Below are 57,671 nucleotides of genomic sequence, written 5' to 3'. Positions count from 1 at the left end.
ATGCTCGTCAATCGCGCTACCTCGTGTGAGCGTATTTCGTCATGCAAGTTGAACAAGGAGATTGGAATGGCAATCAAGAAGATCCTGTTTTTGACCGGCGATTTTGCGGAAGACTATGAAACCATGGTGCCGTTCCAGGCGCTGCAGATGGTTGGGCATACCGTGCATGCGGTTTGCCCCGGCAAGAAAGCGGGCGAGAAGATCAAGACCGCGATCCACGATTTTGAAGGGGACCAGACTTATACCGAAAAGCCTGGCCATCAGTTCGCGCTGAATGCGAGCTTTGATGAGGCGCGTGTCTCGGCTTACGACGCGCTGATGATTGCGGGCGGCCGGGCGCCGGAGTATTTGCGCCTGAATCCTCGTGTGCTGGAGACGGTGCAGGAATTCGCCAAGGCGGGAAAGCCGATTGCAGCGATCTGCCACGCTGCACAGATACTGACTGCGGCAGACGTCATCAAGGGCAAGCGTATTTCCGCCTATCCTGCGTGCGCACCGGAAGTACGCTCCGCTGGCGGCGAGTATGTTTCGGTTGAAATGGACCAGGCGGTCACAGACGGCAATTTCGTCACGGCGCCGGCGTGGCCTGCGCATCCGCAGTGGATGGCACAGTTCCTCAAGGTCCTGGGTACCGAGATCAAGCCCTAATTCGCCCCCAGCAGCATTAAGGCTTGCTGGCGGGCTGACGTGCGCAGGGATTTGCGCAGCGTAGGATCGTCGGTGGTGCGGGCCAGTACCATGCCGCCGACGCACAGCGCCACAATCGCCTGGGCGCGTTGTTCACCATCGCTGAAATCCTTTAACGCGTGCTGGTAGATGCGCGTCAGGTTGCGGATCAGGTCCGTATAAGCGCGTTGCGGCGACAGGCCGGCGCGTGCCACGTCGCCGGGTAGTGCGTACAGTGGACAATGGTTCTCGATATCTTCCAGTACTTCGTCGCTCAGGTAAAGGTTGACCAGGCGGTGCGCCATGTCGCGCGGGTCGTTCGCGGGCGCGCTGGCTACATCCTTGCGGAAGGGGTTGCAGGTGGCAAAGCTGGCCACGGCCGCCGCATACAGCTCATCCTTGCTTTCAAAGTGGTTGTAGAAACCACCGCGCGTCAGGCCGGCTTCGGACATGATGGTTTCGATCGATACCTGTTCGAAGCCGTGGCGGTTGAATAGCTTGCGTGCCGATTCGACGATCTTGGCGCGGGTGCGTTCCTTGTGCTCTGCGGTGTATGGCATGGCTTGTCTCCTCCCTGGTCGGCATTATGCGTCCGATTCAAAATATGTTCTTGAACATATTATGTATCCCCGTAATCTGGCCACATGTTCACACCCAACCCTGAGGAGACAAACATGTACACCCTGGTTACTTTGCGTTCCGTTCCGGATTTCGCTGTTGGTTACGTGCGCGACTTGCGCGTGCGCTGGGCGATGGAGGAGGCGGGCCAGCCGTACTCGGTAAAGACCATTGGCCCGGATGAGCAGATATCGTCCACCTATCGCCAGCAGCAGCCTTTTGGACAAGTGCCGCTGCTGCTGGATGGCGAGCAATCGATCTTCGAGTCGGGGGCAATCCTGCGCCATCTTGGCGACAAATTGGGATTGATGCCCTCCGGTGAACGCGAGCGCCAGTTGGCGGAGATGTGGCTCTACGCGGCATTGAACTCGGTTGAACCGTATTTCGGCGCCTTCGCCGAGCTGGATGTGTTCCATGCGGGAGAGGCGTGGGTCGAGGCTCGCCGTCCAGGGCTGGAAGCAATGGCGAAGCGCCGCCTGGGCGACCTGGAGGGATGGCTGTCCGGTTGCGAATACCTGGCCGGCACGTTCAGCGTGGCCGACATCATGATGTCGACCGTATTGCGCCTGCTGGAGTCGAGTGGCCTGATGGAGCAATTCCCGGCAGTCAGCGCCTACCAGGCACGCTGCATGGCGCGGCCGGCCTACGCAAGGGCAATGGCGGCACAGGTGGCGCTGTATTCGGCCGAGAAGGCGGCAGCCTGACGCTGGCCGCGCGCCCCCGGCAATGTGCCCCCCTATTTGCAGGGCGAATCGATGGATTATTCATGCGCTTGACCTGAGTCAATTCTTTTTTGATCGTTAGTCCGTACAGTCCTGCTCTGGAATAACACAGAGTAGGAGTATTGAAACATGGGTAGCGATCATGAGGTAAATGACGCGCCGGCAAATAGCCGCCGTCGATTCCTGGGTAAGAGTGCTGCGTTAGGCTTGGCCGGCGCTGGCGTGCTGGCAGGCTGCAAGGAGAACGGTGCGGGGGCGCCCGGTTCTGCTTCGGCATCGGCAGCAGCTGCGGGCAAGTCGCACGGCGCTAGCAAGGCGCACGTGGAGCCAGGCCAGTTGGATGACTATTACCTGTTCTCCAGCGGCGGCCACTCCGGCGAGGCGCGCATTATGGGCGTTCCTTCCGGGCGAACTTTGCGCCGTATCCCTGTTTTCAATATCGATCCTATGGTTGGTTGGGGTATCACCAACGAATCCAAGGCCATCATCGGCACCAAGGCCGACGGCAGCCTGAAATACACCACTGGCGACACCCACCACGTGCATGGCAGCTACAAGAACGGCACCTACGATGGCCGCTTCCTGTGGGTGAACGATAAGATCCACTCGCGCCTGGCCCGCATCCGCATGGACACCATGGAGTGCGACAAAATCACCGAACTGCCGAACGTGATGGGTTTCCATGGCACCTTCCCTGACAAGTGCGACCCGGTCGACAAGTCGATCAACCACACCACCCGCGTATTCTGCGGCGCCGAATTTGCCATCCCATTCCCGAACGATGGCCGTGACCTGGACGATCCGTCCAAGTGGGGCTCGCTGTTCACCTGCGTGGATGCGGAAACCATGGACGTGCGTTGGCAGGTGCGCGTCGATGGCAATATGGACCTGGTGGCCACTTCCTACGACGGCCGCTTTGCCTGTTCCAACCAGTACAACACCGAAAACGCCCCTGACCAGGCGGGCATGATGGCTGCCGAGCGCGATGCCTGCGTGTTCTTCGACGTGGCGCGTATCGAAGCGCTGGTCAAGGCCGGCAAGTTCACTACCATCGGTTCGTCGAAAGTGCCTGTGGTTGACGGCCGCAAGGCGGCCAACCCGGATCCGAAGACATCGGTGACCTGCTATGTCCCGGTCGGCAAGAACCCGCACGGCGTCAACGCTTCGCCGGATGGCAAGTACATGGTCTGCTCCGGCAAGCTGTCGCCGACTGCGACCGTGATCGAGGTGGCGCTGGTTGCCAAGTGGTTTGACGGTGAACTGAAGACCGAGCGCGATGCAGTCGTGGCGGAGCCGGAAATCGGCCTGGGCCCATTGCATACCGCCTTCGACGGCAAGGGCAACGCCTTTACCACCCTGTTCCTGGACAGCCAGATCGTCAAGTGGAATGTGGCTGCGGCGATCGCGCAGTTCAAGGGCGACAAGTCAGTCAAAGTGGTGCTGGACCGCGTGGACGTGCACTACCAGCCTGGCCACGGTTACGCTTCGATGGGTGAAACCAGGGAAGCGGATGGCAAGTACTTCAACTCCGGCAACAAGTTCTCGAAGGACCGCTTCCTGCCGGTTGGCCCGCTGCACAGCGAAACGGAGCAGCTGATCGACATCACCGGCGACAAGATGGTGATCATCTCCGACCACACGGCGTATCCGGAACCGCACGATGCGATCATCATGCGCCGCGATATCGTGAAGACGCGCCAGATCTACAACATGGACGACTTCCCGAACAAGGTCACAGCGGACAACGCAGGTATTACGCGTAATGGCAACAAGGTGCATGTGCGCCTGATGTCCCAGGCGCCGGCCTTCAGCATGCCGGTCATCAAAGTGAAGAAGGGTGATGAAGTGACGATCACGCTGACCAACCACGATAAGGTGGAAGACCTGACCCACGGTTGCGCGATCCCGACCTACAACATCAACTTCATCGTCAACCCGCAGGAGACCAAGTCGGTCACCTTCAAGGCTGACCATGCCGGCGCGTTCTGGATGTATTGCACGCACTTCTGCCACGCACTGCACCTGGAAATGCGCAGCCGCTTCCTGGTGGAGGCTTAAGCCCGCGAGGGTGGTTTATCCATGCTGTATCGACTGATTTCCCTGCTTTGGGCGGCGCTGCTTGCGATGGTGTGCGCAGCGCCCGCCTCGGCCGCTTCGATGTACGACACCGTGCTGTCCGCGGGGTTGATGGGTGGTTCCGATTTGTGTGCCGATGCGCCATGCAGCGACGTGCTGCCTGCTGCGACGGCGTTTTCCAAGCGCAAAGGCGCACCGGCCTACGTTGAGGGCTACGCGCTGGAGCAGGGCAAGCAGAAGGTGGTGGGCTATGTGTTCCTGTCCACCGACGTGGTGGATATTCCGGCTTACTCCGGGAAGCCGGTCATCACGCTGATCGGCATGGATTCCCAAGGCTTGATTACCGGGGTGCGTATCCTGAAGCACTCCGAACCAATTTTGTTGGCGGGCATTCCCGAAACTGTGCTGACGAAATTCGTCCGCCAGTACCTGGGCAAGCCCGGCGACGCCAAGCTGGAACTCGGCCTTGGACGTGATGGTGGTGATCTTGATGCGATCAGCGGGGCCACCGTTACTGCCATAGCCGAGAACCAGACCATTGCGCAAAGCGCGTATGAGATTGGCAAGCAGGTTGGCATCTTCAAGGGGATGGTCAAACCGCGCGCTCATTTCACACCGCTGCGCGAACGTCTGGACTGGACCGCGCTCGTCAAGGAGGGCGCGGTCCAGCACATGCGCGTGGAAAGCGCGGATGTCGGCTTGCCTTCCGGCGGCAAGCCCTATATGGACCTGCATTTCGGCTACCTGAATGTGCCGACCGTCGGCATCAGCCTGCTCGGCGAGCGCAATTACCAGCGCCTGATGCAGGACCTGAAGGACGACGAACATGCGATCTTCATCATCGGCACCGGCCTGGAATCGTTCAAGGGTTCAGGCTTCGTGCGAGGCGGCATCTACGACCGCATTCAGGTGCGCCAGGATGCGGACCGCTTTACTTTCCGCGATACCGACTACCTGAACCTGTATCACCTGGAACCGGCCGACGTACCGGAGTACCAGGAGTCGGCAATCTTCATCGTCCGTTCTGCAAATTTCAATCCAGCCTGGCCGTGGCAACTGAGCCTGCTGGCCAATAAGCTGGACATGCAAACCCACGCCAAGGTGTTCGTGCACTTCGACGAGGAGTATTGGACGCCGGCGCGCTACTTGGAAGGCGGCCGTCCCAAAGTCGAGCGTCCGGTGTCTGCATGGAAATCGGCCTGGCTAGCGCGCAAAGGTGAAATCGCCTTGTTCGTGCTGGCGTTGCTGGCGACTGCCGCGCTGTACTCACAGCGCGACCGGCTGGTGCGCGCATCCAATCGCAAGAGCAAGCCGCTGATCAGCATTCCGCGCACCATCCTGTGGGTGATCGCGGTGGGCTTCTTCGGCCTGTACCTGAAAGCGCAGCCATCGATCACCCAGGTAATGACCTGGTTCCATTCCCTGATATACCAGTGGAAGTGGGAACTGTTCCTGTCCGATCCGTTCATCTTCATCTTCTGGTGGTTCATGGTGGTCACCGTGGTGCTGTGGGGCCGCGGCCTGTTCTGCGGCTGGCTATGCCCATTCGGTTCGCTGCAGCATCTGGCGTACAAGCTTGGCACGTTGATCGGCCTGGGCCGATTCCAGGGCCTGCTGCCGAAGCGTGTGCATGACAAGTTGAAGTGGGTGAAGTACGGCGTGTTCGCTGTGCTGGTCGGCGTCTCCTTCTACTCGATGGAGCTGGCCGAACACCTGGCGGAGATTGAGCCATTCAAAACGACCTTCCTGGTCGGCGTTTTGAACCGCGGCTGGCCGTTCACCGCCTTCGTGGCGGTCATCCTCGGGATTTCGATCCTGAGCGAGCGCCCTTACTGCAAATACATTTGCCCGCTGGGCGCAGGCTTGGCCGTGCCGAGCTTCTTCCGCCTGTTTGGCTTGAAGCGCAAGCAGGAGTGCGTGACCTGCACCGCCTGCGCCAAGGGCTGCGGATCGCATGCGATCGATGCGCAGGGCCGCATCGACCAGAAGGAATGCCTGCTTTGCCTGGACTGCATGGTCATGTACTACGACGACCATGCCTGCCCTCCGCTGGCCAAGGAACGCAAGACGCGCGAGAAGAACGGCCAGCCGCTTACGCCCATCGACGAACGCGGCTACTTTATTTCGCTGAATGCGGTTCGCAGTGAGCTGAAAAGGAAGGCAGGGTAAAACCATGAGTGTCCTCAGGGTTTGCGCGGCCGCCCTGGCCGCGACGTTGAGCGCGATGCTGGCTCCCGGCCCGGCAGGCGCACACGCGGCCGTGCTGCAGGTACGCGCGGGCGAATCGGTTGCCGCTGCCGTCGGCAAGGCGCACCCCGGCGACACCGTCCAGGTCATGGCCGGCATTTACAAAGAACGCATTCTGATCGACAAGCCATTGCGCCTGGAGGGCATCGGCAAGCCGACTATCGCTGCCGGCTACGCGGGCGACGTGATTCGCATCAAGTCTGCCGACGTGTCGATCCGCGGCCTGATCGTGCGCGATAGCGGCACTGACCTCGGGTCGCAGAATGCCGGAATTTACGTGATGCCGGGCTCCGACCGTGTCGTCATCGCCAACTGCGACCTTGTCACCAACCTGTTTGGCATCTGGCTGGAACAATCGCGCGACGCCGTCCTGCAAGGAAACCTGGTCACCGGCCGCCGCGACCTGATGTCGCAATTGCGCGGCAACGGCATCCAGGTCTACAACACCGATGACACCCAGGTGATCGACAACACCATCAGCTATGTGCGAGACGGCATTTACGTCGACTACTCGCGCCGCGCTACGTTCCGTGGCAATACGGTGCACCACGTGCGCTATGGCACGCACTATATGAACACCCATAACAGCTCGTGGGAAGGCAATACCGTGTACCAGAGCCGTGGCGGATTGGCGCTGATGGAGGTGCGCAACCTCACGGTGCGCAACAACGTCGCCTGGGGCAACGAGGACCACGGCATCATGCTGCGCACCATCCAGGATTCGGTTATTGAGAACAATATCGTGTCCGGCAATGGGCGCGGCTTCTTCATTTACGACGCCGAATTCAATACCCTGCGCGGCAACCTGGTGATCGGCAACCGCACCGGCGTTCACCTGACGGCTGGATCGAGCAATAACGCTGTGGATGGAAACGACTTTATCCACAATGCAGAACAGGTCAAATTCGTGGCGTCGAAAGACGTCGAATGGGGCCGCAGCAAAGGTAACTACTGGAGCAATTACAGCGGTTGGGATCAGGACAACGATGGTAACGGCGACGTCCTGTACCAGGCCAACGACGTGGTCGACCGCCTGCACTGGCAATACCCGTTGCTCAAGCTCCTGCTTAGCAGCCCCGCCGTACAAACGCTGCGCTTCGTGTCGCGGCAATTCCCCTTGCTGCGCGCACCGAGCGTGATCGATAAGCACCCCCGCATGCAGCCCTGGAATACTGATTGGAGAAAATGGCATGGACGACAAGCTGATTGACTTGCGCGCCGTGGGCCGGCGCTATGGATCGCTGCTGGCGGTCGATGGCGTCGACCTGGCCGTGGGACGGGGCCGCATGGTGGGCCTGATCGGGCATAACGGGGCCGGAAAGAGTACTTTGTTCAAGATGATGCTTGGCTTGCTGGAGCCGAGTTCCGGCGAAGTGCGCATCTGCGGCGTGCGGACCAGTGACGGCGCATTTCGTGATGTGCGGCGCCGCATCGGCTACCTGCCGGAGAGCTTTGTCGCCTACGACAATCTGACCGGCATGGAGCTGCTGCACCTGTTCGCCGACTTGAAGAAAGTGGCGCGCAGCGCCTGCGGCAACGTGCTGGAGCGGGTTGGCCTGTCGGCGGCGGCGGACCGTCGTGTTGGCGGGTATTCCAAGGGCATGCGCCAACGCCTGGGTTTTGCACAACTGCTGCTCGGCGCACCGGAACTGGTGTTCCTCGACGAGCCGACCAATGGCCTGGACCCGGACGGCATCCACGATTTCTACCGCATCCTGCACCAGCTCCGCGAGCAAGGCGCGACCATTGTCATCACCTCGCACATCCTGGCCGAAATCCAGGAACGCGTCGATGAACTGGTGATCCTGAGCGGCGGCCGCATTGCGGCGCAAGGCACGCTGGCGCAGTTGCGCGCCGGTGCGGCCATGCCGGCGGAAATCCGGCTGGTGGCGCGCGCAGGCGGAACCGGCCGCGTGATTGCCGCGCTGCGCGGCCACCAGGTGCGAGTGGAGCGCGATTGCATCCGCGTTCCCTGCGCGCCGCGGCAGAAGATGCAAATGTTGCAGCTCATTTCCACCCTCAGCGACTCCGTCGACGATGTGGCGATCCATGAACCGTCGCTGGAAGACCTGTTCTTCGGCATGGGAGGCCGTCATGCGCGCGCGGCTTGACTGGTCGGCGGCGGCCACTATCGCTTCGCGTGAATTCCGCGACCGCCTGCGCAACCGCTGGGTGCTGGCGGTGGCGCTGGTATTTGCCGTGTTTGCGCTGGCAATTGCCTGGTTCGGCATGGCGCAGCAGGGCAGCGTCGGCTATCGGGGCATCGACGTCACCATCGTCAGCCTGTCCAGCCTTGTTACTTACCTGGTGCCGCTGATTGCGCTGCTGCTTGGCTACGACGCGATTGTCGGCGAGCGCGAACGCGGTTCACTGGAGCTGCTGCTGTCGCTGCCGATTACGCGCTTTGAACTGCTGCTCGGGAAGTTCGCCGGCTTGGCCGCAGCATTGGCGGCTTCGACCGCGCTGGGTTTCGGCGTGGCCCTGCTGGCTCTCTCCAACCAGCTCGATGCGCGCGATGCCATGCATTTCTTCGGCTTTGCCGGCAGCGCCATCCTGCTGGGACTGGCCTTCCTCAGCATGTCGCTGTGCCTGTCGGTGCTGGCGCACAACCGCATCCGCGCCAGCGGACTGGCTATTGGCCTGTGGTTCCTGTTCGTGCTGGTGTTCGACATGGTGCTGATGGGCGTGCTGGTGCTGTCGCAGGGTGCCCTGGACAGCAGCGTTTTCGGTGCCTTGCTGATGCTGAACCCTGCCGACGTGTTCCGCCTGCTGAATATCTTCAGCTCCGAGCAGGTGCAAGGGCTGTACGGCCTGGCCACCGTGATGCCGGAGCATATGACCAACCCGGGCCTGCTGGCCGGCGCAATGCTGGCATGGATTGCCGTTCCCTTCGCCATTGCCACCTGGAGATTCAAATGAAGTTCAAGCGAAATGCCGCCGCCATTGCGGTGCTGCTGTTGCTGGCCGCTTGCGGCGATGCAGCGCGTTCCCTGGCAGCAGGCGAGCCGGCGGAGGACGCGGCCTGTGCGCTGGATGGCATGAGCCTCAAGGATTATCCCGGCCCCAAGGCGCAAATCGTGTTCAAGGATGGCCGCATCGACTATTTCTGCAGCCTGGCGGAATTGTTTGAAGTCCTGTTCGGCGAGGATGGCCAGCGCGGCATCGGCGCCAGCTACGTGCAGGACATGGGCAAGGCCGACTGGAGCAAGCCGCGCGGGCATTGGATCGAGGCCCGCAATGCGTTTTATGTCCTCGACAGCCGCGCCCAGGGCGCCATGGGGCCAACCATCGGCACCTTCGCCAGCAAGGAAGATGCACAAGCCTTCGCCGCCCGCGAAGGCGGCCGCGTACTCGCTTACAACCAGATCAAGCCGGACGTGCTCAAACTTGGCACCAAGCCGGCCCACGATGCGCATGACGACTCCATGCGCTAAGTAGTTTTTCACCCACCAACCAAGAGGAAGACAAGCATGAAAGCATTTACCAAGCTGACCGTCGCTATCGCTGCCGCCGCACTGGCGCCTGCGGTGTTGGCTGCCGCAGCCGCCAAAGGCGCCGGCGTCAATGGCGAGAAGATCTATTCCGCCAATTGCGCCTCCTGCCACGCTGCCGGCGTGCTGGGAGCACCCAAGGTCGGCGACAAAGCCGCCTGGGGGCCGCGCGTCAAGCAGGGCAAGGAGGTGCTGTACACCCACGCACTGAACGGCTTCAAGATGATGCCTCCGAAAGGCGGCAATCCCGGCCTGAAGGACGATGAGGTGAAAGCCGCCATCGATTTCATGGCCAAGAGCTGATGATGCAGCGCCGGCGGCTGTTGGCTTGCGCCGTGTTGCTGCCATTACTGGCGGCTTGCACGGCAAGGGACGAAGTGCACCATGTGCAGGGCCATGTGTTCGGCACGCAGGTGGAGGTGAGTATTTACGGACCTTCGGAAGCGGAGGCACGCCAGCAGGGCGCGGCCGTGCTGCGTGAGTTCGACCGCCTGCACCACAAGTACCATGCCTGGCAACCTAGCCAGCTTACGGCGCTGAACGATGCCATAGCCCGCGGCGAGCCTTTTGAGGCAGACGAGGAGATGGTGGGGCTGTTGCGCTCCGCTGCCGATTTGTCGGCCCGCTCCGGCGATACCTTCAACCCCGCGATCGGGCGCCTGATCCGGCTGTGGGGTTTCCAGAAAAACGACATCACGGCCGGTGGCCCTTTGCCAGCGGAAATCGAGAGCCTGGTGAAAGCCAATCCGCGCATGGCGGACCTGCATTTCGACGGCAACCGCATTACCAGCAGCAACCGCGCCGTCATGCTGGACCTGGGCGGCTACGCCAAGGGCTATGCCTTGGACCGGGCGGCGCAGATCCTGCGCCAGGCCCACGTCAAGGCAGCGCTGGTGAACGTCGGCGGCAATGCGATTGCGCTTGGCCAGCCGGGGTCCAGGCCGTGGATGGTCGGCATCCGCAATCCACGCGGGCCGCAAATGGTGGCGCGCGTGGCCCTGCACGACAATGAAGCGATCGGCACCAGCGGCGACTATGAGCGCTACTTCATGAAGCAAGGCAGGCGCCATGCCCACATCATCGATGCCCGCAGCGGGCAAACGGTGGACCTGGTGGCCTCCGTGACCATCATTACCTCCGGCGGCACCGATGCCGGCTTGCGCTCCGACGGCAATTCCAAGCCGCTGTTCGTGGTCGGCCCGCAAGGCTGGTGCGATATGGCGCAACGGCTCGACTTGAAGGAGGCCATGCTGATCGACGCGCAGGGCGAGGTGTATGCTACGCCTGCCATGATGGCACGCACTGACCAGGGAAAAGGAAATGGGAAACCTGTACGAGGATGCACTGCCGCCCGCAACGGGTGAGCGATTCGATACGCTGCTGTCGCACCAGGGACTGGTGATCGAGCGCATTGTCAGCACGTCGAAGATCGAATCGCAGGAATACGTCCAGGAACAGGACGAATGGGTCGTGCTGCTGACGGGTGAAGCCACGCTTGAAGTGGCGGGGCGCAAGGTGCAGCTGAAGGCAGGCGACTATCTGTTCCTGCCCGCGCGCACCCCGCATACGGTGCGGCAGGTTTCCGATGGCGCCCTGTGGCTGGCGGTGCACCTGCATGGCCGCAGCGCGTGACAAAGCGCGCATCTTTTGGCTGTTTTGATCTGCTACTCTTGGTTTCCTTATTTCTGGAGCCAACTGAATGCAGTCGACGCAGCAACAAGAAGCGATAGAGGAATTCTGGCAGCATATTTCGCACTGCGACCACGTGGTGCAGGTATATGAAAATGAAGAGGCATTTCTCGACACGCTGGAGTTCTTTGTCTCGGAGGGGTTTCGGAAGAACGAAGCCGTGATCATCATCGCTACGCCGGAACACCGAACCGCCCTGGCCGAGCGCCTGGAACGCAGCGGAATCAGCGTAGCGGCTGCGGCATCCCGTGGGCAATTCATCGTGCGCGATGCACGGTCCTGCCTGGCGCGGTTCATGTTCGACGGCTGGCCAGCCGAGTCGCGCTTTCATGAGATGATCGAAGAATTACTGGCCAAGGCGCGCGAGCGGCATACGACCGTGCGCGCTTTCGGCGAAATGGTGGCCTTGCTGTGGGACGAAAAGCTGTACCGCGCCACCATGCGGCTGGAGCATATGTGGACGCAGTTGTGCCAGCGCGAATCGTTCCCGCTGTTCTGCGCCTACCCGAAAGCCAGTTTCGATGCCGGCGATCCGGCCGACCACCGCGAAGTGCACAACGCGCATACGAGGACCTGCCCGCCGCTATAATGGGGCGATGAAAATCGTCCTGGTCACAATTGGCTGCCTGTTCATGGTCCTCGCGGGCCTGGGCGTGTTCCTGCCGCTGCTGCCCACCACGCCCTTCCTGCTGCTGGCGTCGGCCTGCTTCGCCCGCAGTTCCGACAAGTTGCACAACTGGCTGCGCAACCACGGCCGCTTTGGCCGCTACCTGCGCGATTACGAAGACGGGCGCGGCATCCCTTTGCGCGGCAAGGTGCTGGCCATGGCGATGATGTGGCCGTCGATGGCCTACTCGATGTACAGGGTGCCCTTCGTGCCGGTGAAGGTCATGCTGTTCCTGGTTGCCTGCGGCGTGACAGTTTACCTGTGGCGCCTTCCTACTTCCCGCCCGCTGGATGAATAAGAAAAGACTGATTGCGGCAGCAGCCGCGCTGCTGCTGTCCCATGCCGCCCTCGCAGCGAAATGGGAGCTTGTTGCGGGCGCTCCCATTGCCATGAACAGCGAGCGGATCGACGCGCCGCGCGGCATAGCCGTGGGCCGCGACGACACCATCTACTTCACCGATGGCGCGACCGTGCGGGCGATGAAGGCGGATGGCGCGCTGGTCACCGTGCCGGGCCGTTTTATCGCTCCTGCCGGACTGGCAGTCGCCGCGGACGGCACGCTGTACGTGGCCGATGCTGGCAATCATGCCGTGAAGGCGATTTCTCCCTCGGGCGATGTGCGCACCGTTGCCGGCCAGGCCGGCACCGCCGGGCGCAATGACGGCAAGGGTATCGCGGCGCGCTTCGACCAGCCCGCCGGGCTGGCGTTCGATGCGGCGGGCGGACTGCTGGTGGCCGATGCCGGTAACAGTGCGTTGCGGCGGATCTCTGCGGACGGGGTAGTCAGCACGGTGGTCCAAGGCTTGCCGCTGCAACCGCAGGGCATCGCACTTGATGCACGGGGCGGCGTCATATTGCATGATGCAGCCAGCGCACTGCGCGTCGAAGCGAGCGGCAAGTGGCTGCCGCTTGACCTGCAAATGGATGCCGCCCCAGCCCAAGCGCAGCCGGAGCTGCAGCAGGGCCACGCCCCGGAACGCATTTCAGCCAGCGCGATCGCGGGAGCGGCTGCGGAATGCCAGCGCGGCAAATGCCTGCGGCGTTACCTGGCACCGAGCATGCCGACTGTGGCCAGGGCGCGTGCCGTGCCTGCCGGGCAAATGGCGGTCGACTCCCAGGGCCGGTTGCTGGCGACCGTTCCCGCCACGGGCACCATCTATCGCATCGAGCTAAACGGCATGATCGTTCCCCTGCTGGGGGCGGGCGATGTCACCGGCGAGCTGTCTGGCGTAGCGCGTGCCCAGGATGGCAGCCTGCATCTCCTGCTGGCCGAGCGCCAGGCGGCAATGAGCTGGGATGCCAATGGCAAGGCGCAGCCATTCGCCCTGCAATATGCGGCATCGTTGAACCGCGACGGTCCGGCATTGCAGGCGCGCTTCGGCGATATCACGCAGCTTGCAGTGGGGCGCGACGGCGGGCTGTATGTGCTGGACGGCGACCAGTTGCGCCGCATCGACAAGGAGGGCGTGGTGCGTACCTTGCTGGAGGCCGGGAGTTTCCGCAAGCTGCGCGATTCGCATACCGCGGCCCAGGTGGACCTGCACGGCGCGATGGTCGCGCGCCCCAGCACCGGCGTATTCGTTACCGCCAATGGCGGGCTGGCAGGCGTCAGCACGGAAGGCATGATTTCGCTGGTCAGCGGCCCGCCGGGCATGACGCCCGAGCAGACCGGCTTTGTGCCGGCGCTGCGCCGTATGTGGGCCTATGTCACGCAGGATGCCGAACCGTTCATGCTGACCGGACTGGGGCAGCATCGCATTGCAGCGGATGCCACCGGCCAGGCATGGTATTGCGCCGATAACGTGTTGTGGCGCATCCGTCCGCGCGGCGTGGCGCGCAAGACAGAGTTGCAGGGGACAGGCGGCTGCGGCGACGTGCTGGTAGCGCCAAGCGATGATGTCTTCATGCTGCACGGTCATTATGTGAGCCGCGTCGGCGCCGACGGCTATCAATGGCTGGCGGCGGGCAGCCGCGATCGCAAGGGCAGCAACGATGGGGTAAGCCTGATGGCGCGCTTCCGCAACATTACCCATGCAGCGACCGACGCCGGCAACAATATCTATCTGATTGACGATGGGGCCCTGCGCAAGCTGTCGGCCAACGGCGAAGTCACCACCGAAGGCAAGGACTTGCCTGAAGGCCTTGGGAAACTGCGCGCCCTTGCCGTGGACAGGAAAGGCGCGCTATACGTCGCTACTCAGCGCACGATCTTAAAGCTGAAGCCCTGACTCAAGGCTGCCAGTTCACGTTTACCGTCGCCGTGCCGCTGGCCGGCGTGGTGAAGGTATGGTTGCTGCCGCCTTCCCACACGGTTGGATTGGCGCTCTTTTTCAGGAACTTGTAGCTGAGGGTGGTGCCGGCCGGTACGCTGACATCGGTGTACCAGTTCGGGTAGCTGTACACCACCTGATTGAACAGCGGGCCAAGCGGTGCAGTGGCGCTCCAGTTGGTAAGTTCGAACTTATCCCCGGTCAGGTAGACGTTTTCACCGGAAACCGTAGTGGCGTTGCCGACCACGAAGCGCACCGTGACTTGCGGGCCGCTGAGGATCTCGAAATTGTCCCAGCTATCGCTCGTTACGGCACCCGCCGTGACGATGCTTACGCCGCTCATGCCGGCCGCCACGCTTGGCACGAGTACCTTGACCTGGGTGTCTTCCCACGACAGGATATTGGCGCCGCTGACTACCGTGCTGCCGAACTTCACTGTGCCTTTGGTGGCGCCGAAGCCGCGGCCGTCGATGGTGACGGTCTTGCCGGGCATGGACATATTCGGTCCCACGTGGCCCAGTTTTGGCGAGGCCACCGTGGCGGTGTACTGCCACACGGCGATGGCGCCAGCCGCCAGCGTGAAGTTGCCGACCGCACCGTTCGCGCCGACCGTGATGCTGTTGCCGTTGAAGCCCAGTCCATTCAGCACGTCGGTGTAGCTGCCTGCCGGCAGGCCGGCGATAAAGCCGCTGATCGAGGTTGCTGTGGACAGGTTGCGATTGATCGCGACCACGGCCACGTTGTTGCCGAAGTTGCGTTCGTAGATCAATACATCGTTGTTGACCCAGCGCTGCTGCGTGCTGCCGTAGGCGATGGCGGGATTGGATTTGCGCAACGGTGCCAGGCGCGCGACCAGGCCGTATGCAGGCGTGGTGGTGGCGAAAGAGGTCATCATGGCACGGTTGTCTGGATCGCCGGTACCCTGCATGTATTGCTCGGTGCCGTAGTAGATTGCCGGCACGCCGCGCGAGGTGAGGGTGAAGGCCAGCGCCTGTTCCAGTTTGCGGCCGCTGGCGCCGGCCACCTGGAAGCGCGGCATGTCGTGGTTGTCGATGAAGGTGACCTGGTCGCCGACGTGGGCGTACTGGCCTGCGGTATCGCTCACCATCTGGTTCAGCGAAGTCATGTTCGCCGAGCCGTCCTTGAAGACCTGGCGCACCTTCTGGGCGAACTGGAAGTCCAGCAAACTCATGCCGCTGCGGTTGGCGAAGTAGTGGTTGGCGGGATCGACCTCATTCTCGCTCAGGTACCACTCGCCAAAAGTGAACACCGGCTTATAGCCCTGAATGTAGGACATCAGGCTCTTTTGCCAGCCGAAAGGCATGTGCTTGACCGCGTCCATGCGGATGCCGTCGATGCCCAGGTCCAGCCACATCTTGATGGCGGCCTTCATGTAGCCATCCACCGTGGCATTGTTGTGGTTCAGGTCCGCCAGGTCGAACAGGTTGCGGTAAATGCCGCTTTCCAGGGTGGAGAAATCGGTGCCGCCGTTGTGGTGGAAGTAGCCGTTCGGGTCGGAGCCATAGCCAGCCAGCAGCACGCCGTTGTCATACAGCTTACCGTTCTCGCCGAAGGTGGTATCGCTGGCCGAAGCGGGCGAAGTATGGTTTGGCGCGAAGTCGATGATCACCTTGATGTTGCGGGCGTGGGCCGCGTTGATCATGTTGGTGAAATCGGTCATGGTGCCGAAGGCCGGATTGGCGCGCTTGAAGTCGCGCGCCCAGTAGCCGTGGTAGGCAGTGCTGTTGGTGCCCGAGTAGTTCAGCACCGCGGTGATGTTCTCCACCGGCTGCGAAATCCAGATGGCGGTAATGCCCATGCCGGTCAGGTAGCCATCCTCGATCTTGTTCTGAATGCCTTTCCAGTCGCCGCCGCAGAACAGTTTTTTCTGCGTGCAGCCGGAACTGAAGGCGCTGCCGGTGGGGTTGTTCGCGCTATTCCCGTCCGACAGGCGGTCGGTCACGATCTGGTAGATCACGTCCGTGTTGAAGCCTTGCTTGTTGCCGACCGAAGTGTCGGGCGCAGCCTGCGCATGGATGGCGAGAGCGGCCAGGGTGGCCGCCAACAGGGCCTTGCGTTGAGTCTCCATAGTCCTTCCTTTCTTTGTTTTGGTGGACAAAGTATGGAGTAGTTTGACTACGTGCACGCTTGTGATGTGGCGTAAACGCAGCAGAAAAGGCGATTAATTTAAAGTATTTTGACTACAAAAAATCCTGTAGTCGGTGTCCGAGCCGCTTGCCGAGTGCAAGCAGAGTGAGGGTGGGCGGCAGGCCCCAGGGGGCGGGCAGGACGGAGGCATCGCAGACGTAGAGTCCTGGCGTGGCGCTGCGCAAATCGCTGTCCACGGCTGCCGGGCCGCCACTGCCCACCGCCAGCGCAGCGCCAGGATGGGCGGCAAAATGCCAGCTCTGGAACACATGGCGCGCGCCGGCCTGGGACAGGATGCGCCGTGCCAGCGCGGTGCCGCGGCGGAAACGTTCGCGGTCTTGCGCTTGCAGTGTCTTGTCGACCCAGCGCGGGCCGATCCCGCCGCCGGCCAGGTCGCGGATCTTGACCATGATGCTAAGCGTGCGGCGGTGTGCGAACAGGCGGTCGATGCGGCCAACCTGGAGCGCGAAGGCCTGGTACATCGGCCTGGGCAAGGTCAGGTCGGCAAAGGACAGGCCTTCTTCCGGCAGCGCCATGCCGGCCGCCATCGGCACTTCGGCGCCGCCGTCAATATCGTCTACCGCACCCATCACCGCCACTACCGGATCGCTGATGAAGGGCAGGCTGCGCGGCGCCAGGCCGGAGGCATGCAGCAGCCGCGGGCTGCCAATACCGCCGCCGGCCAATATCACCACGCTGGCGTGGACTGTGTGGAGCGAACCGTCGCGCAGGTATTCCACGCCCACCGCCCGGCCCTGGTCGAGCAACACGCGCATGGCCTGTGCATTGTCCAGGATGTGCGTGCCGCGCAGGCGCGCATCATCGAGCAGGTCGCGCGCTGTCCACTTGGCACCATACGGGCAACCATAGACGCATCGCCAGCAACCGGTACGGCAGATGGCGGGACGGATCATCTTGTCGAGTTTTTGCCATGGCAGGCCGGAGGATAGCGCGGCCTGCATGATGCGCCGGGCCATGGGGCCAAGCAGTTCATCTGGCAGTTGGCCGATCGGGAGTTCGGCATGGCATTCCGCCAGCGCAGGCGCCAGGTCGATGCCCAGCGCCGCAAAACGTTCCAGCGGGGGCGCGGCCGCAGTGGCAAAATTCAGCGTGGAGCTGCCACCGGTAGCCAGTCCGCGCACCAGCAGCGATGCATCGCGGTGGAAAAAAGCTCCCTTGCCGGGAATGGCGCCGATACCCGCCATTTGGGCCAGCGTGCCCCGCAAAGGGGCGCCGCTGCCCTGTTCCAGTACCAGTACGCGCTGTCCATGCCGCGCAAGCGTGTGCGAGACGCTGGCGCCACCGGGGCCACTGCCGACTACGATGGCGTCATAGCGCGCTGGCATTGAAATTAACGGGTTTGCTTGTCGTGCTTCTGGTGGTGGATGGCGGCGCTGTCGCGGTCAGCTTCGCGCTGCAGCTTGCGGCGCTCCTTGCGGGTGACTTTGCCGTCGGCCTTGGCCATGGCTTCGTCGTTGGCCAGCTTGGTTTCGCGAGCTTCCAGGTGCTGTGCCTCCTTGGCGGTCAATTGGCCGGACTGGATGCCCTGGGCGATGCGCTCTTGCTGGTGCTCTTCGCGCTTGTCCAGGTTAGGGGTGGATTGGGCGAAGGCTGGCAAGACGAAGGCCGATACCAGGACGGCGGCGAACAGCTTGGTGGTTTTCATGGCGTACCCTTTCATTTGTTGGTTTCCGCAAGTCGCGTGGCTGCAGTATAGGGCGGCCAGGGGCTGCAAAAAACATCGTGCCGTGTAATCGGTGTAAGCATTTGCAACCGTTTTGTTAATGAACTTCAGGGCGAAGGTGGTGCATCAGGTCCTTCAGCGCACCCTGGGACAGGCCGTCAAGCTCCGGCGAACGGCGGTCGATCTCATTGGCCAGGTCGGCCAGCAGCCAATCCATTTCATCGAGCATGGCGCGCAGTTCGGCCAGCACTTCTGGATCGTCCTGCATCATGGCCAGCATGCTGGTCATGTCGTCGGGATTGAAGCCGGCTTGCAGTACCAGTGAGCGGATCGAGGCCATGCGCTCGAACAGGAAGGCCAGCGGCGACCCCGGCGAGTCGGCGGCGGGGCCCTGTTCCAGCATTGTCCTGAGGCCGAACCAGGCCTGCAGCAAAGCGGACAGGTGGTTCAGGCGTTCCGACGGATCGGCGGCGGGCCCGGCGTCGGCCGGATGGCCGGCCTGCGGTTGCAGAAGATCGCGCAGGATGGCCAGTACATCGCCATCGAAGCGCGGCTTGTTAATCCGGTACAGCATTTCAAGGCGCTGCATGTCCAGGCGGCGCAACACGGTTTCGGTTACGTCGGCAGCTGCAATGATGCGCGACAGGCGCTCGATCTGCGCGCCGTGCAGGGCGTGCGGATAGCCGCTGCCATCGAGCCGTTCGTGGTGTTGCAGCACGGCCTTGCTCGCAGCTGCAGGGAAGCCCGGCAAGTCTTTCAGCAGCACGTAGCCGGTGACGGGATGCACGTGCACGAAACGGCGTTCTTCCGCCGTAACCTGGTGCGACTGGTCGAGGATGCGCGGGTCGGTGTGCATTTCTCCGAAGTCATGGCACAAGGCTGCCAGCAGCACAGCCGGAAGGTCGGCGGCAAGAATGCCCATGCGCTGGGCACTGGCAAAGGCGATGATGGCGCTGCGCAGCGTGTGTTCGAACATCTCGGGGTGCTTGTCCGCCATTACCGTCAGGCGCAGCTCGATGGTCGAGTGCAGGCGCAGGTTGGCGGTGCAGTGCTTCAGCTGGCGCGGATCGCCGGCGCGCGAGAGGAGTTGGCGGTAGGTGGCATCGTGTTCGAGGATGCGGTCGAATTCGATCGCCAGCGTGGCGGCATCGACGGCCTTGTCGGAGGACAGCACCTGGTCGAGCGGGGCGGAGAGCTTGTAGCGGGTGAGCTTTTCAAACTGCTTGCTGTCGATTCGGGCGCCCTTGGCCAGCAGCTTGGTGCCGTTGCTGGCATAGATATCCTCGCTGGCGATGACGTCGCGCGTATCGCCCATCTCGGTGACCGAGCGCACGAAATGCGGGCTCTCGCCGGGGACCTCACTTAGTTGCATTTCGCTAGCCAAAATGTCCACCCTGGGGTCGGGAACGAATGTGGACATTCTCGCAGAAAAAAAAGGCCCCGCGCTAGGCGGGGCTGGAAGTAGAGGCGGAGAGACGCCTTTGAAACACCTTAGAACTTGTAGCGCAGGCCGGCCAGGAATTCACGGCCGGTCACGTTGTTCACCACGACGCTGTTGCGCGCGCGGCTCACGAACTGGTCGTTTTCCTCGTTGGTCAGGTTCACGCCTTCCAGCGTGAGTTCGAGCTTGTCGTTGATTTTGTACGACATGGAGAAGTCCACGTTCAGCGACTTGTTCTTGCCTTCGACATCGTTGTTGTTCTGGCCCGGCACGCGGGTTACGAAGGACGAGCGGGAGGACGCCGAGATGCGGGCACTGAGCTTGCCGTTGTCGTAGTAAAGCGTGGCGTTCCAGGAGCGCGGCGACAGGTTCAGCAAGTCGTCGGTGATGCGGGTATCGCTGGTCGGCGAAACTACGTACTCGATCTTCGACTTCACGTGGGTATAGTTCACCAGGGCGCCGAAGTCCTTGCCCCATGCTGGCAGGAAGGTGAACGGCTGCTGGTAATTCAGCTCGAAGCCTTTCAGCTTGCCGCCATCGGTGTTGATCGGCGCCGTCACCTGGAACACTTCTTCGCCGGTGAAGTTGGCCGGCAGCAGCGACATCGGCAGTCCGGTATCCTTGTACGGAATATTGGTGCGCAGCGACTGGATGTAGGTGCTGATGTTCTTCTGGAACAGGCCCAGGCCGACAAAGGCGTTCTTGCCGAAGTAGTATTCGAGGCTGGTGTCGAAGGTCTTGGCGCGGAAAGGCTTCAGCAGCGGATTGCCGGTAGTGATGCTTGGCGTGCCAGTGGTAGCGATGGTGCCGCCTGGCGACAGGTTGTTCAGCTGCGGGCGGGTCATGACTTTGGCCGCGGCGAAGCGGGCGATCAGGTCTGGCGTCAAGGAGGCGGCGATGTTCAGGGACGGCAGCGTGTCCGAGTACTCGTTGTTGACGGTAACGGCGGTGCCGCCACCGGCAGCCTGGTAGCCGGTAGCCGAAAGCTCAGTCTTTACATAACGCGCGCCAAAGTTGCCGCGCAGTGGAATGCTGCCCAACTCTGTCTTGAATTCGCCCATCAGGTAGAAGCCCTTGTCTTCCTCGGTGACAGAGCGGTTGTTGCCGCGTGCATTGCCGTTGGTGATGGAGGACAGGGTGAAGTCGCCCGGGCCGCCGGCAGCACCGCTCTTGATGCAATTGCAGTAGATGTCGTATGCCTTGGCGATGGCGTTCAGGTCCGGGAGCAGCCAGGTGGTATAGGTGCCAGCCGGCAGGTTCTGGCCGTTGCCAAAGCCGCTCAGGGTGGTGGTCAGGTTGCCGGAACCGGCGGGCGGCGCGAAGATCGTGTCGTTCTGGTTCACGCGGCGCGACTCATAGGAGTCGAAATCGTACTTCTTGCGATTCAGGCCGCCCTTGAAGGTCAGCGCATCCGATGCTTCCCAGGCCAGGTCCACGGTGGCGGTGTCGTTGCGGTTGGTGGCGCCTTGTGGACGAATGCGGATTTCGCTGGTGGTGGTGTTGGGTACGGTAGTTGGCTGGGTGCCGCTGGCAACCTGCGGCACGCCGACAATCCCCATGCTGCCGCTGGCAGCAGGATCGAACGGCAGCGAAATGACCGGATGACGGTCGTCCTGGCGGAAGTCGATGGTGTAGCCGTTCACGTTCAGCGCATCGAGCGTGGTGGTGGTCTGCACCGGGTTGCGGAATTTCGAGGTGGCGCGGCCAACCCGTGCCTGCAGTTGCAGGGTGTCGGTCAGGCGCTGCTCGATGGTCAGTGTCGGCTGGGTAAAGGTGGTGGACAGCTCGTCGAAGCGCGATTCCGCGCGCATGTCCACGCCGTTGAATTTTCCGTACAACAGGTTGCCGTTCGGCGCGTACTGTGCTTCCACCACCGAGGTTTGCGGCTTGCCGCCCTGGCTGGCGGAGCGGCTGAACGAAATCGCTTCCAGGAAGTCTTCCTGGCGCGTTGCATCGAGCTTCGCATACAGCATGTCAAACGTTACCAGCGAGCCTTGCATCGGGCGCCATTGCACGGAGCCGGTCAGGCCGACGCGGTCCTGGTCGTGGGTCAGGCGGCCATAGCGCGGCAGGCGCGGATGGAAGTTGTTCGCATTGCTGGCCAGGTTGTAGGCATCGCTTGCCGCTTGCGAGGCGGGCAGGCGCGCTACGCCTTGTGCCGCAGGCCCGCAGGTAGCGGCGGTGGAATTGGCTGGATTGGCCGCTACGCCTTGCGGTGCGCACCAGCCGCCGCTCGATGGGCCGTTATCCCAGCGCACCGTGGAAAAGCCTTCTTCCAGCAACTGGCGCTTGGAGAAGGCGCCGGACAGCAGCACACCCACCTTGCGATCAGCGAAAGTATCGGACAGCAGGAAGGCCACGCGCGGGTCGGTCTTCTTCGACAGGTCGTTGTACTTGCCCTTGGCCGTGATGGTGGCGTTGAAGCCTTTCAGGTCGAAGGGGCGCATGGTTTGCAGGTCGACAGTGGCGCCCAGCGAGCCTTCGTCCACATCGGCGGAAGAGCTCTTGCGCACGGTCAGCGACGAGAACAATTCGGAGGCGAACACGTTGAAGTCGAAGCCGCGCGAGCGGTTGGTACCGCCGGAGCTGTCGGTGCCGCCGGTGGTGGCCAGTGCTTCCAGCCCGTTGATGCGCACGCGGGTGAAGTCCTGGCCCAGGCCGCGCACGGTGATGCTGCGGCCTTCGCCGGCGTCGCGGTCGATCACTACGCCGGGCACGCGCTGCAGCGATTCGGCCAGGTTAGTGTCCGGGAATTTGCCCATGTCTTCGGCCTTGATGACATCGACAATGCCGTTGTCTTCGCGCTTTTTGTTCAACGCCGATTCCAGCGCAGCGCGCAGGCCGGTAACCACCACTTTCATTTCTGGTTCCGCAGCCGGCGCTGCGGCCGTTGTGGCCTGCGCGTGGGCCAGGCCCATGGCCAGCGCGGTGACCGAGTAAGTGCCGACGAGACGCAGCGCGAACTTGCGCAAGGCCTCGGATTGATCCGTAAACTTCATGCCATCTCCTGTTTTATTATTCCTGCCGGCTCTTCTAATTGGTCAGGCCGGTTTCAGTATTTTATGCCAATGTTTTTGCAATGTGGTCAGTCCAAATGTATTTATTTTTAAAATTGGCCTGTCCAGATCAGGCTTCAGCCGAAAATTCTCCGCTATAGCGCTTGCCGCCTATGGTGACGTTGTCCAGCATCAGGCCGCGGACGTTGTGCAGAAACCACGGTTGCTCAATATTGCGTGGCGTGCCGAAGTCGCAGTCGCGGATCTTTACCCGTGTGATCGGCGGGATGGTCACGCCCGGGGTGCCGTTGTAGCTGCTGGCAACGGGGCCGAGCAGCACCATGGCCTGGTAGCAGGAGACCCTGCCTTGCGGCGTATTGACGTTGCCGACTTTGAGGCCGGAGATGTCGATGTCCGATACCTGCGGCGGGCGAGTGCGCACCGCGTCGTCGGCTGGCGCGTAGTCGCAGTCGAAGGTGATCACGGCGCCTGCACCGGAAGCGATCGGGCCGGCTGGCTTGCTGGAACCAGCGAGCGGCTTGTAGAGGCCGGGCCTGGTTTGTACGCCGTTTGGCAGCGTGCAGTTGCGCACATAGAGGTGGCGCAGGAAGCCGCCGCGATTCATATTGGTTTTCAGGCGGATGGCGGTATTCAGCGCGTCGCTGGCCCAGTGCAGGTTTCGGAATTCGATCTGCTCGGCGTAGACGTGCTCAATGCCGCCGGCCATTTCGCTGCCCAGCGTGACGCCGCCATGGCCGCTGTTCATCACGCAGTTGCGGATCAGGATATTGCGGGTGGGGCCGTAGTTGGTATCGCTGTTCTTGCCGGCCTTGATGGCGATGCAGTCGTCGCCGTTGTTGAATGTGCAGCCTTCCACCAGCACGCCGTCGCAGGCTTCGGGATCGAAGCCGTCGCTGTTCGGGCCGAGGCTTTCCATGTTCACGTCCTTGAAATGGACATTGCGGCTAGCGACTGGATGATGCACCCAGAACGGCGCACCGACGACGTGGTAGCCCTGCAGCAGGACATTTTCGCATTCGATCAGTTCGACCATGCTGGGGCGCAGGAAGTGGCCGTGGCCGAAGACGCGTTCGTTGGCTGCGATGCCGGCTTCGGAGAGCGCGGGCAGGTAGCGTGAATCGGCCTGCCAGCGATTGCCTGAGCCTTCAATCAGCGCACTTCCTTCTGGCGCGAGGCTCGGCGCGCGCTGCGAGAGCGGGGCGTTACGCGGGTTGGGCGCGTTTTCGGTGCGGTCGTGCGCTGGCTTGCCGCGGCCTTTCCAGTCCCACCAGCACTCGTTCGGATTATTTTCGAATGGAACACCGCCCTGGCCGTCCAGCACGGAGGTCCAGTCTTCGCCGGTGAGTGCTATGTTCTTCTGGCCATGGGCGTAGACCAGCGGGGAGAAGTTCAGGCAATCGTTGCCTTGCCAGCGGCTGCGAACCAGCATGCCGTTGTTGCCGCAGTCGATGTCGCCGTATCTGGCGTAATCGCCAGGGTTGGCGCTGAACACCAGGCGCGCACCTTTTGCCAGGTGCACGTGGACATTGGAGCGCAGCACCAGCGGACCCTTGACGTACCAGACACCTTCAGGAATGAGCACGCGTCCGCCGCCGGCCTTGTGCGCGGCCGCGACAGCGGCGGTGATCGCAGGATAACAATCATGGCTGCCTTTCGCGGGAGTTTGCAGCGTGCCCGGTTCAAGCGATGCAACCTGGCCTTGCACCTGAACCAGCTTGCAGGGCTTTGCGCCGTACTCCGTCACCAGGAAGTCCTGCTTGCGGAAAGCGAGCGGTGTGGCAAAGAGCGCCGCGATCTCGCGCGCTCGCAACCATGGATCGCCGCTGCCCACAGCCGCCGCGAACCGCGCCAACACCGGCTGCGAAGCGGCCAGCGCACCGCCAGCGACGGCCGCCCGGAGCAACACGCGGCGCGCAGGTGCTGCTGGGCTCGTGTCACACCCTGGGGTCACACCCCAAGTGTGACACGGGCTCGGCTGACTGGTTTCGCGCGGGCCGCTCATTTGCTTGCTGCCAGGGTGGTGCGCACGGGGTTGGCGGCGCGGACGGCGGCGTCGGCGACGTAGGCTTCCCAATGCTCGCGGCTGGTGATTTCGCCGGCGCGGCTCCAGGCGCCGCCGGCGTAATAGCGCAACGGCTTGCCTGCGCTTGCCGGCGCGAGGATCAGCTCATTCAAGCTGTCTTCCGCAAAGCCTTGCGCGGTTGGCACGATAACGGCGGTCCCGAAGGCGCCGTTGCCGGCTTGCTCAACCCATTGCAGCAGCACCTTGCCTTCGCGCCTGGTGGCGATCTGCGGGTTCTGGCCCTTGTCGCTCGGCGTCTTGTTCAGGCCCACGGCAATGGTCAGCGGCTTTTCGCCCGCATAAGAAAAGGTGGATTCGATCATATCGAGCTGTTGGCCGGCATCGACGGTGAAGCGCTTCGTTTCCATGACCGGCAGGCCGGCGGCGTCCCACGCTGCGTATGACAGTTCGAATATCGAGCGCACCGGCCCATTGGCCAGCACTTTCCAGCTCGCGTAGTTGGTGGAGACATACAGCTTGCCGCCTTCCCACACCCCAGTACCGCCGGCACCGCGCGAACGGCCGACGTTGTACATGTCCATGCCTTCGCCTTCGTCATGGTGGTAGTGATCGTGGCCTTTGTTGTACCAGCGGTCGACGATCGGGTAAGGCACGCGCTTGAACCACAGGTCCAGCCCCGAGGTCACCAGCACTTCTTTCACGACGCCCGCCGGGGCGGGTGCGGCCAGTGCGGGCCCATAGGTGCGGTGGCCGATCTTGTCGTTTTCCCAGCCGAAATCGTCCAGGCGTTCCGGCACATAGCGGGCAAAGGTTTGCGCGGCGAAGACTGGCGCCACACTGTCGATCTTCTCAACCGTGTAGGTGGCGGACTTTTCGCCGGCCTTGAAGCTGTGCTGGAAAATCAGCTCGCCGTAGGCGATGCCGACATTTTGCGGGTCCTTTGCCTGTGGCGCGACATTGGTGACCTGGTGCGGCACCAGGCGGCCGGAGGCATCGCGCACTGCGATCTTCTGTACCAGCGCATGCGGCAGCGCCTTGTTCACCTCAGACCAGGGCACGGTCACGGTTTCCGAGGGACGCGCGATGTCGAGGTCGTGCTGCAGCGTGATGGTCAGGCGTTCCGCTGCGCTGGCGGTCAGCGCGGGCAGGGCAGCAGCCAGCGCGGCGAGAATGCGGGTAGTCTTCATGGCGGTTCCTCAGTGGTGTTCACGGTAATCGGTTTCGCCGCCTTTCGGCAGATAGTGGTAGGTGCGCACGCGGTACTGGACGTCCAGCTTGGGATTGGTGACCAGCTTGATCATCTCGGCGCCCGCCAGCAACAGCGGGCCGTAGCCGTGCAGTGCGTGCTTGCTGGTCGGGCGATTGTAGTAGTAGACCTGGTCGCCGGCCAGCGTGGTGCCGACGCAGATGCCTTCCACTTCACCCAGCCCGGTCACCCTGGTTTGCAGGCCCGCCCAGCCGGCTTGGGCGATCGAACCGTAGGGCGCCGGCGAGATCCAGCCCTGGTTGACCGCGTGCGCGATCACATAGGTGAAGATGGCGGAAGCCGACGTCTCGAGGTAGGAGTCGTTACGGTCGATCATCTGGTGCCACAGGCCGCTGCCGGACTGGCGTTCGGCAATGCCTTTCAGCGACAGCCGCAATTGCGCCAGCACTTTCGGGTAGCCCGGATGGTCTTTCGGCAGCACGTCAAGCAGGTCGGACATGGCCAGCACCGCCCAGCCATTGGCGCGCGACCAGTAGAAGTTCGGCGCGTCCTTCATGCCGGGGTGCCAGCCGTGCGTGTACAGGTTCACTTGCGGGTTGAACAAATAACCCGACATATTTAGCACATTGTTCACGGCGTCGTCGTAGTAGGCGCGCCTGCCGGTCATGCGGCCCATTTCGGCCAGCGCCGGCACACCCATGTACAAGTCGTCGCCCCACAGCGATACGGCTTGCGGCCGCTTGCGGGCCAGGGTGCCATCCTTCAGGCGGAACTGTTTGTTGGCGACCCAGTCGCTGCACGTGGCAATCATGTCGGACAGGTCGGGACCAACCTTGGCGGCGCGAGCGCGCATCAGGGCGGCGCACATCGAGCCTGAATCATCGAGCGAGCGCGGGTCGAGGAAGCGCGAGAAGCTGTTGCCGCGCTCCAGCTTGAACTGCTTTTCCTGCGCGGTGAAGTAAGGCTTGGTCTCTTTGAAGAAATTGAAATGGCGTTCCGTCATGGCGACGAAGCCGCGGTCGCCGGTCGCTTCGGCTGCGCGCAGCAGGCCGGAATGCACCAGGCCCATTTCGTAGACCTGGATGCCGAAGTCGCCCTTGCTTGGCTCGAAGATCGCATCGGCCACCGGGGTTTTCAGGTCGGTGATTGGCTCGCCGGTTTTCTTGTTGATGATGCGGGTCGGGGTCACGCTGTCCATGTAGCCGCGCACCTTCTCCAGCGTGCCGGTGATCTCGGCGACCGTCGGCATCTTGTACGGCACGGGGTAGGTGCCCTCGGAGATGTCGGTCAAGTTTTTATTGTCGGGATTGCGGTACGGGCCTTCAGCGTGGGCCGGGCTGAGGGCAAACAGGCAAGCCAGGGCGGCTGCCAGCAGGGACGATGTCGGCTTCATAGGTCTCCGGTGGGACGTTTCAAGTGTGGTGAAAGTGCGTCATCTGGTCAGGCCATTCTAATTTGGTCAGGCCAAATATGCAAGGTGGACTAGCCAATCGAGTTTTTTGTGTGGCATACTGAAAACGAAGGGAAGGAACAATGCAAGTACCCAAAGGATTTCTATGAAAATTGCACGCTACATCAAGATGCACGAGGCAGACAATGTCGCCATCGTGGTCAATGACGGCGGCTTGCCGGCCGGATCGGTATTCCCGGACGGCCTGACGCTGGTCGAGGGCGTGCCACAAGGTCATAAAGTCGCGCTGGCCGACCTGGCCGAAGGCGATCCCGTGACGCGCTATAACGTGACCATCGGTTATGCCGACCAGGCGATCCCGCGCGGCTCCTGGGTGTCGGAAAAGGTGCTGCGCATGCCTGGCGCCCGTTCGCTCGACGGCCTGCCGATCGGCACCCGCAAGCCGGCGCCGCTGCCGCCGCTGGAAGGCTACACCTTCCAGGGTTACCGCAATGCCGATGGTTCGGTCGGCACCCGCAATATCCTGGCCGTGACCACCACCGTGCAGTGCGTCTCGGGCGTGGTCGACCACGCGGTCAAGCGCATCAAGGAAGAACTGCTGCCGCGCTATCCGAATGTGGATGACGTGGTGGGGCTGGAGCATATCTACGGCTGCGGCGTGGCGATCGATGCGCCGGGCGCCGATGTGCCTATCCGCACGCTGCGCAATATCAGCAAGAACCCGAACTTCGGCAACCAGGTAATGGTGGTCAGCCTCGGCTGCGAAAAGCTGCCGCCGACGCGTTTGTTCCCGGCCGGGAGCATCCCGATTGCATCGGCCAACCTCAATTCCGCCGCTGGCGAACCGGACGTGGTATGCCTGCAGGACGGTGCGCATGTCGGTTTCAACTCGATGATCGATTCGATCATGCGCACGGCGGAGCATCACCTGAAAGTGCTGAATGCACGCCAGCGCGAAACCGTGCCTGCTTCCGAACTGGTAGTTGGCGTGCAGTGCGGCGGCAGCGATGCCTTCTCGGGCGTGACTGCCAATCCGGCTGTGGGATTTGCAACCGACCTGCTGGTGCGCGCCGGCGCTGCGGTGATGTTCTCCGAGGTGACCGAGGTGCGCGATGGCATCGACCAGCTCACGTCGCGCGCCGAAACGCCGGAAGTGGCGGCAGCGATGATACGCGAAATGCAGTGGTACGACGATTACCTGAAGCGCGGCGGTGTCGACCGCAGCGCCAACACCACGCCGGGCAACAAGAAGGGCGGCCTGTCGAACATCGTGGAAAAGGCCATGGGCTCGATCGTGAAGTCCGGCTCGGGCGCGATTCACGGCGTGCTGTCGCCGGGCGACAAGCTGACGCAGAAAGGCCTGATCTACGCGGCGACGCCAGCCAGCGACTTCATTTGCGGCACGCTGCAAATGGCGGCGGGCATGAACATCCACGTATTTACCACCGGCCGCGGCACGCCGTATGGCCTGGCAGCGGTACCGGTCATCAAGGTAGCCACCCGCAATGACCTGGCGCAGCGCTGGCACGATCTGATGGACGTGAATGCGGGCCGCATTGCCAGCGGCGAGGCGACCATCGAAGAGGTAGGCTGGGAGCTGTTCCGCCTGATGCTGGATGTGGCGAGCGGCAAGGAAACCTGGGCCGAGCACTGGAAGATCCATAATTCACTGGCGCTGTTCAATCCTGCGCCGGTAACCTGATGACGGAGTAAGAGACATGAGCCAAACTGGAAAACCATTCAAGCGCATCCTGATGACCGGCGCGGCCGGCGGCCTGGGAAAAGTGCTGCGCGACCGCATCAAGCCTTGGGCGGAAGTGGTGCGCTTGAGCGATATCGCCGACATGGGCGAGGCGCGCCCCGGCGAGGAGCTGGTGCCGTGCGACCTGTCCGACAAGGCGGCCGTGATGAAACTGATGGAGGGCGTGGACGCGGTGCTGCATTTCGGCGGCATTTCAACCGAAGCGCCGTTTGAAGCGATCATGCAAGCCAATATCCTGGGCGTGGCGAACCTGTACGAGGCGGCCTACAAGCACGGTGTGAAGCGCCTGATGTTTGCCAGTTCGAACCATGCGATCGGCTACTACAAGACCACCGATATGCTGGATGCGAACATGCCGACGCGGCCAGACAGCATGTACGGCATTTCGAAGGTGTTTGGCGAGCAGATGTCGCGCTATTACTACGACCGTTTCGGCATTGAGACGGTCTGCATCCGGATCGGCTCCAGTTTCCCGCAGCCGGCGAACAAGCGCATGATGTCGACCTACCTGTCATATGACGATCTGACGGAGCTGCTGCGCTGCTCGCTGTTTGCTCCGCGCGTTGGGCACACCATCGTGTTCGGCATGTCGGACAATGATTCGGTATGGTGGGATAACCGTTATGCGGCGCACCTGGGTTATCGCCCGAAGGACTCGTCGGCACAGTTCGCGCACCTGTTCCCGGATACTTCCGAGTTCCCGGCGAAAGACGACGTTACCACCATTTACCAGGGCGGTAAATTCCTGCTCGACGGCCCGATGTTCAAATGATTGAGCTGCGCAGCGGCAGCTTGCGGGCAGTGGTGCTGCCCGCCGGCGGCGGCGGCCTGGCGCGGTTTGACTGGTTGCGCGGCGCCGCGACGGTCGCTGTGTTGCGTCCCGCTCCAGAGGGTGTCGCGCAGCCGCTGCCTGGCCAATTGGCCTGTTTCCCGCTTGTTCCCTGGTCCAATCGGATCGCACCTGATGGCTTTGAGTTCGAAGGGCGACGCATCACGCCATCTCCCACGCGCGAAGGCGAGCCTTGTCCAATCCACGGCGATGGCTGGCGCCTGCCGTGGCAAGTCGAGGCACGGGATGAAAGCAGTGTCGTGCTCTCGCTGTATCGCCGCGATGGCACGCCGTTCGCGTTCACCGCCCATATGGCCTATACGCTGTCGGACAACGCTTTGCGTGTGACGCTCAAGGTCACGAATAATGGACGGTATCCGCTGCCGTTTGGGCTGGGGCTGCATCCATGGCTGCCTCACCCGGAAGACGCGCGCCTGCATGCCGTGGCGGACGGTGTCTGGCTGTCCGGTCCTGAAAAATTGCCTGGCACGAGAACAGCGCTGCCTCCGGGATGGAATTTCGGCGGCGGCATGCCGAGCCCATTGCCGCCCGACGGCGTCGATAATGCCTTCACCGGCTGGGATGGCCGCGCACGAATTGACTGGCCATCGCGCCGTTTGCGGCTGCGCATCAGCACCGACATGGGCTATTACATCCTGTATGCACCGCCGGGCAAGGACTTCTTCTGCTTCGAGCCGGTCGACCATCCGGTCAACGCGCATAACCTGCCGGGAGGCGCGGCTGCCAATGGGCTGACCGTACTGGCGCCGGGCCAGGACCTGCGTCGCACAGTGCGTTTCACAGTTGAGGAGATAGCATGAGGAAGCTGCATCGTGCGCTGGGGGCCGCCCTGCTTGCCGCCGGCGCGAACGCTGTCGTGGCTTCCGATGCGCCTTATAACGCCGAATCAACGTATGCAAAGCTGGTTGGCCAGTATCCTTACATAGCGATTGCCAGCGCGGAGGCGCCTGCGCCGGTGCGGGTGTTGCGCAACCTTGGCTACGTCCAGCGTGGCGATCACGCCTTGCAGCTTGACCTGTACCTGCCGGGGCCAAATCGCATCGGCCCAGGGCGTTCTTCGCCGCTGGTGGTGCTGGTGCACGGCGGGGGATGGCGCAGCGGGACGCGTGCGAACATGGCACCATTGGCGGCGCGCCTTGCGGCGCGGGGCTTCGCAGCTGCCACGGTGGACTATCGCTTGTCCGGCGAAGCGCGATATCCAGCGGCGATCGACGACGTCAAGGAGGCGCTGCGCTGGCTGCGCGCCGCGGCCCCGCAGTATGCGCTGGACGATAAGCGCATTGCTGTCGCAGGTGGATCGGCCGGCGGCCAGATTGCTGCACTGATTGGCATGACGAATGGCAGCGACGCGGCCAATGCCGTGCAAGCAGTCATCAACATTGATGGACTGTCGGATTTCACCTCCGAAGAAGCGCGCCAGCATGAAGACGACCCGGAAAAGAATCCCTCTGCGGCTGGCGCCTGGCTTGGCGGACGCTACGCGGAACAGGAAGCGCGCTGGCGCGACGCGTCGCCGCTGACGCATGCTGGTGCGGGCAGTGCGCCGATATTGTTCGTCACCAGCGGCCAGCCGCGTTTCAGTGTGGGACTGGACGACCTGGTGCGGCGCTTGCATGAATTCAAGATACCCACTGAGCACGTACACCTGCCGGGGACGCCGCATTCGTTCTGGCTATTCGACCCTTGGCTGGCGCCGACGGTCGACGCCATGCAAGGCTTCCTCGAGCGTATGCTTGCCGTGCCGCAGCCGGCACGTGCTGCATGGGCACCAGACCTGGGAGATGGCCGCTACCGGAACCCAATCCTGCACGCCGACTATTCGGACCCGGATGTGATCCGCGTCGGCAAGCGTTACTACATGACCTCCTCGAGCTTCACCAACGTGCCAGGCTTGCCGTTGCTGGAATCCGACGATATGGTGAACTGGCGGCTGGTCGGCCACGCCTTGCCGCGGCTGGTGCCGGAGCAGGGTTTCCGCACACCGCAGCATGGCAAAGGCGTGTGGGCGCCATGCCTGCGCTATCACGATGAACAATTCTGGATCTTCTATCCCGATCCGGATTTCGGCATTTACGTGATCACCGCCAAAGACTTCGCCGGGCCATGGAGCAAGCCTCGGTTGCTCATGGCCGGAAAGGGCCTGATCGATCCGGCACCACTGTGGGATGACGATGGCAAGGCCTGGCTGTTGCATGGCTGGGCAAAGTCGCGCGCGGGCTTCAACAATGTCCTGAGCCTGCGGCCGATGGCGCCGGATGGCAGCCGCATGCTGGATGACGTCAGCCGCGTAGTCATAGACGGGAATACGCTACCGGGCTACAAGACACTGGAAGGCCCCAAGCTCTATAAGCACAACGGCTGGTACTACGTGTTCGCGCCAGCTGGCGGCGTGGAGACCGGTTGGCAATCGGTGTTCCGTTCGCGGACTATCGACGGTCCGTATGAGGCGCGCATCGTGATGGAGCAGGGCGGCTCTTCCATCAACGGGCCACACCAGGGGGCCTGGGTGCGCGCGGAAGACGGAAGCGATTGGTTCTATCACTTCCAGGACAAGCGTGCCTTTGGCCGCGTGGTGCATTTGCAGCCGATGCGTTGGCAGGACGATGGCTGGCCGATTATCGGTGAGCTTGCCGCCAAGCCGGGCGTTGGCCAGCCGGTGCTTGAATATATAAAGCCAATGACCGCCGCGGCCGCAGCCTCCCAACCCGCCTGGCCGGCAACAGGCGACGAATTCCTGGGACGGCGCCTCGCGCCTCAGTGGCAATGGGTATCCAACCCGATGCCAGAATGGTTCTCGCTGACGGCCCGTGCAGGCTTCTTGCGATTGCGCGCACAGCCCGCGCCGGCAGGGGGCGCGGCGGCCATCGCGCCGCTGCGTGGCTTGCCGGCAGTGCTGACACAAAAGCCGCCTGCGCCGGTCTTTTCGGCGGTGGCAAGGCTCGACTTGCATGCCGTTGCCGATGGCGACACGGTCGGCCTGGCCATGTACGGCCAAAGCTACGCCTGGCTGGGCCTGCGCCGCGAGCACGGGGAAATACGCGTGGCCTACGTGCGCTGCGAGGCGGCCAACGAAAAATGCACGGAACGACAGGAGGGATCGGCCGCTTTGCCGCTGAAAGCTTTTGCCCACTTGCGCATGGACGTCGGCGCCGGCGGCCAAACCACCTTCTCCTACAGCCAGGACGGCGTGAACTTCGCTCCGGTAGGCACGCCGTTCACAGCCGCCATGGGCCGCTGGGTCGGTGCCCAGATCGGCCTGTTCGCGACGGGCGCAAAAGGCGCCTACGCCGATGTAGATTACCTGCGCATTACGCCATAGTGGCTGGTGGCCTGTAGGACGGATCAGGCTTTAGCCAGTTTGGCGCCCGTTGCGATCAGCGTCGCGCCGCATGACGTCCGATGACCTTCATAAGCCGCTGGCTTTCTGTCTACCGTATGTTCGCTGTCACCCTCAATGATCGTGCAAGTGCCACCGTGGCCGGGAATCGGACAAGTGCATTTGTCGCCTATGCAAGCAATCGGCTTGCCATCGACCGTGAAATGCGGAGCAGCGCTGGAGATGACCTTTCCTCCATGCGAAGTCAGGTCACCCTTTCTGATCACTCTGCGCATTGTTCACCTCAATTAGCCGGGGCATTGTTGTAATTTGCCGGGTCGACTAATGGCGTTGTCTTATCTTCACCCCAGTATTGTTGGCGCTTGCGGACCTCCTCGGCAGGAGGAGTAATAAAGACAATGCTTGCTTCATTCGGATCGCGCAGATTGATTGCGGCACTGATACTGCCGTCTTTATGGCCAGACAAGACACCGATCGCCATTCCCATGAACAGCGTGCTCGCACCGGTGTTGCCTAGGCGCCGATCCATGTCAATGAGGCGATCATGCCTTGCCGGGTCAAACGCAGGGCCGCCAGAGTCGAGAATACGGCGCAGCAGACCATGCAGGTCGACTTGCTGCCGCACTTTGCCTCCGGTGGATGCCACGATACGCGTGGGGCCCGGCGTGCGCTTTGATTCAGACAGCGCGGCTAGTGCCTGCTGCCAGCCCTTGTAAAGCAAGGCCTGGCGTTCTTCCGGCTTTTTGACGGGTTTTCCCTGATCATCCAACAATGGGACGAATACTGGACGATGGACGAATCCCAGGCTGGGCAGGCGGTCAAAGTCTTCCAGTTGCTCAATACTCCAGGGGACCGGAAACCACGGGGTGGGTTTCCATTCCTTCGGCGGATGGTTTCGATTAAATGTGACAACGTCTCGCATCGACGGCCAACCACGGCCGCGGATGTCGTCCCGCTGCGCAAACTTCGCAGCTACTGGCAGCCATTCGTCAATCAGCGGTTCCCTTCCTGCACCTTTCAACTCTCCCATCGGAACAGGAACACTGGTCATAAGTTCCAGATGGGTGAGGAATAGCCGCCGCCCAATGCCATATTGGTTCAGCACGTCGGTTGAGTGATCCTTATCCCTGAGGTCTTCAAAGGAAAACGGCCTCAAACTGTTTACCCGCTCCCGTCTTGCCAGGACAAACAGCACGGTCGAATCTGGCATCTCCGTAACGTAATACCCATCTTTAAATGAGATCGACGGTACATTAGCATCCAATGTATCTCGTAGGTCTATGCCATCTGCGGAGGTCAGTACGACATAGGGAATATCAGGGTGCTTGTCGAAGAAGCTGAAGACGTCATCGAGAATCCTGTCAGGTCTTTCGCCGAACTTCCGGGTAGCGAGAACGAATAAGTACCCAAGCATTCCATTGCTGTTTACGGATTGAACCAGTCCACCTCGTGGACGAAGATCGCTGTCAGCATATTTTCCCGAAAGAGGAGGCTCCGCGTTGAACGCGGGTGTGGCCCAATAGCTGACAATTTGACGAGCTCCGTTCTGCAAAGTTGAGCTTCCACGGCCACCCGCTACACCGCTTTTTTCTTGCGCCTGCCAAGGATATTTTCTGGGGTCAGCTTCGCGTATTGTCGTGAACTGGTCACCGGCTTGAAGTGCCCTCCACAAATTATTTTGTCGGAACTTATCGAAGGTCACTCCCAAGCCAAGAATCTCTAGCACATAGGTTCTGCCTGCATTCATTTCAGATGTTCTCCTAAGTTGCTCTGCGGTGACATTTGATTGCGGCTCCCGAATGAAATTCGTTGCGAATGCGATGATTATTGTGATTGCAAATATTGACTTGTTTGGCGTGTTCATTTGCGAACGTCTAACTCGAAAAAATTGAGGGGTCGGGGGCCTCCGGCGTCACATCCGAGTCAAGCTCACAGACAATGATTTCCGGTATTCCGTTCCGAGCTAAAGGGAGCGAGGTGGGCAATATGCCTGTGGAGTAATACTCTGCGCTTCCCTTGACGAGTTCACATCGCCATGCGGGTTCTGACGCAAAGAAATCACTAAATGAACTTTCGAACTTGCTCCATTTCAATGTTCGTTCGAGTGGACGGTCTTTGGTTTGCAGGCGCCAATCCGCAACCGCGCAAAGGTAGTTGTAAAACTTAGGGTCCGCACATGCTTGACCACCGCCAATGGCAACGTCATACGCGGTGACCTGGCTGTGATTGAGTCGCCCTCCAATAATGGCGCCGTGGAACGAGCGCGAGGCGCTCTGGTTTTGCCATCGCAGCCTGGCCTCATTTGGAGTCTCGGTTCGATTGAGAAGCAGGCGGCGCGGAAAAACCGGCCTTGGGATTCCATGCTCCCATTGCATGCACATCGCGACCGATAACACGTTGCATCGTTCAGCATTGGTGGCCTTGTCTTTGTTCCACCATGCTTTGATCTCGGTGGCTAGGCCGGTGGGGTACGCGACCGGGCCGGCGTGCAAGTTTGGCTGTGGGCTGCCTGAGCATTCTTCGCTGTAGATTGTCCTGTTGGGGTTAGGATCAGCGATGGCCTCCCACAGGTTGTCAATACCGTAGGCACTTGTGATGGCGATTACCGCGTCATCTGGCCCGAGTTGCTCTGCGGCGCCAGGCCTGCCTCTCGCGTCACTTTTCGAATTTTCGAGAAGGCTGGCAGGCACAGGCTTCTTGAGCGGCTCGCCGTTGATGGTACGCCGACCAATGGACCTTGTCATTTCCGGCAATTGGCCGCCTTGCCGGTTTGGGGTTTCCAGGTGTGCGCGCACAAAGTAGTCGCTTGAAATGCCTTCGCTGACAGCGGTATGTCCAAGGTCATTTTCCCCTGGCATACGCAGTTCAAAAATGCTGTTTGGCTGGCCCACCAGTACCGGTGCCCCGTTCTTCGGATCCGGTCGGCGCTTGTTGGTGAAGACCCGCTGGAAGAACCCTGCGCCAAGTTCCTTCATCGGCTGCCGGATATCCTGCACCAATGTTCGCTTCTCCACACCGTTGAAGTTTTGCGTCTTGATGCGTTTCCCAATGATGTAGTCAGGAACCCCCTGCCAGCCAATGCCTTGGACGTTTGAAAGCGCGACGGTCATATCCTCTGGGCAGAAGTAGAGGTAGGTCTTTCCGCGATTGTCACGATCTTCCTCGGCCCGCCATTTCTTTCCCACCGCTCCGAAGAATTTCTGTGGATCAGACATTGCCTGGAATGGTGGCGACGTGCGTCGCGAAGCCCAAACGCCGTTTATGATATTGGCCAGTGTGGACATTCTCGCGTTCAGCGTCTGGTTGCCCGCTATGCGATCGTACTGACCCGACATGCGCGCATCTGCGCCCGAGTAGTAATCGGCGCGGCGTGCTGTCTGCGGGAGTGAGTCGACCAGGCTGTATGGCGGATGCGTCATGATCAGATTGTCTGCTGGTCGTGCGTTCGCCTGTATCTTTTTCATTTCCGAAGACAGTAAGAAAGCCTGGGCTAGCAAACTGATAAGGCAGCCCTGGCTGTGTGCGACGATTGAAACAACTTCATCTTCGTCATAATCCCTGATCATGCAAACCAGGGCTGCAAGCCGCCGCGCGGCCAGCACCATGTAGAGTCGACCGGGATTATTCAGGACCGGGTGCGTGGCGTCTTTTTGCGCGATATCGAGTGCCCGGAACAAGCCTGATTTACCCCTGTTCCACATGTCCGGAAGAGTGCTCGTCGCATTTGCAAATGGACCGCCGCCTTTGGCAAAGTCGAGGTCAAGGCGGTTTCCATAGCGGTCCACGCACTGGCCATGGCTCGTCTGGTCTCCTTTCTTGGCATGTGCATTCTCTTCGCGAAAACCCCAATAAAAAGGGATGACAGGACTAATCGTATCGTCCGATACAGTGCGTTTGTAAAAGACAGCATCGGGGTCTTTCTCCAACTTGGCTTTATCGGACTCGATTGGCAAGCGGTAGCTAGCCGGACGAAGGTCGCCATCGAGCCGCTCAGTCAGGCCTTTGCATAAGCCTTCTTCCACTGCCGAATAGCTGGTTCCCAGATCGTTCACTCCGTGTACAAGGATGATGTTCCCCGGTGGATTGTGGCGAAGCGGAATGGTCTTTGCCTTGTCGTTTTTAGGCAGATAGACCCCGGAAGCCATGCCACGCTCATAAGGCGTTTTCGGGTATCGGGAAGGCATTTACTCACCCCGGCCTTTCGCGTCACTCCCATTCTGGATCACGCGTGCGATGGCACTATGCATGGTGTCGCTCTCCATCACGCTGGTGCGGCCTGCCTCATCGCTTTTCTCGCTGCACTGCGAGCCGTCGGTGCTTCTTATCTCTATTTTTGAACCACTGGCAGCAATGCTTTCCTCGCCTCGATTCGCGTAATATTTTCCCTGGAATTTGATTTGCGTTTTGCAGTTGTCGAACGTTGGAAGTTGGGTACTCATAGACTTTGGCCCTTTGAATGGAAAGCTTGCGCCGTAATGCGCAATTGTTCCGTTGGTGCCCAGGGTAATTCCGCCACCAATCTTGATGAAGGAACCGTCTTCGGCGACAAGAACTATTTCTTTGCCCATTGCGATGACTTTCCCTTCGCTGGCTGTTAGCATGAGGTCCGTTGCCGCATTCACTTCTGTATTTCCACCTTGGCTTTGCAACAGCAATTTTCCCTGTTGGGCTATCGCAGAGAGCCCGTCGCTTTGGGAGAATAATGAAAGCCCCTTTCCTGCGTTGATGCAGGCGCGCTGGCCGGCGGTCATCGACAAATTGCCGTGCGCTGCGGTCTCAGCATCCTCACCTGCATAGTTGGCGATCGCCTTCGGTGTGGTGATCGAGATGCCGGCGGGCGACGTAATTCCTATGCTCGCTGGCGCATTGTCACCGTCCCATCGCTTTACGGACTCCAGAAGATGGTCGATGGAGTCTCGCTCGATCTTCAATGCGCGGCACTTCTCCGCCAACATTCCAATTGCCTTGGCGAGTTCGGAACATTCGTCCATCACCTTTGCCATCTCGGCGCGTCCCAGGATGCTGCCTGCCTCCTTTCGCCATGCCGTCAGGAGCAGTCCCCGGCCGGCGCGAAGAGCGATATGACCTTCTGTCCTTAATTCGGCGCCTTCGCCACGCGCGCGGCCTTGCCCTGACTTCCTCGGTTCCGAGATGTATCCCAGATTCAGATGGGATTCCTTATGCTCAGAGGCCAGTTGGACGCTGATCTCTCCTTGGGTATCGTCGAAAAGGAGCTGATTTGATCTGCCTTTCTTAATCTCCCTGCTCTTTATGCCTGAGAGATATCGATTCCCTGGCAGGTCACCCACGTTGCTGAAAGCTGGTGGCTGGCCCCGCTGATTATAGAGTTGGCCGACTATTACCGGCTTGTCTGGTTCGCCACCAAGAAATGCGATCAGTACTTCGCTTCCGACTCTGGGAAGCGTGAGTGTTCCGCACTGGCCCGCATGCCCCGGCCAGTTGCCGGCCCAGCCGCTGGCTACGCGAACCCATGCCGAATCCATTTCAGTATTTGCTGCGCCTGCACCTTGTGCGTGTCGGTGGTCAGCTTCTTTTGTGCTCTGGAATCGGATCTTTACGCGTCCTAGCGGGTCGCAATAAACTTCTTCACCGTCCGGACCAACAACGATAGCGCTTTGCATTGGCACCAGCGGCAGGTCTATGCGAGGGTCATACGAAGGAGCGATTTCAATACCCCGTCGCACGACGCTAAAATTGACCCGAACGCGCGTTTCTTCTTCAGTAGTTTTGCAGCTTGCTGCGCTCACCCAACGGCTCTTTATGAACAAACGTTCTGCTCGTTTTGCCAATTGATTGGAGAGGTTATTTGACACATCTAGCTGAAGAGACGTGACAACGAATTCGCGCTCGGCATCTGCATGTTGGTCGATCTCTGGATGACCATCCAGCATGAAATATTCACCGACCTGTAGGTCACGAGCAGTACCCTCGCCGTGAAAGCATTTGGATAGGTAATCGTGGCGTCGTATGGCCAGCTCGCCCAGCCTGCATAAGTCATCGTAATCATCACCAGCATGCGGTGCCAGTACTTGGCAATCGTCCAGTGAGGCAGAGACGTAATTGCCGTTGTCGCCCTGGTTCGATCGAGACATAGCGGTGCTCCACATAAAGTCACCAGACCAGGGATCGCGGTAATTCCAACTGAAACGAGTGCTTCGGCCGGCCTGCAAAGTGCGCGCCGCGCACCAGGAAGTGATGGCGTCGCGTTCCTCTGCTGCGTTGTCGCGGTGGTAGCGGAGATTAGCAGCATGGCATTGCTGCAGGCTCGTGGAACGGTTGAACAGGAATAGCGTATGGCTCGGGTAATCGCTTTGCTTGGCGCGGTAGAACCAGGCGATCCCGCTGCGCTTGAGTAGCCGGTGGATAAAAGTTGCATCCGACTCGTTGTATTGCATGGTGAACTCGCGTCGGGGCAAAGGTTGATTCGCTAAAGGCAAGTCAATTTCGTAGCTGAAGCAGGTACCTATGACGGGTGTATTTGCGAGCCATTCGTCCAGGATCACCTGCACGATTTCCACTTCGTTCTTATCACGGAAAACGCGTGTGTTGTTGCGCTTTTCCATTATTGCGAGCGCATCGCGCATTACCAGTTGGTAGCTGGCCAATCCACCGTCGCTGTCCCCGGCGAAGGCTTCGGTGACGATCCCGCATATGCTGCGCAATTCACCTCGCTCCGTCACGATATCGACAGCGGCCGGCAAGGCAATCAGCTCTTTGAGAGGAATGAAAGCATCGAGGGATACGCACAAGATGTGGTATTCGATCCCGCCGCAAATCGATTCGCCGCCTTGGATTTTCTGCGGCAGGAGCACATCTTCAAGGACTTTGCTGGAATGCGCCAAGCGCAGGCGCAGTGGACGGTTGTCAGTAATCAGATCCTTGTCTTGTTGGAAGAATCTGAGCAGCGTGCTATCCACAGCAGCCTCCATTCATCAGGATGAAGCGAGGTCACATGGTGGCACGAGCAGAAATTACTGGCGTTGATCTTAAGCAAGATTACAGCGCCGCGACGCTATGGTTTAACGTTGGGCTGGCCGCAGTTTGCCGAGATGGCCGGCGCCGGCATTGCTCATGACGTTGGGCTGCACATCGGCGGCGGGGAGGGCAGTGAAGGTATAGGGGACGGCCCAGCCGACGTCCGGCGAAAAGCCGCAATCCGCCAGCGCTTTGCCATTCAATTGCGAGCCGCGATCCAGCACGCCACCGGGTTCGGATTTGCCGGGATTATGCAGTACGTCGGCACAGCCACGGGCGCCTTCGATGTCGTAGGCATTGGCATCGATGATCACGTGCGCCTGCTTGCCGATGCCAACGCTGTATTCGTGCGCGTATTCGGCGTGCTTGCGTGAACCCTTGTGGAAGTTATTGAACAAATGCACTCGCCCGAACCGCACGCGCGGAGTGCGCGCCGTCACATGCTCGAAAAAGTTGTTCGAGAAAGTCACGCGCAGGTGCCCTTCATCGCCACTGGCGCGGTCGCTGGCACCGACCAGGGTGTTCTTTTCGTGCAGCGCGAAGTGATTGTACGAGACGGTCACAAAATCAGAGGCGGAAGTGATATCGAGTGCGCCATCATGGCACTGCTTCAGCATGCCATTCTCTTTGGGCGACTGGCCGTCGGTGCGCGGCGCATCGGTGAAGCTGTTATGGTCGATCCAGACGTGATGCGAGCCGGTGACAGTAATGCCGTCGTACAGCGAATTCCAGTTGCCGTGCGGGCCGTCCTGCGGATCCCATTTTGGATCGGGGTCGCAGGGATTGCTGATGGAGAGATTGCGGATGATGACCTGGCTCACGTTGCCGACGACAATGCTGGCGCTGATGAAGCCTGCATCTTCGCCAAGCCCGATCAGCGTGGTATTGGACGGAAGCCGCACCACACCCGGCCTGGCGCCATCAGCCATGTCGAGCGTTCCCCGCACTTGGATGACGCGTGCATCGGCATTCGCGGCCAGTGCGGTCCGCAGTTCGGCAGGCGTGGCGACGGTGAGCGTTGCGGCGGCAGGAGCCGCGGCGCCGCCATGCGTGCCGCCTTCCGCACTAGCCCAGCCATCGTGAGGCGCATGCTCGCGCGCCGCTTGCCGCGAGGTCTCGGCAGGATCAGTCAGCGGTCCGAGCGATGGGAACAGGCGCGCCAGTTCGCGCGCCGCCATCTCACCGAAGAAGCGGCCGCCTTTGGGACCAAGATGGGTGTAGTCGAAGCCGGCCCCCTTGGGTTGGGCCAGGGCGTCGGCTTCTTCCGGCCCCATGGCCTGCACGGCCGCCAGCGACAGTGCATTCAGGTCGAGCAAGGCTGCGCCTTCGCGCTGCGCCACTTCGCGCGCTGCCGTCGCCCAGGGCGCCAGGTCATTCCACACATAGCCGTTGCGGAAGCTGCGTCGGGTGAGGGAGGTTACGAGAACGGGCACGCCGCCGCCGGCTTTCACGTCCGCCACGTAGCGTGCCAGGTTCGCAGGGTACTCTTTGACCAGGTCCGTTGAGCGGCCAGGCTTGCCCGGCTGGTCGTTGTGGCCGAACTGCATCAGCACATAAGTCTTGCCGTAGCCTGTGCCATCGCGCAGCAAGGCCTGGACTTCATCCCAGCGGCCTTCGGCACGGAACGAACCGGAGCTGCGTCCATTCTTGGCGAGATTGAGGCAGGTGGTGGCAGGGCGCTGGCGCCGGCACAGGTAATCGCCGTATCCGCCGCCACTGGCGACAGTCGAATCGCCGACCAGGATGATGCGGTCGGCCGCATAGGCCGGCAATGTGGCCGCGCAGGCCAGGGACAAAAGGATGTGACGCAGCATGAGGCTCCCCCTTGAAGTTCGCCTCATTTTATTTTGGCCTGACCGCACATGCAAGCGGTCAGGCCAAAATATTTCATCCGCGTGAGAAGGTCTTGGTAACGCGTTCCAGGTGGGCGCGCATGGCCTGGCGTGCGCCGGCAGCATCGTGGGCGGCGATGGCCGCCACGATATTGCGATGGTCGTCCAGTGTGTTCTGGCGCAGTTCTTCGGTCTGGAAGTGCTCTTTGAGCTTGTGCCACATGGTGCCGCGCTGGTTCCACAGCGTTTCGACCACGCCCACCAGGGCCGTATTGCCGGTAGCGCGCGCGATCGCCAGGTGGAAGTTGCGGTCGGCCTGCTCATTGGTGGCGCGATCGGCGTGGTGCTGCTCCATTTCGGCCGCGGCGCGCAGGATGGCGTCGATCGCGGAATCGGTCGCCATCTTCGCCGCGATTGCCGCGACCTCGGATTCGATCAGGCGGCGTGCCGCCAGCACTTCGAACGGTCCGGGACCGCCTTCCGTTACATCGGAGGGGGAGGAAGCCTTTTCGCTGACATACACACCGGAGCCGCCGCGCACTTCGACAATGCCGGACAGCTCAAGCGCAATCAGCGCCTCGCGCAGCGACGCGCGGCTGACACTGAGTTTGGCCGCGAGCTCGCGTTCGGCCGGCAAGCGGATGCCAGGCTTGATGTTCTCTTCGCGGATCAGGTCCTGGATCTTGGCGGCGACCACGCGGTACAGCCGTTGTTCGGCTGCTGGATTCGGCTCCGTTGCAACGTTTTTCTTGTTCATGGGGCCAGGGCCTTCTATAGGGAGTTGGTCGCCCGATTTTAATTTGGTCCGACCAATTTCGCAAGAAAGGCGGGGCCGGGAAATGCTGGAGATGTCTCTGATAAGATGTCTGACATCTTTTTCGCATGTATAATGAAGCCATGACTATTCTCCCTCGCAAGCGACACACCCTGGCCCAGGGCGTGGTCGAACAAATCAGCGGCAGCATCAATAGCGGCGTGCTGAAGCCCGGCGACAAGCTGCCGACCGAGTCGGCCATCATGGAGCAGCATGGCGTCAGCCGTACCGTGGTGCGCGAAGCGATTTCGCACCTGCAGGCGGCGGGCCTGGTGCAGACCCGCCACGGCATCGGCACCTTCGTGCTGGAGAAGCCGCGTAACAGCGGCGGCCTTGGCATCGATGCAGAAAGCATTGTCACCGTGCGCGACGTGCTGGCCATTCTCGAGCTGCGCATCAGCATGGAAACCGAAACCGCCGGCCTGGCTGCTACCCGGCGCAGCGATGAGCAGGTGGCTGAACTGGCGCAGGCCTTGTCCGATATGCGGCAGGCGATGGAGCAGGGCCGCGCCTCGGTGGAAGCAGACCGCCGCTTCCACCTGGTGATCGCGAAGGCCACCGGCAACCGCTACTTCGTCGACATCCTCGGCCAGCTTGGCCAGGCGATCATCCCGCGCGCCCGGGTCAACACCGCCAACCTGGCGCAGGATCGCCCGGCCGATTACCTCGAGCGCGTGCACCGCGAACACGAAGACATCTTCCGCGCCATCCAGCGCCAGGACCCGGAAGCCGCCCGCGCTGCGATGCGCACCCACCTCTCCAATTCCCGCGAGCGCCTGCTGCAGGCACAACAACGTTTCGAAAACCCGGCGTAAAAATGGGGTACGTCCCCATTTTTTCGCTTGCGTTCATTTAAACTAGGTTATACGATGACATACAACTGAGCTCGCGCTCGATTCGTGCAAAAACCACACTTAGGAGTCAACGATGTCCATGTCCCCGCAAGAACTCAAGAAAGTCATGTCGTCCGGCCTGCTGTCCTTCCCGATCACCGATTTTGACGCCGAAGGCAACTTCAACGCCAAAGCCTATGCCGAACGCCTGGACTGGCTGGCTCCTTACGGCGCCAGCGCGCTGTTCGCCGCCGGCGGCACCGGTGAGTTCTTCTCGCTGACCGCTCCCGAGTACTCGCAGGTGATCAAGGTCGCTGTGGAAAGCTGCCGCGGCAAGGTGCCGCTGCTGGCCGGTACCGGCGGCCCGACCCGCCAGGCCATCGCGCTGGCGCAGGAAGCGGAGCGCCTGGGCGCCGACGGCCTGCTGCTGCTGCCGCATTACCTGACCGAAGCAAGCCAGGACGGCCTGATCGAACACGTGGCCCAGGTGTGCGAGTCCGTGAAAATCGGCGTGATCGTGTACAACCGTGCCAACTGCCGCCTGAACGCCAACTCGCTGGCCATCCTGGCGGCGCGCTGCCCGAACCTGGTCGGCTTCAAGGATGGCGTGGGTGAGATCGAACTGATGGTGCAGATTTACCGCAAGCTGGGCGACCGCTTCTCCTACCTGGGCGGCTTGCCGACTGCGGAAGTGTATGCAGGCGCTTACAAGGCGCTGGGCACGCCGGTGTATTCCTCGGCCGTGTTCAACTTCGTGCCGAAGCTGGCGATGGACTTCTACCATGCCACTGCAGCCGGCAATACTGCCGAAACCGACCGCATGCTGGACGAATTCTTCCTGCCATACCTGGAGATCCGCAACCGCAAGGCAGGCTACGCGGTGTCGATCGTCAAGGCTGGCGCCCGCCTGGTTGGCCATTCCGGCGGCCCGGTGCGCGCTCCGCTGACCGACCTGACCGCGGAAGAAGACGCAATGCTGCTGGCGCTGATCAAGAAGCAAGGTGCCCAATAATGCAAATTACCGGTGAAATGATCATCGGCCGGCAACTGGTGCGCGGCGCGGCCGGCACCCAGTTGGCCTTCAACCCGGCGACCAAGCAAAACCTGCAGCCGGCGTTTGGCCAGGCCGAACTGGCGGACGTGGAGCGCGCGTGCGCGCTGGCCGAGCAGGCTTTCGACACCTACCGGGCCACCACGCCGGAAGTGCGCGCCGCCTTCCTGGAAGCGGCTGCCAACAACATCGACGCGCTGGGCGCAACCCTGACCGAGCGCGCCATGGCCGAGACGGGCCTGCCGCAAGCCCGCCTGGAAGGTGAGCGCGGCCGTACCGTCAACCAATTGCGCCTGTTTGCAAAAGTGGTGCGCGACGGCCACTGGCAGCACGCCACGCTGGATTCGGCGCTGCCGCAGCGCACACCGCCGCGTCCCGACCTGCGCTTGCGCAAGATCGCAATCGGCCCGGTCGCCGTATTCGGTGCCTCCAACTTCCCGCTGGCGTTTTCCGTTGCGGGCGGCGACACTGCGTCCGCGCTGGCTGCCGGCTGCCCGGTCGTGGTGAAAGCGCACGCGGCCCACCCCGGCACGTCTGAGCTGGTGGCGCGTGCCGTGCAGAAGGCCGCCGCCGATTGCGGCATGCCGGAAGGCGTGTTCTCCATGATCCACGGCGACGGCCGCGTTGTCGGTCAGGCGCTGGTGGCCAATCCATCGATCAAGGCGGTCGGCTTTACAGGTTCGCGCCAGGGCGGCACTGCCCTGATGCGCACCGCAGCCGCACGCCATGAACCGATTCCGGTCTACGCAGAGATGAGCAGCATCAACCCGGTGTTCATGCTGCCTGCCGTACTGGCAGCCAACGCCGAGGCACTGGGCGCCGCTTTCGTCGAGTCGCTGACCATGGGCGTGGGGCAGTTCTGCACCAACCCGGGCCTGGTGATCGGCGTGGCCGACCCGGACTTCGAGCGCTTTGCGGCTGCAGCTGCCGCAGCGCTTCAGCCGAAGGGGGCCGGCACCATGCTGACGGCCGGCATCCACCAGGCTTATGAGTCGGGCGTTGGCCGCTTGTCCGATGCCGCCGGCGTCAAGCTGCTGGCCCAGGGGCAGGAGGTGGGCGCCGGCTGCGCCGCGCAAGCCGCATTGTTCCGCGTCGACGCAGAAACTTTTGTCGGCAGCCACGCGCTGCAGGAAGAAGTGTTCGGTCCGGCGTCGGTATTGATCGCCTGCCGCGACGAGGCTGAGATGCTGCGCCTGGCCGCCAGCCTGGAAGGCCAGTTGACCGCCACCGTGCATTGCGAGAACGACGATCATCCGCTGGCTGCCAGGCTGCTGCCGACGCTGGAGCGCAAGGCCGGCCGCGTGCTGTTCGATGGTTTCCCGACTGGCGTCGAGGTATGCCACGCGATGGTGCACGGCGGACCGTTCCCGGCCACCTCGGATACCCGCTCCACTTCCGTCGGCGCCACGGCCATCGAGCGCTTCCTGCGTCCGGTAAGCTACCAGAACGTGCCGCCGGCCTTGCTGCCAGCCGCGCTGCAGGACGATAATCCACTGCGCCTGGCTCGCATCGTGGATGGGGCGCTGCGCACGGCAGTTTGATCAAGTAGTACGGCCGGAGGAGACGCCGGCCTTTTTCGAATATAAGAAACTATGAATCAGCCCAACCCGCAAGCCGTCGGCCTGGCAGCCGAACCGGCCGCCGCCATCGGCAAATACCGCTGGACCATCTGTGGCCTGCTGTTCTTCGCCACCACGATCAACTACCTTGACCGCCAGGTGCTGTCGCTGCTGGCGCCTTCGCTGTCGAAGGAATTCGGCTGGTCGAATACCGACTACGCCAACATTGCCGCCGTGTTCCAGTTCGTCTACGCGATCTCGATGTTGTTTGCCGGACGCGTGATCGACAAGATGGGAACCCGCCGGGCCTTTGTGCTGGCGATTGTGGTGTGGTCGGTCGGTGCGATCCTGCATGCCTATTCGGTGGCAATCGGCACGACGTTCTCGAATGCCCTGGCCGCCATCGGCATTGCCGCGGTGCCGGTGTCGGTGGCCGGCTTCATGGTGGGGCGCGCCGTGCTGGCGCTGGGTGAAGCGGGCAACTTCCCGGCCGCGATCAAGGCCACCGCCGAATACTTCCCGAAGAAGGAGCGTTCCTTCGCCACCGGCATCTTCAACTCCGGCGCGAATATCGGCGCGATCCTTGCGCCGATCACGGTGCCTTTGATCGCCGAAGCGTGGGGTTGGCAATCGGCCTTCATCATCATCGGCGCAATCGGCTTTATCTGGATGGGCTTCTGGCTGTATTTCTACGATGCGCCGGCGAATCAAAAGCGCCTGTCGCGCGCGGAACTGGAGTACATCAACAGCGATGTGGCCGATGCTCCGGCGGCAGCGCCGGCCGCCGACGCGGCGCCACGCAAGGCATCCTGGTTCAAGCTGCTGGCCTACCGCCAGACCTGGGCTTTCACGGCCGGCAAATTCCTGACCGACGGCGTGTGGTGGTTCTTCCTCTTCTGGCTGCCGAAATTCATGTCGGTGCAGTATGGCGTTTCGGCGACTGAAATGGTGGTGCCGCTCGCCGTGCTGTACTCGATGACCATGATCGGTTCCATCGGCGGCGGCTGGTTCCCGACCTTCTTCATCAACCGCGGCGCCAGCGTTTATCACGGCCGCATGCGCGCCATGCTGACCATTGCCTTCTTCCCTTTGGCGGTGCTGTTGGCGCAGCCGCTTGGCTATCTTGGCATCTGGGTACCGGTCATCCTGATCGGCATTGGCGCCTCGGCGCACCAGGCCTGGTCGGCCAACCTGTTCACCACCGTATCGGACATGTTCCCGAAACATAGCGTCGGATCCGTGGTCGGCATCGGCGGCATGGCCGGTGGCCTGGGCGGCGTGCTGATCACCAAGGTGGCCGGCAAACTGTTCGACTACTACAGCACGCTGGGCCAGATCCAGACCGGCTACATGATCATGTTCACCTTCTGCGCGCTGGCTTACCTTCTCGCCTGGTGCATCATGAAAGCGCTGGTCCCGGCGCACAAGGAAATCACTGACCTATGATGGAAAAGGTAAGCGGCGTTCATTGCATGGTGGGTGAGAGCCCCACCTGGCACGCGGGCGAAGGCGCCTGGTATTGGGTCGATATTCCGGCGCGCCGCATCTGGCGGCTTGATTACTCCAGTGGCGGCACGCGCTTCTGGGAAGCGCCGGAAATGGTGGCCTGCGTGTCGCCCGCCGCACGCGGCGGCTTCATCGCAGGCATGGAAACCGGCATCTTCCACCTTTCGCTGCGTGAAGACGGCAGCGTATCGGCCGAACGCCTGGCGGCGCCGCCGGCGCCGGAGCTGGGCGAGGGCATGCGCTTCAATGACGGCCGCTGCGACCGGCAAGGGCGCTTCTGGGCCGGCACCATGTTCATGGACATGGCGGCCGAACGCGCGGTCGGCCAGCTTTACCGCTATACCGCCGGCGACGGGCTGTCCAGGCCTTTTGTCTCCGGCATGCTGACCCAGAACGGCACGGCCTTTTCGCCACGCGGAGATACCATGTACCTGTCCGACTCGCACCCGAAACGGCGCATGGTATGGGCCTTCGATTACGACACCGCCAGCGGTACGCCACACAACAAGCGCATCTTCCTCGACCTGGGCGGGCAGAAGGGCCGTCCTGACGGCGCTGCGGTAGACGCCGAAGGCTGCTACTGGACCTGCGCCAACGACGGCGGCCTGCTGCAGCGCTACACGCCAGCCGGTGCGCTGGACCGCGAAATCGGGCTGCCTTTCGCCAAGCCATCGATGTGCAGCTTCGGTGGCCCCGACCTGTCCACACTGCTGGTCACATCGATTGACCCCGGCAACGTCGGCGATGGCTGGCCGGGCAGCGTCGTGCTGTTGCGGCCCGGCGTGCAAGGCGTCGCCGAGACCCCCTGCGCAGAAAATTGATTTGTTGCAAACTTGCCTCACGGAAGTTTTCTTTTTATTAATTCTAATGCATACTTTATATTTTGATAATTCGACTTATAAAGTATGAAACTTCTCGCTCTGCCGGCCATGCTGCTGGCCCTGGCCGCAGGATCGGCCCAAGCCGGTATCGCCACCCCTTTCACCGTGGATTTCGCCAAGCATTGGACCAGCAGTAACCAGGGCTTCAACTACGATGACAAGGTCCTGAAATCGTTCGGCGGTACGCTGCGCTCCAATTTGAGTCCCTTGTTGAAGTGCCGCAGCAGCGTCAGCGGCGATACGCACAACTCGAACTGTTTCTTCGCCGACCAGTCCGACTGGGAAACGCCGTACTTCCAGGATTATCGAAGCCGGTTCGAATCCGATGCACCGGTAACGGCAAACCTCGCGAGCCGGCTTCAAGTAAAGAAGGATGGTAGCTACTCTGGTTACTTCTCGTTCGGCTTCGTGATGAGCGAGTTCACGGAAGACGCGAACGGCAGCTACGTGAACAGCTCCTTGACTAAATACACGTTCAGGTTCCGCGGTGAGGGCCTGGCTTGGGATACAACCATGGATCCATCCCTCGCAGAAGCAATGTGGAACAAGGAAACGATGTACGAGAAGACGTTCAGTACCGATTGGGTGCGCGACACGATTGATCCCCTGAGTGGCGAGTCGATGAGTTTCGTCAGCGAAGGTTGGGACGGTACCGTGGACCTGCAGGATGCAGCGGCAGCAGTTCCTGAACCTGCCGCACTCGCGCTGTTTGGTATTGGCCTCGCTGGCCTTGCAGCGCTGCGCCGGAGGAAAGCGTGAAGTATCTTGCATTGCCAGCGATCATAATGATCCTGACCGGCCCGGCACACGCGGGCATTGTCACCACATTTGCCGTCAACTCCGCCGAGCATTGGATGTCCAGGGACCAGCGCACCATTTACGATGGCAAAGTCCTGGCACCATTTGGCGGGACCATGCGCTCCAGCCTCACGCCGTTCCTGCCCTGCCGCAGCAGCTTTTCGGGGGCTGAGCATCACTCGTCTTGCTGGTTCGACCTGGATACTTCGGGCTTTCGTTCGCCGGTAGACGCTGAATACCAGCGCCGGACAGGAAGCACTGAACCTTCCGGCGATGGCCTGTTCTCCCGCCTTCAGGTGAATGCTGATGGCAGCTATCACGGGTACTTCAGCTTCACTACTGGAAACTGGGCAATCTGGGAAGACGCAACTGGCAGCTATAGCGACAACTTCTACACCAATTACCAGTTCCACTTCCAGGGCACAGGGCTGGCCTGGGACACCGCCATGGATCCGGCGCGGGCCGAGGAATTCTGGCGGCGGGAAACGCCGTCGGAGCTGGTATACAGGTCCCAGTGGTACCGCAGCCGCTTAGATCCGGTGACCGGCGATGAAACGATACTCGAACGGGACGGGTGGGAAGGCAAGCTGGCCGTGGCCGCAGTGCCAGAACCGGCGGCGCCTGCACTGTTTGGCGTCGGCCTTGCTGCCATCGCTGGCTTGCGCAGGCGCAAGCGCAGCTAGGCCGCTCGCCAATTTACGAGCGCAGGAGCTCGCGCACTTCGACCGTGCCGCCTGCCTCGTAAGTTGGATTGCCGGCCAGGAAGCGATACGCAGCTTCCAGGCTCTCCGCGCGAACCTGGATGTAGCCGTTCACCCTGCCTGGCGCAGGACTGCGGTGCCGTCCCGCTTAGCCAGCACGCCTGGTCCTATCGAGCTGCCGCCATCGAACTGCCCCGAGGCGCCCTCCCTGCCAGTTCACGGCAGAACGCGGCGCTGGCCTCGTCGGCTGGGAAGCACGATTCGATGTGCAGTTCTTCCAGCGTGACGTCGCGCGGGGTGCCAAAGGTGGTAATGGTGGAAAAGAACGCCACGCGCTGGCCGTCCCGCTGGAACACGGTTTCAAGCAGCGGCGCCGGTACCGCACGCAGGTCGCGTTGGCGCCATTTCTCCGGCACGCCGGGATAGGCGAGGACTTCGTCGAGCAGGGCGCGTGCTTTGGCGTCGTTGGGCGTGGTTGCGACCAGCTTGTGCAGGTGAGCCAGCAGGGTACCAGCGATTTCTTCCCAGTTCACCAGTACCGCGCGCAAGTCCTGCGGGTCGAAGGCGTGGCGCAGAATGTTGCGGTGCGGGCTGTCGCGGCCGCCCAGCAGCCAGCGGTTCATGCGGATGGCGGCGTCGTTGGCAAGCACGATATCCCAGTGGCGGTTCATCAGGAAGGCAGGGTAGGGTTCCTGCTGCTTCAGCATCGCGTCGATTGCGCGCCGCATCGGCGCCAGCTCCGGGTTGGCCAGGGCGGATTCCGTGTAGCGCGGGGCGTAGCCAGCCGCCACCAGCAGCGAGTTGCGGTCGCGCAGGGTCATCTCCAGCGTGTCGGCGATGCGCGCCAGGACGTCGCGGCTGGGCTGGGCCTTGCCGGTTTCAATGCAGCTCAAATGGCGCGTCGAGAGGCCGGCGTCCAGCGCCAGGTCCATCTGGCTCAGGCGGCGGGCGGAGCGCCACTCGCGCAGCAGGGCGCCGACATGGGCGATCGGAGTCGGGTTTGCGTTCATGTGGCGATATTAACAAGGTTTTGTGCTGCGCTTCCATGACCTCGGAGGTCATTGCTTCGTGTCTTGTGCGGACCGATCATGCATCCCATCGAAACCTGCCTGCAAGGAGAGGAATATGATCCGCCGTGATTTTCTGAAATTGGGTTTTGCCGCCGCCGCGCTCACCGCATCGGCTGGGTCGGCGTTTGCCGGCCTCGGATTGACGCCGCACGATGCGGCATTGAGGGCCGAGGCGGCGCGCGATGCCAGGCGCTGGCAGGCTGCGCGGCGCTTCGTTGCAACCAGCGCCGGACGCGTGGCGGTGGTGGAGCGCGGCCGCGGCCCGCAGGCGGCGCTGTTCCTGCATGGCCTGCCGCTGAACAGCTTCCAATGGCGTGGCGCGGTAGCACGCCTGGCGCCGCATCGCCGCTGCATCGCGCCCGACTTCCTCGGCCTTGGCCACAGCGAGCCGGTGCCTGGAGCCAGGCTCGATCCGGAAGGCCAGGTCGCCATGCTGGCCGAACTGCTCGACAAACTGGGGATCGAACAGGTCGACGTGGTTGCCAGCGACAGCGGCGGCGCCGTGGCCCAGTTATTCCTCGTGCTGCACCCGGAGCGCGTGCGCAGCCTGCTGCTGGCGAACTGCGACACGGAACTCGACTGCCCGCCGCCGGCCATGCTGCCGGTGATCGACCTGGCCAAGCGAGGCAGGTTCGCGCAGGAGTGGCTGGCGCCCTGGCTGGCCGACAAGGAAAAGGCCCGTTCCGCCGAAGGTTTGGGCGGCATCTGCTACGCCCGCCCAGCCGCACTGGCGGACGAAGTCTTTGAAACCTACCTGCGCCCGCTGGTCGACAACCCGCAGCGCCTGCACGGTTACATCACTGCGCTGGAACGCAACGCCCTGCACGGCATCAAGCCGGCCCTGAAAGCCAGCACGGCGCCGGTGCGCGTGTTGTGGGGCATGGCGGACGAAATCTTCCCGCTGCGCGGCGCCGACTATCTTGAGCAGGCTTTCGGCAACAGCAAGGGCGTGCGCCGCATCGAAGGAAGCAAATTGTTCTGGCCGGAGGAGCGTCCGGAACTGGTGGCGCAGGAAGCGCTGGCGCTGTGGCGCAGCGCCTGACGACCAGCGCCTAGCGCTTGCGGTAGATGCAAACCATGACATCGCTGGGGAAGAGCCGCATCAGCGGCAGCACCACCCAGCGCATGCCAAGGTAGCGCAGCGGCGACTTGAGCGGATGGATCTGGCCGAACACCGTCATCCAGCGCCACATGCCTTCCTTCTTCACTGCAGCCAGTTCGGTGCTGTGGCGCAGGCTGAAACCTTCGCGCTCCACCAGCCTGGTGAGATTGGCCGGATTAAAGTAATGCACGTGCGGCGATGGCATGCCCTTCTGCCACAGCCGGTCGAACGGGCCGTGCAGGCCGAAGCGGGCGAACAGCTTGGACAGCCGGTAGCACAGCCCGCGGCTGCTCGGCAGGTTGAGCACCAGGGTACCGTCCGGCGCCAGGCGCTGGTGGCAGTCGCGCAGGGCGGCACGGATGTCGGGAATATGTTCGATCACTTCGTTCAGCACGATAATGTCGAACTGTTCCTCCTCAGCCAGCGCTTGCGGGAAGTAGCCAATGCGCACCGGCAGTCCGCGCGCCGCGGCTTGTCGCGCCAGCACTTCATCGGGCTCCACGCCCAGCACATCGAAAGCGCGCGATGCCGCTTCCAGGAACCAGCCATGGGCGCTACCCACGTCTAGCAGGGTGTTGGCGCGCGGCGCCGCGAACTGGCGGGTAAGGGCGACGATGGTGCAGCAGTTTTCCTGGCGCAGTGAATTGAGGGACGCTTCGCGCAGGTCTTCGTCGACGGCGGCGTGTGCGGATGCATGGGCTGCGCCTTCGTAGGCGCAGCCAGGGCAGGTACGATGCCAGCCTGAGAGGCCGGTCTTCAATGGGGCGTAGCAAATAATACAAGTCATGCGCGCCACGATAGCATGCTTACATTGTTGCGATATTCACAAATACTCACTTTGCAGACTGCGGTAGAATCGCAGGTTTGGATCTTTCCGAGGTTTCGCAATGAAATGGGCTGTTGTCGGTTTTTACCTCCTGTCCGTGCTGCATATCCACTTCCGTGGCAAGGTACGTCTCCCGATCGGCCGTCAACTGTTCGACCACTCGTCGTTCATGGCCCCGATCAATATCTTCATGCACTGGTTTTCGCGCGTGCCATCCACGCCATACCTGCCGGTTGACACCTTCAAGGAACTGAAATCGCTGGAAGACAACTGGCAAGTGATCCGCGCCGAGGCGGAAAACCTGCTGCGCCTGCAGAAGATCAAGGCTTCGGAAAAGAACGACGACGCCGGCTTCAACTCCTTCTTCAAGAACGGCTGGAAGCGTTTTTACCTGAAGTGGTACAACGCCAGCCATCCATCGGCGCAGGAACTGTGCCCGCAGACCTATGCGCTGCTGGCTGCGATCCCGTCGGTGAAGGCCGCCATGTTTGCCGAACTGCCGCCGGGCGGCAAGCTCAATCCCCACCGCGACCCGTTCGCCGGTTCGCTGCGCTACCACCTGGGCCTGGCCACGCCGAACGACGACCGCTGCTTCATCGACGTCGATGGCGAGCGCCATAGCTGGCGTGACGGCCAGGGCGTGATCTTTGACGAAACCTATATCCACTGGGCCATCAACGGTTCCGAGAGCGACCGCATCATCCTGTTCTGCGACGTGGAACGCCCGATGCGCTATCGCTGGGCGCAGGCAATCAACCGCTTCCTCGGCCGTACCATGATGACTGCCGCCGCTTCGCCCAACGAGCAGGGCGACCAGGTCGGCCTGGTGTCGAAGCTGTTCCGCGTGTCCTTCTACGCCGGCAAGTACCGCCGTGCCTTCAAGGCCTGGAACAAGACCGTCTACAAGGTCACCAAGTTTGGCCTTATCATCGGCGCAGCAGCAGCAATCTATTACATCTGAGGCAGCCCGCGTTGCCTCGCTAAAAGGAGGCAGCATGCGGCACCGAATCCCCGCCGGCGTCCTGGCCATTGTGCTGGGCGCCACCACTCCCGCCGCCAACGCCGGTCCCTTGCGCGACCGGCTGCTGGAACGGCAGGCGGCACGCAACGCGCGTGACGCCGTCCCTGGCAAAGCCTTGCGCGACATCCCCTACGGCAGCGATCCGCGCCAGCGCTTCGACGTCTACCTGCCCGCGCAGGCGGCGGCCAATGCGCCGGTCATCTTCATGGTGCACGGCGGCGGCTGGCGTACCGGCGGCAAGGCTGAAACAGCCGTGGTGGAGAACAAGGTGCCTTATTTCACCGGCCGCGGCTACCTGGTCATCTCGATCAATTACCGCATGTTGCCCGATGCCGATCCGCTGGCGCAGGCACAAGACGTGGCGCTGGCGCTGGCTGCCGCCCAAGGCAAGGCCGCCAGCTGGGGCGGCGACCCGCGCCGCTTCATCCTGATGGGGCATTCGGCAGGCGCGCACCTGGTGGCGCTGCTGTCGGCCCAGCCGTCGCTGGCGGCCGGCAGCCGCTGGCTCGGCACCATCGCCCTCGATAGCGGCGCACTGGATGTGCCGGAGATCATGGAGCACCGCCACATGCGCTTGTACGACGAAGCGTTTGGCAGTGATCCGGCCTTCTGGCGCAAAGTGTCGCCGGCCCACGCGCTGCAACCGGGCGCGCAACCGATGCTGCTGGTGTGTTCCAGCCAGCGTGACAGTTCCTGCCGCCAGGCCCACGATTTCGCGCAGCGCCTGCGTGACAGCGGCAGCCGCGCCGAAGTACTGGAACAGGCCAGGAGCCACCGCGAAATCAACCTGCAGCTCGGCTCCGATAGTGCCTACACCAGCGCGGTGCAAGCTTTTATCGACAGCCTGGTCAAGGCCTAGCAGTTTCGCGTGGCGTGGCGTTTCGGCGGCAAGCGGCAGCGTCAGGGACGGTAAATTGGTAGTGCAGCGCAATGCTGCGCCACGCGCGGTCACAAGGCATGGCGGCTGCGATCTTGTCCAGTTCTGCTGCCAGCTTTCCCGCATCATGCGCCAGCACGAAATGGCGGCCGAACTGGCTGAAGGGCTTGTCGCCCACTTGCAATTGGCCCACGGGCAGCTTTTCCCTGTCCATCTGGCGCCGCAGGTAGCGGAACGAGCTGCGTGGCATCACGGTGAAATCAGCCTGGCCGGCCACCAGCTTGCGCAGGTTGCTCATGGCATCGGGCGCATTGGTGCGCACCAGGCTCTTGCCGACATATTCGTCGATGCCGGGATAGCGGTTGCCGTAGATGCCTGCAAAGCGCAGTCCGACCAATGAAGCGGGGCCTTCGTAGCGTACCGGGTTATCGATGCGCGACACGATGGCATTGCTGTCGTCCAGGAAGGGCGGGCTCCAGTGAAAACGCTTGCGCGGCACGTCGCCAATGAAGGCTGGCGACAGGAACAGCGCCACGCCGTCGAAGCCGGCTGATGCCTCCATCAACTGGTTGAGCTGGCGGCGCTGCAGCGACACCAGTTGCAGCGTGTAGCGTCCTTCCAGCTTGAGGTTCACATAGCGCACCAGTTCGGATGCCAGGCCGCCCTTGCCATCGACGTAGGGCGGCCCGCGGTAACTGTTATAGGCCTTGACGATGGTGTCGGCGCCGGCCGGCGCCACGGCAAGCAGCAGGGCGAGGGCAAGGCGGCGCCGCGGCATGGGTCAGCGCTGGTTGGGGGCCGGCAGGCGTGCTTCTTCCGGCGTCAGGATCCAGACAAGGTTGACATTGCCATCCATGTCTTCGGTGTAGTTGACGATGAAGGTCTGCTCCGCCAGCGATGCAGGCACCACGGTCAGGTTTTCATCGCTGTAGATGCGTGCGGCCGGCGAGAGCTGGCGCAGCTTGCCGTCGATGGCGATGTCGGGAACATAACCGAAGCTCATCTTGCCGCGCTTGGCGTTCGGCGGGAACGGGCGCGGCTCGGCGGCCAGCGCAGGCAGGGCGGGGAGGGCGATTGCGGCAGCAAGGGCCAGCAGGAAGTGTCGTTTGTTCATGCGCGCTAGCTTACCATGCTGGCGAACATGGCCAAAACAGCCACGGCCATGACTGTGGTACAGGACCAGCCCAGCACGCGCAGCCGGCGCGACAGGACCACCTGGCCCATCACCCCGCGCCGGGTCGACAGCAGCATGGTCACCACCATTACCGGCACCGCCACCACGCCGTTGACGACCGCGCTCCAGAACAGCGCCCGCATCGGATCCAGCGGCAGGAAACCAAGGCCGACTCCGGCCAGCGTGGCGGCGGCGATGATCGCGTAGAACTTGCGCGCGGCCTGCGGTTCCAGTTCCAGGCTGCTGCGCCAGTTGAAGGCGCCGGCCATGGCGTAGGCAGCCGAACCGGCCAGCACGGGAATCGCCAGCAGGCCGGTGCCAATGATGCCAAGGCCGAACAGCGCAAACGCCAGCTCGCCCGCGATCGGCCGCAATGCGGCCGCTGCCTGCGCCGACGAACCGACGTGGAAGATGCCGTGCGCATGCAGCGTGACCGCGGTGGTCAGCATGATCGACCACGCCACCAGGTTGGAAAATCCCATGCCGATCGCGGTATCGAGCTTGATACGGCGCAATTGCGGGCGCACCTGGCGCGGCGCGCGCTTGAGCGGTTCGGCCTCCGGGTCGGCCTGCAGCTCCTCTACTTCCTGCGCGGCCTGCCAGAAGAATAGGTAGGGACTGATGGTGGTGCCGAACACCGCCACCATGGTGGTCAGGTATTGCTTGTTCCACTCGATATGCGGCGAGAAGGTGCGCTTGGCCACTTCGCGCCAGGGCACGTCGATCACCAGGACGGTGGCGGCATAGGCCAGCAGCGCCAGCGTCAGCCATTTCAGCAGGCGCGCATAGCGCTGGTAGGGGAGGAAGACTTGCAGCAGCACCGACAGCAGGCCGAAGGCCAGGGCATGCCATTGCGCCTTGCCGCCGGCCACCAGGTGCAGCGCATCGCCCATGGCGGCCAGGTCGGCGGCGATGTTGATGGTGTTGGCGACCAGCAGCAGGCTGACCATGGCGTACAGCATCCAGGCCGGGAAGCAGCGCCGCATATTGGCGGCCAGCCCGCGCCCGCTGGTGCGGCCGATGCGGGCGCTGGTTTCCTGGATGCCGACCATCAGCGGATAAGTGAACAGCCCAAGCCACAGCATGCCCAAGCCGAATTGCGCGCCGGCCTGGGAGTAAGTGGCGATGCCGCTGGGATCATCGTCGGCGGCCCCCGAGATCAGGCCCGGGCCGAGCTTGTCCAGCCAGGATTGTTGTTGGCTCTGCTGTTCCATGCCCCCGATGCTAGCGGCGGCGGGCTTTCCCTTCTGTTCGCGCACTCACATGGCGTTTTTCCCAGGCGGCAAGAGCAATCCGGTAGCGTT

The 57,671-nt window shown here is 62.1% G+C and carries 49 protein-coding genes (1 of these 49 only partly in view); 28 read left to right on the top strand and 21 right to left on the bottom strand.

Features of this window, described 5'->3' with window-relative positions; translation table 11 throughout:
• Positions 1–66 precede the first annotated feature (66 nt).
• Positions 67–648: a DJ-1/PfpI family protein gene (locus ASD58_RS04445; RefSeq protein WP_057259894.1), complete on the top strand. Its 582-nt coding sequence runs from the start codon at positions 67–69 to the stop codon at positions 646–648.
• On the opposite strand, the gene ASD58_RS04440 is transcribed toward ASD58_RS04445, so the two are convergent.
• The gene (locus ASD58_RS04440) at positions 645–1,226 is read right to left on the bottom strand and encodes a TetR/AcrR family transcriptional regulator (protein WP_057259893.1); all 582 of its coding nucleotides are present in this window, start codon (positions 1,224–1,226) and stop codon (positions 645–647) included. The genes ASD58_RS04445 and ASD58_RS04440 overlap by 4 nt on opposite strands.
• Positions 1,227–1,340: 114 nt before the next feature.
• Here ASD58_RS04440 and ASD58_RS04435 point away from each other — a divergent pair, with 114 nt between their 5' ends.
• The 13 genes from ASD58_RS04435 to ASD58_RS04375 all read left to right on the top strand — a co-directional run bounded on the left by ASD58_RS04435 (position 1,341) and on the right by ASD58_RS04375 (position 14,404).
• Positions 1,341–1,988, top strand: coding sequence for a glutathione S-transferase family protein (locus ASD58_RS04435; RefSeq protein WP_057259892.1), 648 nt, complete (start codon positions 1,341–1,343; stop codon positions 1,986–1,988).
• A 147-nt stretch (positions 1,989–2,135) separates the two neighbouring features.
• Entirely contained in the window at positions 2,136–4,064 is a 1,929-nt protein-coding gene (gene nosZ, locus ASD58_RS04430) for a TAT-dependent nitrous-oxide reductase (RefSeq protein WP_057259891.1), read from the top strand.
• Between the two features lie 21 nt (positions 4,065–4,085).
• Positions 4,086–6,251: a 4Fe-4S binding protein gene (locus ASD58_RS04425; protein ID WP_057259890.1), complete on the top strand. Its 2,166-nt coding sequence runs from the start codon at positions 4,086–4,088 to the stop codon at positions 6,249–6,251.
• A gap of 55 nt (positions 6,252–6,306) precedes the next feature.
• Positions 6,307–7,539, top strand: coding sequence for a nitrous oxide reductase family maturation protein NosD (locus ASD58_RS04420; RefSeq protein ID WP_156401154.1), 1,233 nt, complete (start codon positions 6,307–6,309; stop codon positions 7,537–7,539).
• Positions 7,520–8,440: an ABC transporter ATP-binding protein gene (locus ASD58_RS04415; RefSeq protein WP_057259888.1), complete on the top strand. Its 921-nt coding sequence runs from the start codon at positions 7,520–7,522 to the stop codon at positions 8,438–8,440. Before ASD58_RS04420 ends, ASD58_RS04415 begins: the two co-directional genes overlap by 20 nt.
• Positions 8,424–9,248 carry an ABC transporter permease gene (locus ASD58_RS04410; protein WP_057259887.1) on the top strand — a complete coding sequence of 275 codons (825 nt, stop codon included), beginning with the start codon at positions 8,424–8,426 and terminating at the stop codon, positions 9,246–9,248. The genes ASD58_RS04415 and ASD58_RS04410 overlap by 17 nt, the downstream gene beginning before the upstream one ends.
• Positions 9,245–9,763 (top strand): nitrous oxide reductase accessory protein NosL, encoded by a 519-nt coding sequence (locus ASD58_RS04405; RefSeq protein ID WP_057259886.1) that lies wholly within the window; start codon positions 9,245–9,247, stop codon positions 9,761–9,763. The genes ASD58_RS04410 and ASD58_RS04405 overlap by 4 nt, the downstream gene beginning before the upstream one ends.
• A gap of 36 nt (positions 9,764–9,799) precedes the next feature.
• Positions 9,800–10,123, top strand: a complete 324-nt coding sequence (locus tag ASD58_RS04400) for a cytochrome c5 family protein (RefSeq protein ID WP_057259885.1) — start codon at positions 9,800–9,802, stop codon at positions 10,121–10,123.
• Positions 10,123–11,184: an FAD:protein FMN transferase gene (locus ASD58_RS04395; RefSeq protein WP_057259884.1), complete on the top strand. Its 1,062-nt coding sequence runs from the start codon at positions 10,123–10,125 to the stop codon at positions 11,182–11,184. The genes ASD58_RS04400 and ASD58_RS04395 overlap by 1 nt, the downstream gene beginning before the upstream one ends.
• Positions 11,141–11,452, top strand: a complete 312-nt coding sequence (locus ASD58_RS04390) for a cupin domain-containing protein (RefSeq protein WP_057259883.1) — start codon at positions 11,141–11,143, stop codon at positions 11,450–11,452. Before ASD58_RS04395 ends, ASD58_RS04390 begins: the two co-directional genes overlap by 44 nt.
• 67 nt (positions 11,453–11,519) lie before the next feature.
• Positions 11,520–12,098: an MEDS domain-containing protein gene (locus tag ASD58_RS04385; RefSeq protein ID WP_057259882.1), complete on the top strand. Its 579-nt coding sequence runs from the start codon at positions 11,520–11,522 to the stop codon at positions 12,096–12,098.
• A 7-nt stretch (positions 12,099–12,105) separates the two neighbouring features.
• Positions 12,106–12,474 (top strand): YbaN family protein, encoded by a 369-nt coding sequence (locus ASD58_RS04380; RefSeq protein WP_057259881.1) that lies wholly within the window; start codon positions 12,106–12,108, stop codon positions 12,472–12,474.
• On the top strand, positions 12,467–14,404 hold the full coding sequence (locus ASD58_RS04375) for a hypothetical protein (protein ID WP_057259880.1): 1,938 nt from the start codon (positions 12,467–12,469) through the stop codon (positions 14,402–14,404). The genes ASD58_RS04380 and ASD58_RS04375 overlap by 8 nt, the downstream gene beginning before the upstream one ends.
• A 1-nt stretch (position 14,405) precedes the next feature.
• Here the strand turns inward: ASD58_RS04375 and ASD58_RS04370 are convergent, their stop codons facing one another.
• The 8 genes from ASD58_RS04370 to ASD58_RS04335 form a co-directional block, all read right to left on the bottom strand.
• Positions 14,406–16,535 carry an alpha-amylase family glycosyl hydrolase gene (locus ASD58_RS04370; protein WP_057259879.1) on the bottom strand — a complete coding sequence of 710 codons (2,130 nt, stop codon included), beginning with the start codon at positions 16,533–16,535 and terminating at the stop codon, positions 14,406–14,408.
• 112 nt (positions 16,536–16,647) lie between these two features.
• The gene (locus ASD58_RS04365; RefSeq protein ID WP_057259878.1) at positions 16,648–17,940 is read right to left on the bottom strand and encodes a GMC family oxidoreductase N-terminal domain-containing protein; all 1,293 of its coding nucleotides are present in this window, start codon (positions 17,938–17,940) and stop codon (positions 16,648–16,650) included.
• A gap of 5 nt (positions 17,941–17,945) precedes the next feature.
• Positions 17,946–18,260 carry a hypothetical protein gene (locus tag ASD58_RS04360; RefSeq protein WP_057259877.1) on the bottom strand — a complete coding sequence of 105 codons (315 nt, stop codon included), beginning with the start codon at positions 18,258–18,260 and terminating at the stop codon, positions 17,946–17,948.
• Positions 18,261–18,375: 115 nt separating this feature from the next.
• A complete protein-coding gene (locus ASD58_RS04355; RefSeq protein ID WP_162252979.1) occupies positions 18,376–19,650 on the bottom strand; it encodes an HD-GYP domain-containing protein in 1,275 nt (424 codons plus the stop codon).
• Positions 19,651–19,769: 119 nt separating this feature from the next.
• Positions 19,770–22,718: a TonB-dependent receptor gene (locus ASD58_RS04350; RefSeq protein WP_057259875.1), complete on the bottom strand. Its 2,949-nt coding sequence runs from the start codon at positions 22,716–22,718 to the stop codon at positions 19,770–19,772.
• A gap of 127 nt (positions 22,719–22,845) precedes the next feature.
• Positions 22,846–24,642, bottom strand: coding sequence for a glycoside hydrolase family 28 protein (locus tag ASD58_RS04345; RefSeq protein WP_057259874.1), 1,797 nt, complete (start codon positions 24,640–24,642; stop codon positions 22,846–22,848).
• Between the two features lie 92 nt (positions 24,643–24,734).
• Positions 24,735–25,946, bottom strand: coding sequence for a DUF4861 family protein (locus ASD58_RS04340; protein ID WP_057259873.1), 1,212 nt, complete (start codon positions 25,944–25,946; stop codon positions 24,735–24,737).
• Positions 25,947–25,955: 9 nt separating this feature from the next.
• Positions 25,956–27,359, bottom strand: coding sequence for a glycoside hydrolase family 105 protein (locus tag ASD58_RS04335; protein ID WP_057259872.1), 1,404 nt, complete (start codon positions 27,357–27,359; stop codon positions 25,956–25,958).
• Between the two features lie 163 nt (positions 27,360–27,522).
• On the opposite strand from ASD58_RS04335, the gene garD reads away from it, so the two are divergent.
• From garD to ASD58_RS30365, 4 genes are read left to right on the top strand one after another with little or no spacing between them, the layout of a single operon-like run.
• Entirely contained in the window at positions 27,523–29,079 is a 1,557-nt protein-coding gene (gene garD, locus ASD58_RS04330; RefSeq protein WP_057259871.1) for a galactarate dehydratase, read from the top strand.
• Positions 29,080–29,095: 16 nt separating this feature from the next.
• Positions 29,096–29,911: an NAD(P)-dependent oxidoreductase gene (locus ASD58_RS04325; protein WP_057259870.1), complete on the top strand. Its 816-nt coding sequence runs from the start codon at positions 29,096–29,098 to the stop codon at positions 29,909–29,911.
• Positions 29,908–30,789 (top strand): aldose 1-epimerase, encoded by an 882-nt coding sequence (locus tag ASD58_RS04320; protein ID WP_057259869.1) that lies wholly within the window; start codon positions 29,908–29,910, stop codon positions 30,787–30,789. The genes ASD58_RS04325 and ASD58_RS04320 overlap by 4 nt, the downstream gene beginning before the upstream one ends.
• Positions 30,786–33,308 carry a family 43 glycosylhydrolase gene (locus ASD58_RS30365; RefSeq protein ID WP_082565213.1) on the top strand — a complete coding sequence of 841 codons (2,523 nt, stop codon included), beginning with the start codon at positions 30,786–30,788 and terminating at the stop codon, positions 33,306–33,308. Before ASD58_RS04320 ends, ASD58_RS30365 begins: the two co-directional genes overlap by 4 nt.
• A gap of 23 nt (positions 33,309–33,331) precedes the next feature.
• Here the strand turns inward: ASD58_RS30365 and ASD58_RS30360 are convergent, their stop codons facing one another.
• The 6 genes from ASD58_RS30360 to ASD58_RS04290 all read right to left on the bottom strand — a co-directional run bounded on the left by ASD58_RS30360 (position 33,332) and on the right by ASD58_RS04290 (position 42,911).
• The gene (locus ASD58_RS30360) at positions 33,332–33,601 is read right to left on the bottom strand and encodes a PAAR domain-containing protein (protein WP_082565212.1); all 270 of its coding nucleotides are present in this window, start codon (positions 33,599–33,601) and stop codon (positions 33,332–33,334) included.
• A gap of 8 nt (positions 33,602–33,609) precedes the next feature.
• On the bottom strand, positions 33,610–35,190 hold the full coding sequence (locus ASD58_RS04310) for a DUF2875 family protein (protein WP_082565211.1): 1,581 nt from the start codon (positions 35,188–35,190) through the stop codon (positions 33,610–33,612).
• A 10-nt stretch (positions 35,191–35,200) separates the two neighbouring features.
• The gene (locus ASD58_RS04305; RefSeq protein WP_057259867.1) at positions 35,201–37,471 is read right to left on the bottom strand and encodes a DUF3274 domain-containing protein; all 2,271 of its coding nucleotides are present in this window, start codon (positions 37,469–37,471) and stop codon (positions 35,201–35,203) included.
• A gap of 39 nt (positions 37,472–37,510) precedes the next feature.
• Positions 37,511–40,264, bottom strand: coding sequence for a type VI secretion system Vgr family protein (locus ASD58_RS04300; RefSeq protein ID WP_229209892.1), 2,754 nt, complete (start codon positions 40,262–40,264; stop codon positions 37,511–37,513).
• A gap of 102 nt (positions 40,265–40,366) precedes the next feature.
• Positions 40,367–42,136, bottom strand: coding sequence for a GDSL-type esterase/lipase family protein (locus ASD58_RS31050; protein WP_057259865.1), 1,770 nt, complete (start codon positions 42,134–42,136; stop codon positions 40,367–40,369).
• Between the two features lie 73 nt (positions 42,137–42,209).
• Positions 42,210–42,911: a FadR/GntR family transcriptional regulator gene (locus ASD58_RS04290; protein WP_057259864.1), complete on the bottom strand. Its 702-nt coding sequence runs from the start codon at positions 42,909–42,911 to the stop codon at positions 42,210–42,212.
• A gap of 140 nt (positions 42,912–43,051) precedes the next feature.
• On the opposite strand from ASD58_RS04290, the gene ASD58_RS04285 reads away from it, so the two are divergent.
• The 7 genes from ASD58_RS04285 to ASD58_RS04255 all read left to right on the top strand — a co-directional run bounded on the left by ASD58_RS04285 (position 43,052) and on the right by ASD58_RS04255 (position 50,279).
• The gene (locus ASD58_RS04285; RefSeq protein ID WP_082565222.1) at positions 43,052–43,783 is read left to right on the top strand and encodes a FadR/GntR family transcriptional regulator; all 732 of its coding nucleotides are present in this window, start codon (positions 43,052–43,054) and stop codon (positions 43,781–43,783) included.
• A gap of 118 nt (positions 43,784–43,901) precedes the next feature.
• Entirely contained in the window at positions 43,902–44,813 is a 912-nt protein-coding gene (gene kdgD / locus ASD58_RS04280; RefSeq protein ID WP_057259932.1) for a 5-dehydro-4-deoxyglucarate dehydratase, read from the top strand.
• Positions 44,813–46,393: an aldehyde dehydrogenase (NADP(+)) gene (locus ASD58_RS04275; protein ID WP_057259862.1), complete on the top strand. Its 1,581-nt coding sequence runs from the start codon at positions 44,813–44,815 to the stop codon at positions 46,391–46,393. The genes kdgD and ASD58_RS04275 overlap by 1 nt, the downstream gene beginning before the upstream one ends.
• 51 nt (positions 46,394–46,444) lie before the next feature.
• Positions 46,445–47,857, top strand: a complete 1,413-nt coding sequence (locus ASD58_RS04270) for an MFS transporter (protein WP_057259861.1) — start codon at positions 46,445–46,447, stop codon at positions 47,855–47,857.
• The gene (locus ASD58_RS04265) at positions 47,857–48,738 is read left to right on the top strand and encodes an SMP-30/gluconolactonase/LRE family protein (protein ID WP_057259931.1); all 882 of its coding nucleotides are present in this window, start codon (positions 47,857–47,859) and stop codon (positions 48,736–48,738) included. The genes ASD58_RS04270 and ASD58_RS04265 overlap by 1 nt, the downstream gene beginning before the upstream one ends.
• Positions 48,739–48,822: 84 nt before the next feature.
• The gene (locus ASD58_RS31780; RefSeq protein ID WP_082565209.1) at positions 48,823–49,557 is read left to right on the top strand and encodes a PEP-CTERM sorting domain-containing protein; all 735 of its coding nucleotides are present in this window, start codon (positions 48,823–48,825) and stop codon (positions 49,555–49,557) included.
• On the top strand, positions 49,554–50,279 hold the full coding sequence (locus ASD58_RS04255; protein ID WP_156401147.1) for a PEP-CTERM sorting domain-containing protein: 726 nt from the start codon (positions 49,554–49,556) through the stop codon (positions 50,277–50,279). The genes ASD58_RS31780 and ASD58_RS04255 overlap by 4 nt, the downstream gene beginning before the upstream one ends.
• 185 nt (positions 50,280–50,464) lie before the next feature.
• On the opposite strand, the gene ASD58_RS04250 is transcribed toward ASD58_RS04255, so the two are convergent.
• On the bottom strand, positions 50,465–51,307 hold the full coding sequence (locus tag ASD58_RS04250; protein ID WP_057259858.1) for a helix-turn-helix domain-containing protein: 843 nt from the start codon (positions 51,305–51,307) through the stop codon (positions 50,465–50,467).
• Positions 51,308–51,422: 115 nt separating this feature from the next.
• Here ASD58_RS04250 and ASD58_RS04245 point away from each other — a divergent pair, with 115 nt between their 5' ends.
• The gene (locus tag ASD58_RS04245) at positions 51,423–52,409 is read left to right on the top strand and encodes an alpha/beta fold hydrolase (RefSeq protein WP_057259857.1); all 987 of its coding nucleotides are present in this window, start codon (positions 51,423–51,425) and stop codon (positions 52,407–52,409) included.
• 10 nt (positions 52,410–52,419) lie between these two features.
• Here the strand turns inward: ASD58_RS04245 and ASD58_RS04240 are convergent, their stop codons facing one another.
• Positions 52,420–53,256 carry a class I SAM-dependent methyltransferase gene (locus tag ASD58_RS04240; protein ID WP_057259856.1) on the bottom strand — a complete coding sequence of 279 codons (837 nt, stop codon included), beginning with the start codon at positions 53,254–53,256 and terminating at the stop codon, positions 52,420–52,422.
• A 100-nt stretch (positions 53,257–53,356) separates the two neighbouring features.
• Between ASD58_RS04240 and lpxO the strand changes: the two genes are divergently transcribed.
• Together lpxO and ASD58_RS04230 are read left to right on the top strand one after the other, a co-directional pair.
• Positions 53,357–54,256, top strand: coding sequence for a lipid A hydroxylase LpxO (gene lpxO, locus ASD58_RS04235; protein WP_057259855.1), 900 nt, complete (start codon positions 53,357–53,359; stop codon positions 54,254–54,256).
• A gap of 34 nt (positions 54,257–54,290) precedes the next feature.
• Positions 54,291–55,175: an alpha/beta hydrolase gene (locus ASD58_RS04230; RefSeq protein ID WP_057259854.1), complete on the top strand. Its 885-nt coding sequence runs from the start codon at positions 54,291–54,293 to the stop codon at positions 55,173–55,175.
• Here the strand turns inward: ASD58_RS04230 and ASD58_RS04225 are convergent.
• The 4 genes in view from ASD58_RS04225 to ASD58_RS04210 are tightly spaced (at most 10 nt apart) and all read right to left on the bottom strand, a layout consistent with a single transcriptional unit that may run on beyond the window.
• On the bottom strand, positions 55,165–55,971 hold the full coding sequence (locus tag ASD58_RS04225) for an ABC transporter substrate-binding protein (protein ID WP_057259853.1): 807 nt from the start codon (positions 55,969–55,971) through the stop codon (positions 55,165–55,167). The two genes, ASD58_RS04230 and ASD58_RS04225, sit on opposite strands and share 11 nt — an antisense overlap.
• Positions 55,972–55,974: 3 nt before the next feature.
• Positions 55,975–56,307, bottom strand: coding sequence for a hypothetical protein (locus tag ASD58_RS04220; protein WP_057259852.1), 333 nt, complete (start codon positions 56,305–56,307; stop codon positions 55,975–55,977).
• 5 nt (positions 56,308–56,312) lie between these two features.
• Entirely contained in the window at positions 56,313–57,581 is a 1,269-nt protein-coding gene (locus ASD58_RS04215) for an NRAMP family divalent metal transporter (RefSeq protein ID WP_057259851.1), read from the bottom strand.
• Positions 57,582–57,591: 10 nt separating this feature from the next.
• Positions 57,592–57,671: the final stretch of an oxidoreductase-like domain-containing protein gene (locus ASD58_RS04210; protein ID WP_229209891.1), read on the bottom strand. 112 nt of this gene lie beyond the right edge of the window; 80 of the gene's 192 nt are visible here — the last part of the coding sequence; the start codon falls outside the window, past its right edge; its stop codon occupies positions 57,592–57,594.

Source organism: Duganella sp. Root1480D1 (genome assembly GCF_001427305.1).
Lineage (GTDB): Bacteria > Pseudomonadota > Gammaproteobacteria > Burkholderiales > Burkholderiaceae_D > Rugamonas.
This window is presented reverse-complemented; position numbering and strand designations above follow the sequence as displayed.

Coding starts and splice junctions, on each gene's coding strand:
- ASD58_RS04445 (WP_057259894.1), top strand. CDS start 67: ATGGCAATCAAGAAGATCCTGTTTTTGACCGGCGATTTTGCGGAAGAC.
- ASD58_RS04375 (WP_057259880.1), top strand. CDS start 12,467: ATGAATAAGAAAAGACTGATTGCGGCAGCAGCCGCGCTGCTGCTGTCC.
- ASD58_RS04350 (WP_057259875.1), bottom strand. CDS start 22,718: ATGAAGTTTACGGATCAATCCGAGGCCTTGCGCAAGTTCGCGCTGCGT.
- ASD58_RS31780 (WP_082565209.1), top strand. CDS start 48,823: ATGAAACTTCTCGCTCTGCCGGCCATGCTGCTGGCCCTGGCCGCAGGA.
- ASD58_RS04425 (WP_057259890.1), top strand. CDS start 4,086: ATGCTGTATCGACTGATTTCCCTGCTTTGGGCGGCGCTGCTTGCGATG.
- ASD58_RS04305 (WP_057259867.1), bottom strand. CDS start 37,471: ATGGCTTCCGGGGTCTATCTGCCTAAAAACGACAAGGCAAAGACCATT.
- ASD58_RS04380 (WP_057259881.1), top strand. CDS start 12,106: ATGAAAATCGTCCTGGTCACAATTGGCTGCCTGTTCATGGTCCTCGCG.
- garD (WP_057259871.1), top strand. CDS start 27,523: ATGAAAATTGCACGCTACATCAAGATGCACGAGGCAGACAATGTCGCC.
- ASD58_RS04385 (WP_057259882.1), top strand. CDS start 11,520: ATGCAGTCGACGCAGCAACAAGAAGCGATAGAGGAATTCTGGCAGCAT.
- ASD58_RS04265 (WP_057259931.1), top strand. CDS start 47,857: ATGGAAAAGGTAAGCGGCGTTCATTGCATGGTGGGTGAGAGCCCCACC.
- ASD58_RS04420 (WP_156401154.1), top strand. CDS start 6,307: ATGCTGGCTCCCGGCCCGGCAGGCGCACACGCGGCCGTGCTGCAGGTA.
- ASD58_RS04290 (WP_057259864.1), bottom strand. CDS start 42,911: ATGAACAAGAAAAACGTTGCAACGGAGCCGAATCCAGCAGCCGAACAA.
- ASD58_RS04335 (WP_057259872.1), bottom strand. CDS start 27,359: ATGAAGCCGACATCGTCCCTGCTGGCAGCCGCCCTGGCTTGCCTGTTT.
- ASD58_RS04435 (WP_057259892.1), top strand. CDS start 1,341: ATGTACACCCTGGTTACTTTGCGTTCCGTTCCGGATTTCGCTGTTGGT.
- ASD58_RS04410 (WP_057259887.1), top strand. CDS start 8,424: ATGCGCGCGCGGCTTGACTGGTCGGCGGCGGCCACTATCGCTTCGCGT.
- ASD58_RS04400 (WP_057259885.1), top strand. CDS start 9,800: ATGAAAGCATTTACCAAGCTGACCGTCGCTATCGCTGCCGCCGCACTG.
- ASD58_RS30365 (WP_082565213.1), top strand. CDS start 30,786: ATGAGGAAGCTGCATCGTGCGCTGGGGGCCGCCCTGCTTGCCGCCGGC.
- ASD58_RS04370 (WP_057259879.1), bottom strand. CDS start 16,535: ATGGAGACTCAACGCAAGGCCCTGTTGGCGGCCACCCTGGCCGCTCTC.
- ASD58_RS04395 (WP_057259884.1), top strand. CDS start 10,123: ATGATGCAGCGCCGGCGGCTGTTGGCTTGCGCCGTGTTGCTGCCATTA.
- ASD58_RS04245 (WP_057259857.1), top strand. CDS start 51,423: ATGATCCGCCGTGATTTTCTGAAATTGGGTTTTGCCGCCGCCGCGCTC.
- ASD58_RS04310 (WP_082565211.1), bottom strand. CDS start 35,190: ATGAACACGCCAAACAAGTCAATATTTGCAATCACAATAATCATCGCA.
- ASD58_RS04285 (WP_082565222.1), top strand. CDS start 43,052: ATGACTATTCTCCCTCGCAAGCGACACACCCTGGCCCAGGGCGTGGTC.
- ASD58_RS30360 (WP_082565212.1), bottom strand. CDS start 33,601: ATGCGCAGAGTGATCAGAAAGGGTGACCTGACTTCGCATGGAGGAAAG.
- ASD58_RS04275 (WP_057259862.1), top strand. CDS start 44,813: ATGCAAATTACCGGTGAAATGATCATCGGCCGGCAACTGGTGCGCGGC.
- ASD58_RS04240 (WP_057259856.1), bottom strand. CDS start 53,256: ATGACTTGTATTATTTGCTACGCCCCATTGAAGACCGGCCTCTCAGGC.
- ASD58_RS04440 (WP_057259893.1), bottom strand. CDS start 1,226: ATGCCATACACCGCAGAGCACAAGGAACGCACCCGCGCCAAGATCGTC.
- ASD58_RS04355 (WP_162252979.1), bottom strand. CDS start 19,650: ATGCAACTAAGTGAGGTCCCCGGCGAGAGCCCGCATTTCGTGCGCTCG.
- kdgD (WP_057259932.1), top strand. CDS start 43,902: ATGTCCCCGCAAGAACTCAAGAAAGTCATGTCGTCCGGCCTGCTGTCC.
- ASD58_RS04320 (WP_057259869.1), top strand. CDS start 29,908: ATGATTGAGCTGCGCAGCGGCAGCTTGCGGGCAGTGGTGCTGCCCGCC.
- ASD58_RS04415 (WP_057259888.1), top strand. CDS start 7,520: ATGGACGACAAGCTGATTGACTTGCGCGCCGTGGGCCGGCGCTATGGA.
- ASD58_RS04230 (WP_057259854.1), top strand. CDS start 54,291: ATGCGGCACCGAATCCCCGCCGGCGTCCTGGCCATTGTGCTGGGCGCC.
- ASD58_RS04215 (WP_057259851.1), bottom strand. CDS start 57,581: ATGGAACAGCAGAGCCAACAACAATCCTGGCTGGACAAGCTCGGCCCG.
- ASD58_RS04220 (WP_057259852.1), bottom strand. CDS start 56,307: ATGAACAAACGACACTTCCTGCTGGCCCTTGCTGCCGCAATCGCCCTC.
- ASD58_RS04360 (WP_057259877.1), bottom strand. CDS start 18,260: ATGAAAACCACCAAGCTGTTCGCCGCCGTCCTGGTATCGGCCTTCGTC.
- ASD58_RS04225 (WP_057259853.1), bottom strand. CDS start 55,971: ATGCCGCGGCGCCGCCTTGCCCTCGCCCTGCTGCTTGCCGTGGCGCCG.
- nosZ (WP_057259891.1), top strand. CDS start 2,136: ATGGGTAGCGATCATGAGGTAAATGACGCGCCGGCAAATAGCCGCCGT.
- lpxO (WP_057259855.1), top strand. CDS start 53,357: ATGAAATGGGCTGTTGTCGGTTTTTACCTCCTGTCCGTGCTGCATATC.
- ASD58_RS31050 (WP_057259865.1), bottom strand. CDS start 42,136: ATGCTGCGTCACATCCTTTTGTCCCTGGCCTGCGCGGCCACATTGCCG.
- ASD58_RS04405 (WP_057259886.1), top strand. CDS start 9,245: ATGAAGTTCAAGCGAAATGCCGCCGCCATTGCGGTGCTGCTGTTGCTG.
- ASD58_RS04325 (WP_057259870.1), top strand. CDS start 29,096: ATGAGCCAAACTGGAAAACCATTCAAGCGCATCCTGATGACCGGCGCG.
- ASD58_RS04250 (WP_057259858.1), bottom strand. CDS start 51,307: ATGAACGCAAACCCGACTCCGATCGCCCATGTCGGCGCCCTGCTGCGC.
- ASD58_RS04270 (WP_057259861.1), top strand. CDS start 46,445: ATGAATCAGCCCAACCCGCAAGCCGTCGGCCTGGCAGCCGAACCGGCC.
- ASD58_RS04340 (WP_057259873.1), bottom strand. CDS start 25,946: ATGAAGACTACCCGCATTCTCGCCGCGCTGGCTGCTGCCCTGCCCGCG.
- ASD58_RS04365 (WP_057259878.1), bottom strand. CDS start 17,940: ATGCCAGCGCGCTATGACGCCATCGTAGTCGGCAGTGGCCCCGGTGGC.
- ASD58_RS04390 (WP_057259883.1), top strand. CDS start 11,141: ATGGGAAACCTGTACGAGGATGCACTGCCGCCCGCAACGGGTGAGCGA.